General features: G+C 64.9%; 54 protein-coding genes and 2 pseudogenes (1 of these 56 running past the window's edge). 34 read left to right on the forward strand and 22 right to left on the reverse strand.

Features of this window, described 5'->3' with window-relative positions; all coding sequences use genetic code 11:
• Window positions 1-91: 91 nt before the first annotated feature.
• Window positions 92-298, reverse strand: a pseudogene (locus AC0L24_RS23550) (response regulator); the annotation flags it as partial.
• A gap of 211 nt (window positions 299-509) precedes the next feature.
• Between AC0L24_RS23550 and AC0L24_RS23555 the strand changes: the two are divergent.
• The 9 genes from AC0L24_RS23555 (at window position 510) to AC0L24_RS23595 (ending at window position 12,162) form a co-directional block, all read left to right on the forward strand.
• Entirely contained in the window at window positions 510-1,184 is a 675-nt protein-coding gene (locus AC0L24_RS23555) for a hypothetical protein (RefSeq protein ID WP_127327739.1), read from the forward strand.
• A gap of 172 nt (window positions 1,185-1,356) precedes the next feature.
• Complete coding sequence (locus AC0L24_RS23560) at window positions 1,357-1,545, forward strand: hypothetical protein (RefSeq protein ID WP_245469950.1); 189 nt, start codon at window positions 1,357-1,359, stop codon at window positions 1,543-1,545.
• Window positions 1,546-1,788: 243 nt separating this feature from the next.
• Window positions 1,789-3,060: an efflux RND transporter periplasmic adaptor subunit gene (locus AC0L24_RS23565; RefSeq protein ID WP_473564184.1), complete on the forward strand. Its 1,272-nt coding sequence runs from the start codon at window positions 1,789-1,791 to the stop codon at window positions 3,058-3,060.
• A 4-nt stretch (window positions 3,061-3,064) separates the two neighbouring features.
• Window positions 3,065-6,208, forward strand: coding sequence for an efflux RND transporter permease subunit (locus AC0L24_RS23570; protein ID WP_127271112.1), 3,144 nt, complete (start codon window positions 3,065-3,067; stop codon window positions 6,206-6,208).
• Between the two features lie 12 nt (window positions 6,209-6,220).
• Complete coding sequence (locus tag AC0L24_RS23575; RefSeq protein ID WP_473564185.1) at window positions 6,221-7,711, forward strand: efflux transporter outer membrane subunit; 1,491 nt, start codon at window positions 6,221-6,223, stop codon at window positions 7,709-7,711.
• A 166-nt stretch (window positions 7,712-7,877) separates the two neighbouring features.
• Complete coding sequence (locus AC0L24_RS23580) at window positions 7,878-8,960, forward strand: sensor histidine kinase (protein ID WP_127398128.1); 1,083 nt, start codon at window positions 7,878-7,880, stop codon at window positions 8,958-8,960.
• Between the two features lie 221 nt (window positions 8,961-9,181).
• Window positions 9,182-10,063, forward strand: a complete 882-nt coding sequence (locus tag AC0L24_RS23585) for an EamA family transporter (protein ID WP_127809810.1) — start codon at window positions 9,182-9,184, stop codon at window positions 10,061-10,063.
• Window positions 10,064-10,270: 207 nt separating this feature from the next.
• A complete protein-coding gene (locus AC0L24_RS23590) occupies window positions 10,271-11,230 on the forward strand; it encodes an AraC family transcriptional regulator (RefSeq protein WP_127271117.1) in 960 nt (319 codons plus the stop codon).
• A gap of 221 nt (window positions 11,231-11,451) precedes the next feature.
• On the forward strand, window positions 11,452-12,162 hold the full coding sequence (locus AC0L24_RS23595) for an outer membrane protein (RefSeq protein ID WP_164762590.1): 711 nt from the start codon (window positions 11,452-11,454) through the stop codon (window positions 12,160-12,162).
• 158 nt (window positions 12,163-12,320) lie between these two features.
• On the opposite strand, the gene AC0L24_RS23600 is transcribed toward AC0L24_RS23595, so the two are convergent.
• The 6 genes from AC0L24_RS23600 to AC0L24_RS23625 all read right to left on the reverse strand — a co-directional run bounded on the left by AC0L24_RS23600 (window position 12,321) and on the right by AC0L24_RS23625 (window position 20,103).
• Window positions 12,321-14,618 carry a xanthine dehydrogenase family protein molybdopterin-binding subunit gene (locus AC0L24_RS23600; protein ID WP_473564186.1) on the reverse strand — a complete coding sequence of 766 codons (2,298 nt, stop codon included), beginning with the start codon at window positions 14,616-14,618 and terminating at the stop codon, window positions 12,321-12,323.
• Window positions 14,615-15,595: an FAD binding domain-containing protein gene (locus AC0L24_RS23605; RefSeq protein ID WP_127809812.1), complete on the reverse strand. Its 981-nt coding sequence runs from the start codon at window positions 15,593-15,595 to the stop codon at window positions 14,615-14,617. Before AC0L24_RS23605 ends, AC0L24_RS23600 begins: the two co-directional genes overlap by 4 nt.
• Entirely contained in the window at window positions 15,592-16,071 is a 480-nt protein-coding gene (locus tag AC0L24_RS23610; protein WP_127327750.1) for a (2Fe-2S)-binding protein, read from the reverse strand. The genes AC0L24_RS23605 and AC0L24_RS23610 overlap by 4 nt, the downstream gene beginning before the upstream one ends.
• Before the next feature lie 231 nt (window positions 16,072-16,302).
• Entirely contained in the window at window positions 16,303-18,561 is a 2,259-nt protein-coding gene (locus AC0L24_RS23615) for a xanthine dehydrogenase family protein molybdopterin-binding subunit (RefSeq protein WP_127809813.1), read from the reverse strand.
• A complete protein-coding gene (locus AC0L24_RS23620; RefSeq protein ID WP_127809814.1) occupies window positions 18,551-19,609 on the reverse strand; it encodes an FAD binding domain-containing protein in 1,059 nt (352 codons plus the stop codon). Before AC0L24_RS23620 ends, AC0L24_RS23615 begins: the two co-directional genes overlap by 11 nt.
• The gene (locus tag AC0L24_RS23625; RefSeq protein ID WP_127322359.1) at window positions 19,606-20,103 is read right to left on the reverse strand and encodes a (2Fe-2S)-binding protein; all 498 of its coding nucleotides are present in this window, start codon (window positions 20,101-20,103) and stop codon (window positions 19,606-19,608) included. The genes AC0L24_RS23620 and AC0L24_RS23625 overlap by 4 nt, the downstream gene beginning before the upstream one ends.
• Window positions 20,104-20,393: 290 nt before the next feature.
• Here AC0L24_RS23625 and AC0L24_RS23630 point away from each other — a divergent pair, with 290 nt between their 5' ends.
• Window positions 20,394-21,014, forward strand: a complete 621-nt coding sequence (locus AC0L24_RS23630; RefSeq protein ID WP_127327753.1) for a TetR/AcrR family transcriptional regulator — start codon at window positions 20,394-20,396, stop codon at window positions 21,012-21,014.
• 56 nt (window positions 21,015-21,070) lie between these two features.
• Window positions 21,071-22,069, forward strand: coding sequence for a bestrophin family protein (locus AC0L24_RS23635; RefSeq protein ID WP_473564187.1), 999 nt, complete (start codon window positions 21,071-21,073; stop codon window positions 22,067-22,069).
• Between the two features lie 63 nt (window positions 22,070-22,132).
• Here the strand turns inward: AC0L24_RS23635 and AC0L24_RS23640 are convergent, their stop codons facing one another.
• The 3 genes from AC0L24_RS23640 to AC0L24_RS23650 form a co-directional block, all read right to left on the reverse strand.
• Window positions 22,133-23,137 carry a zinc-dependent alcohol dehydrogenase family protein gene (locus AC0L24_RS23640; RefSeq protein WP_127809816.1) on the reverse strand — a complete coding sequence of 335 codons (1,005 nt, stop codon included), beginning with the start codon at window positions 23,135-23,137 and terminating at the stop codon, window positions 22,133-22,135.
• A 49-nt stretch (window positions 23,138-23,186) separates the two neighbouring features.
• Window positions 23,187-23,447, reverse strand: a complete 261-nt coding sequence (locus AC0L24_RS23645) for a hypothetical protein (RefSeq protein WP_127267446.1) — start codon at window positions 23,445-23,447, stop codon at window positions 23,187-23,189.
• An 83-nt stretch (window positions 23,448-23,530) separates the two neighbouring features.
• On the reverse strand, window positions 23,531-24,283 hold the full coding sequence (locus AC0L24_RS23650) for a DUF899 domain-containing protein (protein ID WP_013530710.1): 753 nt from the start codon (window positions 24,281-24,283) through the stop codon (window positions 23,531-23,533).
• Window positions 24,284-24,589: 306 nt separating this feature from the next.
• Between AC0L24_RS23650 and AC0L24_RS23655 the strand changes: the two genes are divergently transcribed.
• The 3 genes from AC0L24_RS23655 to AC0L24_RS23665 all read left to right on the forward strand — a co-directional run bounded on the left by AC0L24_RS23655 (window position 24,590) and on the right by AC0L24_RS23665 (window position 27,472).
• A complete protein-coding gene (locus AC0L24_RS23655; protein WP_473564188.1) occupies window positions 24,590-25,810 on the forward strand; it encodes a helix-turn-helix domain-containing protein in 1,221 nt (406 codons plus the stop codon).
• A gap of 36 nt (window positions 25,811-25,846) precedes the next feature.
• Complete coding sequence (locus tag AC0L24_RS23660) at window positions 25,847-26,479, forward strand: Vgb family protein (protein WP_127267443.1); 633 nt, start codon at window positions 25,847-25,849, stop codon at window positions 26,477-26,479.
• A 162-nt stretch (window positions 26,480-26,641) separates the two neighbouring features.
• Complete coding sequence (locus AC0L24_RS23665) at window positions 26,642-27,472, forward strand: aldo/keto reductase (protein ID WP_174800355.1); 831 nt, start codon at window positions 26,642-26,644, stop codon at window positions 27,470-27,472.
• 73 nt (window positions 27,473-27,545) lie between these two features.
• On the opposite strand, the gene AC0L24_RS23670 is transcribed toward AC0L24_RS23665, so the two are convergent.
• Window positions 27,546-27,851, reverse strand: a complete 306-nt coding sequence (locus tag AC0L24_RS23670) for a hypothetical protein (RefSeq protein WP_013530714.1) — start codon at window positions 27,849-27,851, stop codon at window positions 27,546-27,548.
• Between the two features lie 208 nt (window positions 27,852-28,059).
• On the opposite strand from AC0L24_RS23670, the gene AC0L24_RS23675 reads away from it, so the two are divergent.
• Window positions 28,060-29,562, forward strand: a complete 1,503-nt coding sequence (locus tag AC0L24_RS23675; RefSeq protein WP_127297074.1) for a helicase HerA domain-containing protein — start codon at window positions 28,060-28,062, stop codon at window positions 29,560-29,562.
• 134 nt (window positions 29,563-29,696) lie between these two features.
• On the opposite strand, the gene AC0L24_RS23680 is transcribed toward AC0L24_RS23675, so the two are convergent.
• On the reverse strand, window positions 29,697-30,479 hold the full coding sequence (locus AC0L24_RS23680) for an SDR family oxidoreductase (protein ID WP_127809819.1): 783 nt from the start codon (window positions 30,477-30,479) through the stop codon (window positions 29,697-29,699).
• A 188-nt stretch (window positions 30,480-30,667) separates the two neighbouring features.
• Complete coding sequence (locus tag AC0L24_RS23685; RefSeq protein ID WP_127809820.1) at window positions 30,668-30,946, reverse strand: usg protein; 279 nt, start codon at window positions 30,944-30,946, stop codon at window positions 30,668-30,670.
• 332 nt (window positions 30,947-31,278) lie between these two features.
• Between AC0L24_RS23685 and AC0L24_RS23690 the strand changes: the two genes are divergently transcribed.
• From AC0L24_RS23690 to AC0L24_RS23745, 12 genes are all read left to right on the forward strand, one after another.
• Window positions 31,279-31,593, forward strand: coding sequence for a co-chaperone GroES (locus tag AC0L24_RS23690; protein ID WP_127809821.1), 315 nt, complete (start codon window positions 31,279-31,281; stop codon window positions 31,591-31,593).
• 56 nt (window positions 31,594-31,649) lie between these two features.
• A complete protein-coding gene (gene groL / locus AC0L24_RS23695) occupies window positions 31,650-33,281 on the forward strand; it encodes a chaperonin GroEL (RefSeq protein ID WP_127809822.1) in 1,632 nt (543 codons plus the stop codon).
• A gap of 69 nt (window positions 33,282-33,350) precedes the next feature.
• Entirely contained in the window at window positions 33,351-33,578 is a 228-nt protein-coding gene (locus tag AC0L24_RS23700) for a hypothetical protein (RefSeq protein WP_013530720.1), read from the forward strand.
• Between the two features lie 92 nt (window positions 33,579-33,670).
• Window positions 33,671-33,964, forward strand: a complete 294-nt coding sequence (locus AC0L24_RS23705; RefSeq protein ID WP_127809823.1) for a DUF982 domain-containing protein — start codon at window positions 33,671-33,673, stop codon at window positions 33,962-33,964.
• A 337-nt stretch (window positions 33,965-34,301) separates the two neighbouring features.
• Window positions 34,302-35,186, forward strand: a complete 885-nt coding sequence (locus tag AC0L24_RS23710) for an AraC family transcriptional regulator (RefSeq protein ID WP_127320456.1) — start codon at window positions 34,302-34,304, stop codon at window positions 35,184-35,186.
• Between the two features lie 252 nt (window positions 35,187-35,438).
• Complete coding sequence (locus AC0L24_RS23715) at window positions 35,439-36,518, forward strand: ABC transporter substrate-binding protein (RefSeq protein WP_127809824.1); 1,080 nt, start codon at window positions 35,439-35,441, stop codon at window positions 36,516-36,518.
• A gap of 93 nt (window positions 36,519-36,611) precedes the next feature.
• Window positions 36,612-37,433: an ATP-binding cassette domain-containing protein gene (locus tag AC0L24_RS23720; RefSeq protein ID WP_128362884.1), complete on the forward strand. Its 822-nt coding sequence runs from the start codon at window positions 36,612-36,614 to the stop codon at window positions 37,431-37,433.
• Entirely contained in the window at window positions 37,430-38,689 is a 1,260-nt protein-coding gene (locus AC0L24_RS23725) for a sugar ABC transporter permease (protein ID WP_127809826.1), read from the forward strand. The genes AC0L24_RS23720 and AC0L24_RS23725 overlap by 4 nt, the downstream gene beginning before the upstream one ends.
• Window positions 38,690-38,711: 22 nt before the next feature.
• A complete protein-coding gene (locus tag AC0L24_RS23730; RefSeq protein ID WP_127399316.1) occupies window positions 38,712-39,440 on the forward strand; it encodes an SDR family oxidoreductase in 729 nt (242 codons plus the stop codon).
• A gap of 153 nt (window positions 39,441-39,593) precedes the next feature.
• Complete coding sequence (locus AC0L24_RS23735; protein WP_473564189.1) at window positions 39,594-41,195, forward strand: FGGY-family carbohydrate kinase; 1,602 nt, start codon at window positions 39,594-39,596, stop codon at window positions 41,193-41,195.
• A gap of 133 nt (window positions 41,196-41,328) precedes the next feature.
• Window positions 41,329-42,351 (forward strand): cupin domain-containing protein, encoded by a 1,023-nt coding sequence (locus AC0L24_RS23740; RefSeq protein WP_473564190.1) that lies wholly within the window; start codon window positions 41,329-41,331, stop codon window positions 42,349-42,351.
• Between the two features lie 128 nt (window positions 42,352-42,479).
• On the forward strand, window positions 42,480-42,821 hold the full coding sequence (locus AC0L24_RS23745) for an excalibur calcium-binding domain-containing protein (protein ID WP_127320209.1): 342 nt from the start codon (window positions 42,480-42,482) through the stop codon (window positions 42,819-42,821).
• 13 nt (window positions 42,822-42,834) lie between these two features.
• Here AC0L24_RS23745 and dinB read toward each other — a convergent pair.
• Together dinB and AC0L24_RS23755 are read right to left on the reverse strand one after the other, a co-directional pair.
• Window positions 42,835-44,081 (reverse strand): annotated as a pseudogene (gene dinB, locus AC0L24_RS23750) (DNA polymerase IV).
• A gap of 244 nt (window positions 44,082-44,325) precedes the next feature.
• Complete coding sequence (locus AC0L24_RS23755; RefSeq protein WP_127396726.1) at window positions 44,326-44,742, reverse strand: winged helix-turn-helix transcriptional regulator; 417 nt, start codon at window positions 44,740-44,742, stop codon at window positions 44,326-44,328.
• A gap of 102 nt (window positions 44,743-44,844) precedes the next feature.
• Between AC0L24_RS23755 and AC0L24_RS23760 the strand changes: the two genes are divergently transcribed.
• A complete protein-coding gene (locus AC0L24_RS23760) occupies window positions 44,845-45,444 on the forward strand; it encodes a dihydrofolate reductase family protein (protein WP_127383442.1) in 600 nt (199 codons plus the stop codon).
• A 24-nt stretch (window positions 45,445-45,468) separates the two neighbouring features.
• Here the strand turns inward: AC0L24_RS23760 and AC0L24_RS23765 are convergent, their stop codons facing one another.
• The 5 genes from AC0L24_RS23765 to AC0L24_RS23785 form a co-directional block, all read right to left on the reverse strand.
• On the reverse strand, window positions 45,469-46,212 hold the full coding sequence (locus tag AC0L24_RS23765; protein ID WP_292635986.1) for a 2OG-Fe(II) oxygenase: 744 nt from the start codon (window positions 46,210-46,212) through the stop codon (window positions 45,469-45,471).
• Entirely contained in the window at window positions 46,209-46,763 is a 555-nt protein-coding gene (locus tag AC0L24_RS23770; RefSeq protein ID WP_127396728.1) for a methylated-DNA--[protein]-cysteine S-methyltransferase, read from the reverse strand. The genes AC0L24_RS23765 and AC0L24_RS23770 overlap by 4 nt, the downstream gene beginning before the upstream one ends.
• A 330-nt stretch (window positions 46,764-47,093) precedes the next feature.
• Window positions 47,094-47,315 (reverse strand): hypothetical protein, encoded by a 222-nt coding sequence (locus tag AC0L24_RS23775; RefSeq protein ID WP_245482700.1) that lies wholly within the window; start codon window positions 47,313-47,315, stop codon window positions 47,094-47,096.
• A gap of 18 nt (window positions 47,316-47,333) precedes the next feature.
• A complete protein-coding gene (gene ada, locus AC0L24_RS23780; RefSeq protein ID WP_127396733.1) occupies window positions 47,334-48,458 on the reverse strand; it encodes a bifunctional DNA-binding transcriptional regulator/O6-methylguanine-DNA methyltransferase Ada in 1,125 nt (374 codons plus the stop codon).
• Window positions 48,459-48,524: 66 nt separating this feature from the next.
• Window positions 48,525-49,217 (reverse strand): winged helix-turn-helix transcriptional regulator, encoded by a 693-nt coding sequence (locus AC0L24_RS23785; RefSeq protein WP_127396730.1) that lies wholly within the window; start codon window positions 49,215-49,217, stop codon window positions 48,525-48,527.
• A gap of 176 nt (window positions 49,218-49,393) precedes the next feature.
• Here AC0L24_RS23785 and AC0L24_RS23790 point away from each other — a divergent pair, with 176 nt between their 5' ends.
• Both AC0L24_RS23790 and AC0L24_RS23795 read left to right on the forward strand, forming a co-directional pair.
• Window positions 49,394-49,720 (forward strand): DUF1330 domain-containing protein, encoded by a 327-nt coding sequence (locus AC0L24_RS23790; RefSeq protein WP_127809835.1) that lies wholly within the window; start codon window positions 49,394-49,396, stop codon window positions 49,718-49,720.
• Window positions 49,721-49,838: 118 nt separating this feature from the next.
• Window positions 49,839-50,375 (forward strand): hypothetical protein, encoded by a 537-nt coding sequence (locus AC0L24_RS23795; protein ID WP_174800315.1) that lies wholly within the window; start codon window positions 49,839-49,841, stop codon window positions 50,373-50,375.
• A gap of 60 nt (window positions 50,376-50,435) precedes the next feature.
• Here AC0L24_RS23795 and AC0L24_RS23800 read toward each other — a convergent pair whose 3' ends face one another.
• Window positions 50,436-50,885, reverse strand: coding sequence for an ester cyclase (locus tag AC0L24_RS23800; RefSeq protein WP_127396995.1), 450 nt, complete (start codon window positions 50,883-50,885; stop codon window positions 50,436-50,438).
• Between the two features lie 248 nt (window positions 50,886-51,133).
• On the opposite strand from AC0L24_RS23800, the gene AC0L24_RS23805 reads away from it, so the two are divergent.
• Window positions 51,134-53,251: an EAL domain-containing protein gene (locus tag AC0L24_RS23805; RefSeq protein WP_127809836.1), complete on the forward strand. Its 2,118-nt coding sequence runs from the start codon at window positions 51,134-51,136 to the stop codon at window positions 53,249-53,251.
• A 54-nt stretch (window positions 53,252-53,305) separates the two neighbouring features.
• Here AC0L24_RS23805 and AC0L24_RS23810 read toward each other — a convergent pair whose 3' ends face one another.
• Window positions 53,306-53,500 carry a hypothetical protein gene (locus AC0L24_RS23810; protein WP_164748793.1) on the reverse strand — a complete coding sequence of 65 codons (195 nt, stop codon included), beginning with the start codon at window positions 53,498-53,500 and terminating at the stop codon, window positions 53,306-53,308.
• Window positions 53,501-53,868: 368 nt separating this feature from the next.
• On the opposite strand from AC0L24_RS23810, the gene AC0L24_RS23815 reads away from it, so the two are divergent.
• From AC0L24_RS23815 to AC0L24_RS23825, 3 genes are all read left to right on the forward strand, one after another.
• The gene (locus tag AC0L24_RS23815; RefSeq protein ID WP_127809837.1) at window positions 53,869-54,594 is read left to right on the forward strand and encodes a 3-keto-5-aminohexanoate cleavage protein; all 726 of its coding nucleotides are present in this window, start codon (window positions 53,869-53,871) and stop codon (window positions 54,592-54,594) included.
• Between the two features lie 91 nt (window positions 54,595-54,685).
• Window positions 54,686-54,907, forward strand: coding sequence for a hypothetical protein (locus tag AC0L24_RS23820; RefSeq protein WP_473564191.1), 222 nt, complete (start codon window positions 54,686-54,688; stop codon window positions 54,905-54,907).
• Window positions 54,870-56,101, forward strand: partial view of a tetratricopeptide repeat protein gene (locus AC0L24_RS23825; RefSeq protein WP_473564192.1) — the 5' portion only. 709 nt of this gene lie beyond the right edge of the window; only the first 1,232 of its 1,941 coding nucleotides appear in the window; the start codon lies at window positions 54,870-54,872; the stop codon falls past the right edge of the window. Before AC0L24_RS23820 ends, AC0L24_RS23825 begins: the two co-directional genes overlap by 38 nt.

Below are 56,101 nucleotides of genomic sequence, written 5' to 3' on the forward strand. Positions count from 1 at the left end.
GGGCGGGGCCCCCCCCCCGCGGGGGGGGCCCCCCCCCCCGCGCCGCGGGGGGGGGGGGGGGGGGGGGGGGGGGGGGGGGGGGGCCCCCCCCCCCGCGGCAGATATCGAGCCCCGAGCCGTCCGGCAGCATCACGTCGAGCACGATCAGGTCGAACTGGCCCGCACCAAGCCGTTGCTCGCATTCGCGCCGGTCCGCCGCCGCCGTGACGCGAAAGCCCTGGCTGTCGAGATAGCGCTGGAGAAGCGTCCTGATCTCGCGGTCGTCGTCAACGACGAGGATATGGGGTTGTGACTGCATCAATCGTGCCCTTGCCTTGGCCACGATTATAGGAGGAGCCGCGCCCGAGCGGCATGGAAAATTGCAACCGAACGTTTCCGGCGGGTCATGGGAAACATTCGGAAACAAATTGCCCTTTTGCGGAAACCTTCGGCAACACGCCGACGCGAAGCGGACAAAGACGCTTCCTATCCTCTGAACTGTCCGAAGCATGAGAGAAAGGAACATCTTTATGCGAAGCAGACTTCTTGCGCTCGGCCTGTTTTCCGTCGCCGCAATTCACCCCGCGCTGGCAGCGCAGCCCGATCCCGGCGCCGGACCCGGCGAGCCGCCACCTGTCATGGCCATTCAGGACGGCCTGGATCACGGCCCGATGGCTGGACCCGGCCCGCATGGACCGATGCGGCCTGGCTCACAGGGTTTTGGCCCGCAGGGCTTTGGCCCCCGCCGCATGGGTCCGCCGCCGGAATTCATGCTGGCCGCCCGGCTCGCCGCGCTGGAGACCCGCGTTGGCATCCGCACCGAACAACTCGACGCCTGGCGCGACTACACCAGCGCGCTGCAGGCGGTGCTTTCGCCGCCTCAGCCTGACCACGGGCGGCCCGGTAGTGCTGAAGCGAAGGGTCCCGACGCGGCGGGTCCCGGCGGCAAGCCTGATCCTTTCGCGTTCCAGGAAAAGCTGGCCGACGATGTCACCGCCCGCGCGGTTTCGGCCGGTAAACTGAAGGACGCGATCGCGGAACTGCGTGCCAAGCTGACGCCCGAACAACTCGAAGTCCTCGCTTCGGCGGAACGCCCCCATGGATCACCCCCCGGTCCCTGGGGCGGGCCGCCGAACGATGCAGCCGGCCCCAGAGGCCTGCCCAACGATGGCAGGCAGCTCTCGCCCCAGCCCGGGAACGACTGACAACTCTGACCGACTGCACCGGCCGGCCCGGTACCCAACCCGTTCTCGGGCCGGCCGGTTCTCCGGGGGATGGCGGGCGTATCCCTGCCATCCCTCGTTTCAATCACGTCCAGTTCGAATGACGCCAATTCGAACCATACAATGGAAGCACGACAATGTGGGAACCATGATCATGCTGCGGCTGCTCGCGTCCGCCAGCCCGAGGCTCTCGTTTGGTCCTGCCGGGCGCGATATGCCGCTGGCCCTCCCGGTCGACACGCTGAAGGGCGCGATCCGCCTGCGCTTCGCCGCCTGGCGGCTGTCGCTTCCGCTCTCGCAGCCGCTCGACAACCATGGACATCATGACCGCAAGATCGCGTGAACTCCGGCAAGGCGCTTGGCATGTCCTCGCTGATCGGCATAATGATGTTGGTGGGCATCGAGGCCAGCTACTCGACTTTCGAGCAGCTCCGGCCGCCGAGAAGGAGCGCGACATGAGCCGCTTCCAAGCATTGCTCGTCGCCGCCCGCCGACGGGTGCGGCCTATCATCATATGGATCGGCATGCCCCTCGACCAAGCGGTCCATTGCCAACGCGTACACAACTCCAGGGAAAGATCCAGGCCATGATTTCCAAGCCTAGCCAGCCTCGTTTTTCGGCACGCCATCTGGCGCCCTGGGCCGCGATGTTCGCCGCTGCCTTTCTGCTGGCGTCCTGCTCGCAGGAGGGCAGCGCCCCCGCCGGCATGGGCACGCCCGGCAAGCCGGAAGTCGGCGTCGTCACCTTGCATCCGCAATCGGTGGCGATCACCGCCGAACTGTCGGGGCGCACGGCGGCTTCGCTGGTTGCCGAGGTGCGCCCGCAAGTGAACGGCATCATCCAGCAGCGCCTGTTCAAAGAGGGCAGCGAAGTTGCTGCGGGACAGCCGCTCTACCTGATCGATCCGGCAAGCTACAAGGCAGCCTATGACAGCGCGGTCGCCGCCCAGCAGAAGGCGCAAGCGGCGGTGCCGACTGCGCAGGCCAAGTTCGACCGTTATGCAGGGCTTTTGAAACAGAACGTTGTTTCCAAACAGGATTATGACGATGCCGCCGCCACGCTGGCGCAGGCGCAAGCCGATGTCGCCTCGGCCAAGGCCAGCGCCGAGACGGCGCGCATCAGTCTCGACCGCACCTCGATCACGGCGCCGATCGCCGGCCGCATCGACAAGTCCACGCTGACGCCCGGCGCGTTGGTGACCGCCAACCAGGACACTGTGCTGACCACCATCCGTGCCCTCGATCCGATCAATGTCGACGTCACGCAATCGAGCACCAACCTGCTCAATCTGCGCCAGGCGATCTCGGAAGGGCGGCTGAAGTTCAGCGGCCCCAATGTCAGCGTCAAGCTGAAGCTCGAGAACGGCACCATCTACACGCAGACCGGCAAGCTGGAATTCGCCGGCGCCAATGTCGACCAGACCACCGGCACCTTCGCGCTCAGGGCCGAATTCCCCAATCCCGATCGCTTGCTGCTGCCCGGCATGTATGTGCGGGCGCTGGTCGAGGAGGGCGTTGCCCAGAACAGTTTCCTGGTGCCGCAGCGCGCCGTCAGCCGCAACACCAAGGGTGAGGCGACCGCCATGGTCATCAATGCGCAGGGCAAGGTCGAGACGCGGGTGCTCGCGGTGCGCAACAGCGTCGGCAACAACTGGCTGGTGGATTCGGGTGTCGGCGACGGCGATCGTGTCATTGTCGAGGGCATGCAGCTGGTGCGCCCCGGCGGCGATGCGACGGGCGTTGAGGTGACGATCGACGAGACGACCGGCGAGGTCAAGGATCGCGGGCAGGGCACGTCCGCCGCACCGGCCGCGTCCAACGCTGCCAAACCGGCGCCTGCCGCCGCGACCGGGAACTGAGGCGATGTCCGTATTCTTCATCAACCGGCCGATCTTCGCCTGGGTGATCGCCATCGTGATCATGCTGGGCGGGCTTCTGGCGCTCACCTCGCTGCCGATCTCGCAATATCCGCAGATCGCGCCGACGACAGTCAACATCAGCGCCACCTATCCGGGCGCTGACGCGCAGACGGTCGAGAACTCGGTGACCAAGGTCATCGAGCAAGGCATGACCGGCATCGACAATCTGGACTACATGACGGCGACGTCGACCTCGACCGGTTCGGCCTCGATCACGCTGACCTTCACCACCGCAGCCGATCCCGACACCGCCCAGGTGCAGACGCAAAACAAGCTTCAGCTGGTGCAGTCGCAGCTGCCGCAGGTGGTGCAGAGCAATGGCATCACCGTCTCCAAATCCTCGACCGGATTCCTTATGGTCATCGGCTTCGTCTCGACCGACGGCAAGATGAACTCGACCGATCTCGCCGACTATGTCGACGCCACCGTCAACGACACGCTGAAGCGCGTCGAAGGCGTCGGCTCGACGCAGCTGTTCGGCTCCGGCTATGCCATGCGCATCTGGCTCGATCCGGACCAGCTCGCCAAATATGCCCTGATGCCGAGCGACGTGGCGACCGCCATCGAGGCGCAGAACACGCAGGTTTCTGCCGGCCAGCTCGGCGGCCTGCCGGCGCGCAAGGGCCAGCAGCTCAATGCCACGGTGACGGCCAAGAGCCGGCTGCAGACCGCCGAACAGTTCCGCAACATCATCCTGAAGAGCCAAACCGATGGCTCGCTGGTTCGCCTCAACGATGTCGCCACCGTCGAACTCGGCGCCGAAAGCTACACGACGCAGGCCAACTACAACGGCAAGCCCGCGGCCGGCGTGGCCGTCAATTTGGCGACCGGCGCCAACGCCATCAACACCGCCGAAGCGGTGCGCTCGACGATCGCCCGGCTGAGCTCGACCTTCCCGCAAGGCGTCGAGGTCGTCTATCCCTACGACACTTCGCCTTTCGTGCGGCTGTCGATCGAGGAGGTGGTCAAAACGCTGGCCGAGGCGATCGTGCTGGTGTTCCTGGTGATGTTCATCTTCCTCCAGAATCTGCGCGCCACCATCATCCCGACGATCGCCGTGCCAGTGGTGCTGCTCGGCACGTTCGGCGTGCTGTCGCTGTTCGGCTATTCCGTCAACACGCTGACGATGTTCGCCATGGTGCTCGCCATCGGCCTTTTGGTCGACGACGCCATCGTCGTCGTCGAGAATGTCGAGCGCGTGATGCAGGAGGAAGGCCTGCCGCCGAAGGAGGCGACGCGCAAGTCGATGCACGAAATCACCGGAGCGCTGATCGGCATCGCCACCGTGCTTTCGGCCGTGTTCGTGCCGATGGCTTTCTTCGGCGGCTCGACCGGCATCATCTACCGGCAATTCTCGGTGACCATCGTCTCGGCGATGGTGTTGTCCGTGCTGGTCGCCCTTGTGCTGACGCCCGCACTTTGCGCCACGATCCTGCGACCGCCCAAGGACCATGCGACGCAAACGGGCCCGTTCGGCTGGTTCAACCGGGTCTTCGATCGCGGCACGCTTGCCTATCGCGACGGCTCGCACGGCATTATCAACCGGTCCTGGCGCTTCCTCGCCGTCTTCCTGGCCATCGTCGTTGCCGTGGGCTGGATGTTTGCCCGGCTGCCAAGTTCGTTCCTGCCGGAAGAAGACCAAGGCATCCTGATCACCAGCGTGTCGCTGCCGGTCGGCGCGACGCAGGATCGCACGGAGCGGGTGCTGGCAGAGGTGACCGACCATTATCTCAATCAGGAGAAGGACGTCGTCGACGGGGTGTTCACCGCTTCCGGCTTCGGCTTCGGCGGCGCAGGGCAGAATGTCGGCATTGCTTTCGTGCGGCTGAAGGACTTCGACCTGCGGAAATCGCCGGCTTCTGCCGCGCAGGCAATCGCCGGCCGGGCGATGGGCGCGTTTTCGAAGATCAGGGATGCGCAGGTCTTCGCGCTTGCGCCTCCCGCCATCCAGGGCTTCGGCAACACCAACGGCTTCGATTTCTACCTGCAGGACGTCAACGGTGCGGGCCATGACGCGCTGATCCAGACGCGCAACCAGCTTCTGAACCTGGCCGGGCAGAACAAGCTGCTCGCCAACACGAGGCCCAACGGGCAGGAAGACCAGCCGCAATTCTCGGTCGACATCGATCAGGAAAAAGCCAGCGCGCTGGGCGTCAGCCTGGCCGACATCAACAACACGCTTTCGACCGCCTGGGGCAGCGATTACGTCAACGACTTCATCGATCGCGGGCGGGTGAAACCGGTCTATCTGCAGTCGGACCCGAACTTCCGCATGCAGCCGGAAGATCTGGACAAATGGCAGGTCCGCAACGCCAGCGGGGCGATGGTGCCGTTCTCGGCCTTTGCTTCCAGCCATTGGACATTCGGTTCGCCCAGGCTCGAACGCTACAATGGATCGGCGGCTGTCGAGATCCAGGGCGCGGCGGCCACGGGCATCAGCTCGGGTGCCGCCATGGACGAGATCGACAAGCTGGTGGCGCAGCTGCCGGCCGGCTATTCCCACGAATGGACAGGGCTGTCGCACCAGGAGAAGCTTTCCGGCAACCAGGCGCTGTCGCTCTATGCGATCTCGGCCCTTGTGGTGTTCCTTTGCCTGGCAGCACTCTATGAGAGCTGGTCGATCCCGTTCGCGGTCATGCTGTCGGTGCCGATCGGCATCTTCGGCGCGCTGCTGGCGGCAAGCCTGTTCGGCCAGTCCAACGACGTCTATTTCAAGGTCGGCCTGCTGACCACGATCGGTCTCGCGGCCAAGAATGCCATCCTCATCGTCGAGTTCGCCATCGAGCGGCAGACCGCCGGGATGGGGCTCGTCGAGGCGACACTTGAGGCAGCACGACAGCGGCTGCGGCCGATCCTGATGACGTCGCTGGCCTTCATCCTCGGCGTGTTGCCGCTGGCGATTGCCAGCGGTGCTGGCTCGGGCGCGCAGAACTCGGTCGGCATCGGCGTGATGGGCGGCATGATCGCGGCGACCGTGATCGGCGTCTTCCTGGTGCCGCTGTTGTTCGTCACCGTGCGGCGCATCTTCAAGGGCAGGGCGGCCAAACCAGATACGGGCGAGACGCCGGTGACGGCCAACCAGCAATAAGGAAAACTTCACATGACAGGTTTGGAACGTGGCTCGGTGGCCGCGAGGCGGCTTCTTGCGCCTATGATTACCGCTGTCCTGCTCGCTGGATGCGTCGTCGGTCCGGATTATCAGACGCCCATATTGGCGATGCCAGCAAGCTGGAGCGGCCACAAGCCGACAAAGCCTGCCCAGCCGGCGCAACTGTCAAAATGGTGGCAGCGGCTGCGCGATCCCGAGCTGAACACGCTTGTCGAGGAAGCGGTTGCCGGCAATCTCGATGTCGCCACCGCCAAGGCAAAAATCCGCGAGGCGCGCGCCAGCTACCGCCAGAGTGCCGGCACGTTGCTGCCGTCGGTCGACGGCTCCGGCTCGGCCACCCGCAACAAGTCAGCCGAGACCACATCAGGCCCTGACGCCACCTACAGCGAGTACCAGGCCGGCTTCGATGCAAGCTGGGAACTCGACCTGTTCGGCGCCAACCGCAGAGGCGTCGAGGCCGCGCGCTACGGGCTGGACGCCTCGCAGGAGGAACTGCGCTCGACGCTTCTTACCCTGGTCGGCGATGTCGCTTCCTATTATACCCAGGCGCGCGGCTACCAGGCCCGCATCGCGCTCGCCCGGCGCTCGGCCGCGTCGCAAAGGCAGACCGCCGAACTTACCCGCACCATGGCGCAGGCGGGCACGGCGACCGCCGCCGATGTCGCCAAGGCGATGGGGCAGGCAGCGAGCACCGAAGCCGCGGTGCCGACGCTGGAGGCAAGCTATGCCCAGGCCGTGCATCGTCTCGCCGTGCTGGCCGGCCGGCCGCCTGCCTCGCTCAGCGAGCGGCTGAAGCGGGTCGCCCCGATCCCTGCACCACGCCTGCCGATGCCCACCGGAATTCCCGCCGACCTCTTGCTTTCGCGACCCGATTTGCGCATGGCGGAACGCCAATATGCGCAATACACCGCCAAGATCGGCCAGGCAGAGGCCGCCCGCTATCCCTCGGTCAGCCTGACGGGAGACATCAGCACGGCGGCGCTGAAGCTTGGCGATCTCGGCAAGAATTCGTCGATCGGCTGGTCGTTCGGGCCGACGCTCAGCGTGCCGGTGTTCAATGCCGGTCAATTGCAGGCGGCCGTCGAGGTCGCCAAGGCGCAGCGCGATCAATATTTCATCGCATACCGGTCTTCGGTGCTGACGGCGCTCGAGGATGTCGAGAACGCGCTGGTGCTGTTGTCGCAGGAGCGCATCCGGATCGCCAAGCTCGCCTCTTCGGCGAAATCCTATGGCGATGCGGCGCGGCTCGAAGGCACGCTCTACAAGGCCGGCGAGACAAGCCTGCTCGATGTGCTCGACGCCCAGCGCTCGCTCTACTCGGCCGAGGACTCGCTGCTGCAAAGCCGCGTCCTGCTGGCGACCAACTACATCGCCCTCAACAAGGCGCTCGGTGGCGGCTGGGATGGCACGGTGGACAGTGCCAAGCCTGAGATCGTCGACGTCAAGACCGCGCCAAGGCTGGCGTCGAAGCCGGCCTCGTGAGCGGTTCCCAGAGCTCGGTCAAGTATTCCGAGGCGGCTACGCAGATTTCGAGATTGTGCGAACACACCGCTCGTGAGGGCGTGTGAAATGCCGCCTCGTGCTTTGGCGATGGCGGGGTGATCGCATCGCTGTTATTGATGGTGACCACACAGCACAGGCGCCGCAGATGACATCCGATACACAGAAGGCCGAAGCGGTCGGGCAGTTGCTCGAAACGCCGGACCTTGCCAGCGCGCTCGAAAGCGAACAGTTCAAGAAATTCCTCGACCAGGTACCGATCGCCATTGCCGTTTCGGACCTGGGTTCGAAGGAGCGTGTCGTCTATGCCAATCCGGAATTCGAGAAACTGTCCGGCCTCAAGGCGGCGACGCTCGCCCGGCAACACTGGGCGGCGCTTTCCGGCACCGGCCTGCACAAGCAGAAGGACCGGCCGCTGTTTGAGGCCGTGGTCGAGGACACCGATTTCATCGGCACGTTCCGGCTGGAGCGGACAGACGGCCAGCCGGCGATCGTCGACGTCTATTCCAACGTCATCGAGGACGACAATGGCAAGGCCTGCTTCCGGCTGGTGGCGCTGGTCGACGTCTCGGCCCATGGCGAAACGGAGGATCCGCGATCGATCGATGAGCGCATCCGCGAAAAGGACACGCTGCTGCGCGAATTGCAGCATCGGGTGAAGAACAATCTGCAGATGATCACCGCACTGATCCGGATGGAGACGCGCAACGCGGCCGAACCGGATCAGAAGCGTTTCGAGAGGCTGGCAGGTCGCGTCGATGCGCTGGCAATCCTCTACCAGACGCTGTCGGGGGACGATGAAAAGGATGAGGTCGATCTTGGTGTCTATCTCAGCCAGATCGCGTCGGCGGTGATGAACTCGCATGCGGTCGAGGGCATCCGCCTCGACATGAAGGTCGACACCTATCCGGTGTCGATCAATGTCGCCATGCCGACCGGGCTGGTGGTGAACGAACTTTTGACCAATGCGCTCAAGCATGCCTTCCAAGGGCGAGACGGCGGCACGATCACGCTGCACAGCATCGTCGACGGTGATGGCTGCCGCATCGTGATCGCCGATGACGGCATCGGCCTGCCGGACGGCGAGACCTGGCCCAAGAGCGGCAAGCTCGGCGCGCTGATCGCCCGCTCGCTGACCGAGAATGCCAAGGCGCAGTTCGACGTGAAGTCGAGCGCCGGCGAGGGCACTCAGGTGATCATCGTGTTCAAGCGCTCGGCTGCCACCGCCTGAAGCGTATCGTTGTCGTCGCGCTCTCGCATCTACAGGATCATCTCCAGCTATTCCTTGTGCACTGCGGCAATGAACGCTTCGCGGGCTGGGAGGCTCATGGCGTGCCAACAGTCCGTGCCCCAGCAGCCAGTCCGCCGCTGCCTCACGACAGGTTGGCCGGTTCGCCCTATCTCCATGCCGCCGGTCGGGTTTGGACCCGGCGGCATGGAGGATGGGATCACGTGACATCGACGCCGATTGCCAGTCGCGAAGCGGCGCCCTTGCCGGTCGCGGCACTGATGGGCGCCATGGTGTCGATCCAGATCGGCGCCACCTTCGCCAAGGGCCTGTTCCCGCAGATCGGCGCGCAAGGGACGACGACGCTGCGGCTGGTCATCGGTGCGCTGATGCTGATCGCGGTGCTGCGGCCCTGGCAGATGCGGCCCTCGCGTGCCACTCTGCCGTGGCTGGTCGCCTATGGGGTGACGCTTTGCGCGCTCAACCTCCTGTTCTACGCAGCGCTCGCCAGGATTCCGCTCGGCATCGCGGTGGCGCTGGAGTTTACCGGCCCGCTTCTGGTGGCGACCTTGAGCTCGCGGCGCGCCAGCGACTTTGCCTGGATCGCGCTGGCAGTGGCCGGCATCCTGCTGTTGTCGCCCTTCGTTCATTCCCTCGCGCCGCTTGATCCGATAGGGGTGATGCTGGCGCTGGCTGCCGGTGGCTTCTGGGCGCTTTATATCGTGCTTGCCCAGAAGGCCGGCGCGGAGCTTGGCACCCGCACCACTGCCTACGGCATGGCCATCGCCGCTGTGCTCGTGCTGCCCTTCGGTATCGCGCAGGCGGGATCCGCGCTGCTGTCGCCGTCGATCCTGGTCAGCGCGCTGCTGGTCGGGCTGTTTTCCAGCGCGTTGCCGTTCTTCCTGGAGATGGTGGCGCTGACCCGCATGCCGGCGCGCATCTACGGCACGCTGACCTGCCTGGAGCCGGGGCTGGGTGCGCTGGCCGGCTTCCTGTTCCTGCATGAAAGCCTGACCGCAACACAGTTGGCCGGGATCGCAGCCGTCGTTGTCGCCGCCTTCGGCACGGCGCTGACATCACGGCCGCCGGTGCCGTCGCCGGAGTAGGGTGGCGCGATTCGTCGGCACTGGGCATTTTCGAGTAATCCGAAATTCAACCAGCCCAATCCACGAAATTAAGCCAATCCTTGTCCAGGACGGCACTGGAATTGTCACCTGGCGCACAAGTATTTCCGGCTCTGGACAGACCGTGATCTGGTCCCATACGGTGCGTGTCGAAATGAAGACGCGATTGTAGAAAAGGCCGGTTGCCCCTTGCAAAAGAACGTCTTCTCATCGGCGGATCTGCCGCCGCATCTGGATCATCGCGCACGCTTCGCGCTCTGGCAGGACATCCATGTCGCCGAGATATGGTCGGTCGAATACACGATTTCGGAGAGACTGTCGTTCGAAGCCGCGATCGAAGCCACCGCTGTCGGCTCGCTGGTGCTTGGGCAGATGGCCGGGACGATCCGTCATGCCAGCCGCAAGGCGGGCAATATCGCCGCCGATGGTCGCGACGGCTATCTGCTGCTGGTGAACAATGGCGATACGGTGCTCAGCGGCACGCAGATTGGCCGCGATTATCACGTCGGCAAAGGCGAGGCCGCACTGGTCTCGGCTTCGGAAGCGTTGCAGATGACCGGCGGCGACAGCAATGTCTGGGCCAATGTGGTGCTCCCTCGTGCCGTGCTGGAAAATGCCTTCGCTCATATAGAGGATCGGCTGGCGTTGACCGTTGGAGCCGACAATGAGGCGCTCGGCATGCTCAAGCGCTATTGCAGCTTCCTGGAAGCAGGCCCGGCGCTGGTCTCGCCCGACCTCATCGGCCACGCCACCGAAACGATCGTCGACCTGATCGGCCTTGCGACCGGCGCCAAGGGCGAAGCGGCCGAACTGGCGGGCCTGCGCGGCCTGCGCGCGGCAAGGCTGCAGGCCATACTGCAGAAGATGCGGGATAATTTCGCCGATCCCGCCATTTCGGCGCAGGGCGTTGCCGGGCAATTGCGGCTCTCCGTTCGCTATGTCCATGACCTGCTGCAGGAAACCGGGGTGAGCTTTGCCGAGCGCATTCTCGAACTGCGCTTGCAAAGGGCGCATCGCATGCTCCGCGACAGGCACAATGACCGCATGCGGATCAGCGAGATCGCGCTGCTCAGCGGCTTCTCCGACGTCTCCTATTTCAACCGCTGCTTCCGCCGCCGATTCGGCTCGACACCGGGCAGTGCCAGGTAGTTTCGTCGCCGCTAACCCCGCCGGATACACGACACGCCAATCGACTGAGGCCGAATGGCCACACCAGCCGGGAAAGCGCTGCTATGCTTTCCCCGACAATTCGGGTGCGGCCCAGCCCAAGACGCGGCGGGCGGACAATGCAACACCGGATTTCTCGACAACAGCTGGATCTCCGCAGCTCATTTGTGCGGTGGGGAAGCAACATGGGGCAGCAGACAACAATGAAAACTCTTCTTCTCGCAACGGCCTTCATTCTCGCGCCGCTCGGTGTGGCGTGTGCGGCTGATATCAATGAGGTTTCGCCTGTTGCATCCGGCTACGACTGGTCCGGACTCTATGCCGGCGTCGACATCGGCTACGCGGCCGGAAAATCCAATCTGTTCATCGCCGGCGGCGGACTGGGCGGGGCCACCGATCTCAATGTCTCCACCGATCCGAACGGATTTATCGGCGGTGTCCATATCGGCGCCAATTACCAGATGGAGAACAGCTTCGTGATCGGCGCCGAGGCCGACATCATGTACAGCAATATAGATGGGCTGACGGCCCTCGACGCCGGCGGCGGCGGTGTCACCACGTTGCTCAAGAGCGAACTCAAATGGTCGGGGTCGGCGCGGCTGCGCGCCGGCTATGCTTTCGATCGGACCTTGCCCTACATCACTGCCGGTGTCGCCGCGGCCAAGTATGAACTAATTGCGGTCAGCGCCGGTGGCCCTGCCGCCGAAGTAACGCTCCACAGCGACAGCCATGTCGGCTGGACCGTTGGCGCCGGCATCGAGCACGCCTTCACCGACAAGTGGATCGCTCGAGCCGAATATCGTTACTCCGACTTCGGCAGCCAGGATCTCTCGGTGGCAGCCGGTCTGCCTACGGAAACCCATGTCGACCTCCAGACGCAGGATATCCGGGTCGGGCTAAGCTACAAGTTCTGATTGCTGGTGCTACAGGTCTCCCTCGGGAGATGGCCGGCAGGCCAGGGGGCCGGCGGGGCTCGGCCTGCTGCCGCAGACGGGGGTCGGCGCTCTATACGCGACGACCCCCTCTGTTGCCTTTGGCGACATCTCCCCTCGAGTGGGAGATCAGCCGCTCTTCAGATCAGCTTCTCCAGCGTGATCGGCAAATCCCGCACCCTCTTTCCCGTCGCATGGAACACCGCGTTGGCAATCGCCGGCGCCACGCCGACAATGGCCAGCTCACCAACGCCCTTGCCGCCGAGCACCGAGGAATGCAGGTCGGGGATGCCGACCGAGATCACTTCGAAGTCCGGGATGTCGGCGTTGGTCGGCACGAGGTAATCGGCGAGGTTGTCATTGACGATGCGGCCGTGGCGGCGGTCGACGATGCCTTCTTCCAATAGCGCCTGGCCGATGCCCATGATGATGCCGCCCTTCCATTGGCTTTCGGCAAGTTTCGGGTTGTAGAGCCGCCCCGAATCCAGCGCCGACACCACACGCGATACACGCACCGTGCCGAAATCCTCGTCGACGCGCACCTCGATGAAATGCGCGCACCAGGAGTGGCGGGAATAGTCGCCCTCGGTGTGCGGCAGCGCCATGGCGATGGTGGTGTAGTTCTTGTAGCGCTCCTCTGACGTCGAGTTTTCCGGCATGGTGTCGCCGGTGGCTTCGATGTGGTCGCGGCCGACGCTTTTGAGCAGTTCGGCGATCGAGACATCGGGGCCGTCGGCACGCGGCGAAGTGATACGGCCATTGGCGACGACCAGTGTGTTGGCCTGCAACGCGTAGAAGGGCGAGCGCGGATCGCCGATGGCAAGGCCCACCAGCTGGTCGAGCGCTGAGCTCGCGGCCTTGTAGACGGCGCCGGTCATGACGCCGGCCAGCCGCGAGCCGCCGGTGACGCCGGCACGCGGAAAGCGGGAGTCTCCGAGCTTCACCACCACGTCGTCAGCTCGCACGCCGACCGTTTCGGCGGCGGTCTGCGCCAGAATGGTGTAGGTGCCCTGGCCCATGTCGATCGACGAGCTTTCGACCTCGACCGAGCCGTCGGCCAGGATACGCACGATCGCCTCGCCATAGGCGCGCCGAACCGGATAGGTGCCGGCCGCGACGCCCCAGCCGATCAACTGGGTGCCGTCGCGCATCGAGCGCGGTTCGGGCGAGCGCCTGGCCCAGCCGAAACGCTCCGCACCTGCGGCAAAAGCCTCGCGCAACTGCCGGGTAGACCAAGCCTTTTTGGCATGCGGATCCTGCTCGGCATAGTTCCGGAGCCGGATTTCCAGCGGATCGATGCCGACCTCGTAGGCGAGCTCGTCGATGGCGCTTTCGATGCCGAAGGCCGAGGGGTTTTCGCCCGGTGCGCGCATGGCGCCCGGCACCACCGAATTGACCCGCACGACATTCTGCTTCGAGGAGAAATTCGGCGTCGCATACATGATCGAGGTGACCGATCCCAGCGGCTCGACCCACATGCCGTCGATGGAGGTCTCATTGACGCCGCGATGCACGATCGACTGGATCTTTCCGTCAGCGTCGGCGCCGATCGTCACCGTCTGCCGCGTCGCGGCGCGACCACCGTAACCGGTGAAGGTCTGGGGCCGCGTCATCACCAGCCGCACCGGCCGGCCGAGCATTCTGGCCGCACATGCGGCCACCGCGCCATGGCTGAGCGCCAGTGCCTTGGAGCCGAAGCCGCCGCCAATATAGGGCGAGACCAGCCGCACGTTCTCGAACGGCACGTCGAACCATTCGGCATAGGTGCGCGCCATGCCATCCAGCCACTGGCTTGGCTCCCACACGGTGAGCTTGTCGCCCTCCCAGCGGGCGATCAGGCCATGCGGCTCCATCGGCGCCTGGTACTCGCGCGGCGTGTTGTAGGCGGCGCAGATGCGGACCGGTGCCGAGGCGAACGCACCTTGCGCATCGCCCCATTCCTTGGTCATGGCGTCGATCGGGATGCCGTCGCCAGCCTTGCCGTCGCTGAGGTCGACGATGGAAGGCGTCTCGTCATAGCTGACCTTTACCAGGGCCGCCGCCGCCACCGCCTGTTCGAAGGTCTCGGCGGCCACGGCAGCGACATGTTGACCCGAGAACGTGATGTCGCGCGCGAGCGGGCAATAGGGCTTGTCGGGCGGCGGTGTGCCGAACCAGTCCGCCGCGGTCTTCAGGCTGATGATGGTGTCCGGCGTCAGCACCTGCAGCACGCCGGGAGCGGCCTCGGCTGCCTTGGTGTCGATCGCGCGCACCTTGCCGGATGCAATCGTGCTCCCGACCAGCACGGCGTAAGCGAGGCCTTCGAGCTGCTGCTCGATGGCGTAATTCGCCGCGCCGGTGATTTTGGCCGGGCCGTCGACGCGCGACAGCCGGCCGCCGACGGCTTCGGCAAAAGCGCCGTCGGACGCATCCCCATGCCTGATGTTGTGAACGGTCATGCCGTCTCTCCCAATTTGAGGATGGCGCGGGCGACGACGCGCGGCGCCAGTTCGACCTTGTAGTGGTTGGCGCCATGGTCGACAGCGCCTTCGACGGCGAGCAGGCTGGCGGCGCGGACTGCGTCCGGCTCCAGCACCTCGCCTATCAAGGCCGCCTCGACGGCCCGCGCACGCCACGGCTTGGTCGCGACGCCGCCAAGCGCCACGCGCAGATCGCGGATCGTTCGGCCGTCGGGTTCGAACTCTATGCCGACAGCGGCACTGGCGGCGGCAAACTCATAGGATTGCCGGTCGCGGATCTTCAGGTAGGTCGAACGCCGGGCGGCCGAGCCGGGGATTTCAATGGCGGTGATCATCTCGCCCGGTTCGATCGCGTGTTCCTTATCCGGCGTGGTGCCGGGCAACAGGAAAAAGTCGTCGACCGGGATCTGGCGCTCGCCGAGATGAACTGTTGCGTCGAAGGCGACCAGCGCCACGGCGAGGTCGCCTGGATACATGGCGATGCAGGCGTCGCTGGCGCCGAGCACGGCGTGGCCCCTGGTGACGCCGCCTATGGCCGAACAGCCGCTGCCGGGCTCCCGCTTGTTGCAAGCGGAGAAATTCCCGGGATCACGGAAATAGGGGCAGCGCGTGCGCTGCATCAGATTGCCGCCGATGGTCGCCATGTTGCGGATCTGCGCGGAAGCCGCCTGCCACAGGGCTTCCGACACCGCAGGAAAGCGGCTCTTGATGTCGGCATGGTCGGCGACATGGCTCATCCTGCACAGCGCGCCGATGGTGGCGCCGCGTTCGTTCACCTCGATGCTGTCCAACCCCTTGAGATGAGCGATGTCGACCAGCGTCTCGGGCTCGGCGACGCCGCATTTGGCGAGATCGACCAGCGTGGTGCCGCCGGCCAAGAGCATGGCGCCGGGCAGGGCGGCCGCTTGGCGTGCCGCATCGACCGAGTTGGCGCGCACATACGAAAAATCCCTCATGATGCGACCTCCAAGGCGGCTTGGCGAATGGCGGCGACGATGTGCGGATAGGCGCCGCAGCGGCAGAGATTGCCGGCCATGTATTCGCGGATCTCGCCGTCGGAGCCGGCATGGCCCTCACGGATGCAGGCGACCGCCGACATGATCTGGCCCGGCGTGCAATAGCCGCACTGGAAGGCGTCCTGTTCGAGGAAGGCAGCCTGCACGGGATGCATTTCGCCCTCCCGTGCAAGCCCCTCTATGGTGGTGACGGTGCGGCCTTCGGCTTGGGCGGCCAGCGTCAGGCAGGCCAGCACGCGCTCGCCGTCGATATGCACGGTGCAGGCGCCACACTGGCCGTGGTCGCAGCCCTTCTTGGTGCCGGTCAGGCCGAGCCGGTCGCGCAAGGCGTCGAGCAGCGTCACACGCGGCTCGATGTCGAGCCCGTGAAGGTCGCCGTTGATGTCGAGATGGACCGGGATCGTTGTTTTCGTCATGGGCATCTGGCTCCAGTTGCTTGACGCGAAGTCGTTGATCTGATGTTGGGCCGGCGAGGAGCTAGCGCCCGCTGTCCGGCCCTTCGCTGTCGCTCCGGACCGTTCGGGCGTTCGGCCCTTTAAAAAGGTCCACTGGACCTTTTGATCCGCCCGAAGGCGGACCGGGCCTTCACCGTTCGACGGACGGGAAAGCCAAGCAATTGGCTTCCCGTCCGCTAGGCGGACCACTCCTCACCCCAGCAGGTCCTCGATGCGGATCGGAAAGCGCCGGGGTCGCACCCCGGTCGCATGCCAGACCGCATTGGCGACGGCGCCGGCCGTGCCGGTGATGCCGATTTCGCCGACACCCTTGATGCCAAGCGCGTTGACGTGAGGGTCGTCCTCGTGGACCAGCAGCGCCTCGACCGACGGAACGTCGGCATTCACCGGGACATGATATTCGGCGAGGTTGGCATTCTGGATCCGGCCCGAGCGCCGGTCGGTGATGGCTTCCTCATGCAGCGCGAACGAGACGCCCCAGATCATGCCGCCATAATACTGGCTGCGCACCAGCCTGGGATTGATGACCCGCCCGGCGGCGAACGCGCCGACCAGCCTTGTGACGCGGATTTGGCCGAAATCCGGATCGACCTTCACCTCGGCGAACACGGCGCCATGCGCGTGCTTGGCATAGGTCTCCTGGGACGCCGGGTCGGGGGCACCTTTGCCATGGCCCTCGATCTCGGTCAGGCCTGCACGTGTGAGGATCTCGGCATAGCTTTCACCGCGGCTTTCATCGTCGCGCCGATAGAGGCGGCCACCGCGCGCCAGCACGCCTTCATTGCCGGCGCCGTAGAGCGGTGAGTGCTCGTCACCGGTGGCGAGATCGGCGAGCCTGGCGATGACGGCGGCACCCGCATTGTGGATCGCCATGCCGGCCGTCGCCGTGTGGCCGGAGCCGCCGGCAATGCCTGCATTGGGCAGATCGGAACTGCCGGCCCTGAAATCGACCTGGTCGATATCCAGTCCCAGTCCGTCGGCGGCGATCTGGGCGAAGGCGGTCCAGGCGCCTTGCCCCATGTCCTGCGCGCCGGTCTCCATCAGGCCGCTGCCATCGCTTCTCAGCACGGCGCGGGCCTCGGCGTGGAACATCAGGGCCGGAAACGTCGCCGTGCCCATGCCCCAGCCGGTCAGGAAACCGTCCGCGTCGCGCATCAGCCGCGGCTGAAGCGGGCGGCTTGCCCAGCCGAACGTCTCGGCCGCTTGCCTGTAGCATTCGCGCAGCGCCTTGGAGGAAAACGGCTTGCCGGTCATCGGCTCGACCTCGGCATAGTTCCGCAGCCGGAACTCCAGCGGGTCCATGCCACAGGCGTGAGCCGCCTCGTCGATGGCGCTCTCCAGCGCGATCGAGCCGGTCGCTTCGCCGGGCGCCCGCATGAACAGCGGGGTACCGGTGTCCAACCGCACCGCATCGTGCGAGGTGGCGATGGCCGGGCTGGCGTAGAGCGTGTGCGAGGCATCCGCCGCCGGTTCGAAGAAATCGTCGAACGTGCTCGACGCAGTCTTGGCGTGATGGTCGAGTGCCGTCAGCCGCCCTTCGCCATCCATGCCCAAGCGCAGCGTCTGGCGCGTCGGCGCACGGTGGCCGACCGGGCCGTACATCTGCTCACGCCGCAGCACCAGCTTGACCGGACGGCCGACGAGACGCGCCGCCAGGATGCCGAGCACCTGCGGTCCGGAGATCATGCCTTTCGAGCCAAAGCCGCCACCCAGGAACGGGCTGCGGATGTGGACGTTTTCCGGTGCGATGCCGAACAGGCCGGCGATGCGGCCCTGCGCCATGGCAAGGCCCTGGCTCGGCGTGTCGATCGACAGTGTGTCGCCATTCCAGGCGACGACGATCGCATGCGGCTCCATGGCGTTGTGGTACTGGGCCGGCGTCTCGTAGGTGGCTTCGATCCGTGTCTTTGCCGATTTGAGGCCGGCCTCGACATCGCCCTTGTGCTGCACGGCCGGACCGCCGACGCCGACGCCACGCGGCACGAAGCTTTCAGCGCCGTCCAGGCCAACGCGCGCCGGCAGCACTTCATAGCGCGGCGACAGCAAAGCCGCCCCCTCGGTTGCCGCCTCCAGCGTCTCGGCGATTACCACGGCGATGCTCTGGTTGGGGTAGCGGACCTGATCGTTCTGCAGCAGGTCGAGCCGGAACATGAAGGGGTGGTCCTTGGCGTCCGGGTCAGCGGCGAGCGCCGGCCGGTTCTTGGGCGTCATCACCTCGACCACGCCCTGGTGCGCCTTTGCCGCCTCGATATCCAGAGCGGCAACGCGGCCGCGCGCGATGCTGCTGACCGCCAGCACGGCGTAGAGCATGCCGGGCGGGTGGTTGTCGGCGGCATAGCGCGCGGCTCCGATGACTTTCAGAAAGCCGTCGCGGCGGGTCAGCGGCTGGCCGATGCTGGAGCCCTGCCGGGCATGGGCGGGTTGCTGGTTGAGGCTGAGTTCAAGCGTCATGGCGCGCTCCGGGAATGTTCGAGAACGGGGAGGCAGGAAGGGCTGGCAGACGCTCGGGCGTTCCCGAAAGCGCAGATATCAGCGCCCTGACCACGATGCGGCGGGCAAGCTCGATCTTGAAGGCATTGTCGCCGGAGGGGCTGGCATCGGCCAAGGCAGCGTCCGCGGCGCTGGAGAAGGTCGCCTCGCTGGCGTCCGCGCCAAGCAGGACGGCTTCCGCCGTTCGGGCTCGCCACGGCTTGGCCGCGACGCCGCCCAGTGCCAGCCTTGCGGCGCGGATCTTGCCGCCATCGACGACGAGCGCTGCCGCGGCCGATACGACGGCAAAAGCATAAGAGGTGCGTTCGCGGACTTTCAGGTAACGGGCATTGGCGGAGAAGGAGGCCGCCTCCGCCGGCAGGCGCACCGCCACGATCAGGTCGCCGGGCTCCAGCGCATTCTCCCGCTGCGGCGTTTCGCCGGGAAGCCGGTGGAATTCCTCCAGTGTCACATGACGCCGGCCCTTCTTGCCCTCGATCTCGACCACGGCGTCGAGCGCCACCAGCGGCACGCAGAAGTCCGACGGGTGGGTGGCGATGCAGGCGTCGCTCCAGCCTAGCACGGCGTGCAGGCGGTTCTCGCCGCCCAGCGCATCGCAGCCGGCGCCTGGCTCGCGCCTGTTGCAGGCGCTGGCGGTGTCGTAGAAATAGCTGCAGCGCGTGCGCTGCAACAGATTGCCGCCGACGGTGGCGGCGTTGCGAAGCTGCGCCGAAGCACCCGACAGCAGCGCCTCGGCCACCGCCGGATAGGATTTCGCGAACGCCGGATCGTAGGCAAGGTCGGCATTACGGACCAGCGCGCCGATGCGCAGGCCACCATCGTCCAGCCGTTCGATGCGGTTGAGCTCCGGCAGCCGGGAAATGTCGACGATACGCTCGGGACTGGTGATGCCGCCTTTCATCAGGTCGAGCAGATTGGTGCCGCCGGCGAGATAGGCCGAACCCGGCTCGGCTGCCGCGGCGATGGCGTCGGGGATGGTGGCTGGCCTGATGTAATCGAAATCTCTCATGCCGCGGTCCTCCGGTCGGCTTTGACAAGCTGTTGCTGGGCTTCCAGGACCGCCTCGACGATGCCGCCATAGGCCGCGCATCGGCATATGTTACCGCTCAGCCCCTCACGGATGCGTTCGGGATCGTCGCCGGCCTGTGCCTCGGCGATCAGGCCGAGCGTGCTCATGATCTGGCCGGGTGTGCAGAACCCGCACTGGAAGCCGTCATGGGCGATGAAGGCGGCCTGCACCGGATGCAGTTCCTCGCCGTGGGCGACGCCTTCGATGGTCAAGACTTGGGCGCCGTCATGACTGACCGCCAGCGCCAGGCATGAGTTGATGCGCTTGCCGTCGACCAGCACCGTGCAGGCGCCGCACTGGCCGCGGTCGCACCCCTTCTTGGTGCCGGTGAGATCGAGCCGCTCGCGCAGCAGGTCGAGCAGGGTTACGCGTGGATCGACCTCCAGTTCGTGTCGGTGGCCGTTGATGGTGAGGGTGATGGGAAGGCTGGTCATGGGCGTCTGGCTCCAGTTGCTTGACGCGGATGGGATTGAACTGGTGCCTTGCCGCGGAAGGGCAAGGTAACCGTTCGGTCAGGTCTTGACGGCGAAAGCGGAGATGGCAGCGGATCTCCCGCGAGACAGGCGGGCAGGGGAGATGTCGGCTTGCGTGTTCGAAAGACGTGACATACCGGTTCCCCTGATTATATGATAAAGGTGCTCCACTAAAACGGAGGCGCCTCCGTTTAATACGTGGTGGCTGAACCGGCCGGGTTCAAGCCCCCTGACACGATGTGGAGAAAAAATTGGCCAGCGAGCCGTCCGCCATTGCTGAACAGAAGGCCGAGGCTGTAGACGCAAAGCCGTTGCGCGCCGATGCGCGGCGCAACCGCGACCGGCTGGTCGAGGTGGCGGTGTCGGTCTTTGCCGAGCGCGGCATCGATGGCTCGCTGGAGGAGATCGCGCGCCGCGCCGGCGTCGGCATCGGCACGCTCTACCGGCATTTCCCGACGCGCGAGCATCTGGTCGAGGTGGTCTATCGCCGCGAGGTGGAGGCGCTGTGCGCGGCCGCCGGCGAGCTTGCCCAGAAACATCCGTCCGATGTCGCGCTGGAACAGTGGATGCAGCGCTTCGTCGACTACATCGCAACCAAGCGCGGCCTGGCGACCAGCCTGCGCATCGTGCTCACCACCAATTCGACGCTGTTTTCCGACACGTTCGGCCGGGTGTCGCAAGCCTTGCGACAGCTGGTCGAAGCGGCGGTGGCCGACGGCACCATCCGCGGCGACGTCGACGCTTCCGACGTGCTGCACGCGCTGGGCGGCATCTACTCAGCGCCCGACACCCCCGAATGGCGCGACCGCTCCCGCCGGCTGGTCAAGCTGTTGATGGACGGGTTGCGGTTCGGGGCTGCAAAGGCACAATGAGGCGACGAGATTCCGCCCGTGCAAAACCACACCTGTCGATAAATTGAGGGGACCCGATGTATGTAGGCCGTTCCTACAAAATAGTGGATTTCGCGCTGTGGTCGCGGCGCAGCGTCATCTACATGGTGGTGGTGAGTGGACTGGCCGTGGCGGCCTACCGTCTTCCAGGCATCGCCGGGTTTTCGGTGCCATGGTCGGTGGTGCTGGTGCTTGGTACCACCGTGTCACTCGTTGCCGGGTTCAAGAATTCGCAGGTGTTCACCCGCAGCAGCGACGCGCTGCAGGCTTTTACGCAAATTACGGCCAGCAGCCGGTTGTGGTCCAATTTCTGCAGGGATTTCCTCGACGCGCCGACGGCCAGACAGCTCATCTATCGCCACATCGCCTGGATGACGGCGTTGCGTTTTTCCCTGCGCCGGCCAATGCCATGGGAATCCATGGCGCGGGCCGCCAATATCGAATACCGGCGGCGCTACCGCATCCATGAGGATGCGAGCTCGATCGCCGACGAATTGCGTCCGCTGCTCGCCGAACAGGCCGAGGACGTCCTGAAATCGCCCCAGCCGGCGATCGCCCTGCTCGAACGGCAATCTGCCCAGGTCAATGCGCTGTTCAAGGACACAAAGCTCCCTCCTCAGATCTATGGCGAACTGACCAAGCTGATCCGCGACTTCCATGACCAGCAGGCGCGCTGCGATCGCATCAAGAACAATCCCTATCCTCGGCAATACGCCATCGTCAGTTCGATGTTCGTGATGATCTTCTGCACGCTGTTGCCGTTCGGGGTCGTTCCCGTCTTTGCCGATATGGGCAAATTGGGTGGGGCGCTCGGGTCGATCGCGATCTGGTTGACGATCCCGTTCAGCACGCTGCTGGGCTGGGCCTACGTGTCCCTCGACCAGGTCGGCGAAAGCAGCGCCAACCGGTTCGAGGGCAACGCCAACGACGTCCCGATCTCGCAGATATGCCGCGACATCGAGATCGAGTTGCGCAGCGGGCTCGGCGAGGCCGATCTTCCCAAGCCCCTGCTGCCGGTCAACGACATCGCGACCTAGGCAGGATCAAGACGAAGGCGCGGACCCGAAGGTCCCCTTCATCGTGCTGCTGGCGGAGGCCGCTCAAACGTCGAGGCAGACCTTGCCGAAATGCTTTTGCGTTTCGTAATGCGCGAAGGCGGTGGCGATGTCCTGCAGCGGAAAATGGCGGTCTATGACGGGCTTCAGCCTGATAGTCTCTATCGCCCGGATCATATCCTCCTGGTCGGCCCGGCTGCCGATGGAAATGCCGCTGATGCGGATCTGGTTGGAAAACAGGGCAGGGATAGACACTTCCGCCGCAAAACCGGTCAGGACGCCGACCAGGGCGATGTGACCGCCCGTTCTGCAGGCCGCAATGGACTGCGCCAGCGTGGCGGGTCCGCCGACCTCGATCACGTGATCGACACCGCGTCCGCCCGTCAGATCCCTGGCCTTGCGACCCCAGTCCGGGACGGACTTGTAGTTGATGACGGCGTCGGCTCCGAGGCGCGTGAGCCTTTCCAGCTTCTGCTCGTCGGATGAGGTGGCGATGACCCGGGCGCCGGCGGCTTTGGCGAATTGTAGCGCGAACAGCGATACGCTGCCCGAACCGAGGACCAGCACCGCGTCGCCCGGCTTCACCTTGCCGCACACAACCAGGCCGCGCCAGGCCGTAACGCCCGTGCAGGTGAGCGACGCCGCCTCGACATGCGTATAGCCTGCCGGTGCCTTGGTGAAAGCGTGCGCCGGCATGCAGACATACTCGCTGGCGAAGCCGTCGAAACTGTCTCCCGGAATATCGCGCCGGGTGCAGGGCGTCATGTCACTGCCCAGCCACCAGGGATAGAAGACGCTGACGACACTGTCTCCGGGCTTGAGTGCATCGACACCGTCGCCGAGGGCAATCACTTCGCCGGCGCCGTCGGAGAGCGGAACGCGGCCGTCGGCGAGAGGCATCTTGCCTTGCACGGCAAAGTCGTCGCGCATGTTCAACGCGCAGGCCCGGATCCTGACCAGAACCTCGCCCGGCCCTGGCTGGGGCGAATTTTCCTCGACCAGGTCGAGATTGCCCAAGCCGCCCGGCGCTCTCAGCCTGACCAGTCTCATTGTCTTCTCCGATGTGTGGGGTGTCTGGAATTGCAATGGCGCGCTGCGCCTAGCGGGCCTGCCGGCCTGAGATCACCCGCAGCCAGGGCGCCAGATGAAAGGCGCTCATCAGCAGATACATCGCGGCCATGCCCGTGAGGGGCGAGGCGTCGATGCCCATGCACTGCATGGCCGCATCGCCGCTGAAGATGCAGGTGAGCAGCGCCATCACGGCGAAAGTCGGTGCCGCGGCAAGGCAAAGCCAGTCGGCCAGCCCGAGGGTGGCGGCTTCCGGGATCGTGCTGCCGGCACCGGTATGGATATCGCTCATCGCCTTGATCCTTGATGATCATGCCAGCCACGACAGGTTCCTCTCTCCACGGAGTGGGGAGAGGAACCCAGACTGAACAACCGTTACTGCTCGCCCTTGTCGCGGAATGCAGCCTCGCCGGCAGCAGACACTTCTTCCCATTTCTTGTCGGCCCCGGCGTCGTAATTGTCGTGCCAGTTCCACCAGGAATAGAGCGGGGTCTGCGGATAGCCTTCGGGCGAGTCTTCCCAGATTTCCTGGCGGCCGAGCGGCGTCGCGTCGAGATAGCTCCAGACGGTGCCCATCGCCTCGTCGCCGCGGCTGTTGATGAGATAGGTGCGGAAGATGCGGTCGCCGTCACGGATGAAGACGTTGTGGCCGTGCCATTCGTCGACGCCGAAGTCCTTGTCGAAACTGTCAGTGATTGTGTACCAGGGCATCTGCCAGCCCATCCGCTGCTTCAGCCGCGCAATGTCGGCTTGCGGGGCACGTGAAGCGTAGGCAAGCGTGGTGTTGCGGGCGTTGAGATGGGCGAGGTGGCCGACCTGGTCGGCGCCCAGCGAACAGCCGCGGCAGGCGTGATCGGGCCAGCCATGCACGCCGGGCTCGAAAAAGGCGCGGTAGACGATCAGCTGGCGGCGGCCTTCGAACAGATCGAGCAGGCTCGCTCTGCCGTTCGGCCCCTCGAACACATAGGCCTTGTCGACTTCCATCCACGGCATGCGCCGGCGCTCGGCGGCCAATGCGTCCTTGGCCCGCAGCGTTGCCTTTTCCTTCACCAGCATCTGTTCGCGGGCGGCTTCCCAGTCCTGCCTCGAAACGATCGGCGGGGTCTTCATTGCGATGTGCTTGGTCATTGGTCGTCTCCTTTGCCAGTCTGTTGTCGCTTGCTGTCAGCCAGAATAGGGCGGTGAAGCGCGGGGGTGGGAGTTACAAGTGTGACGGGATTTGCAGGAGCCGGCCCGTCGCAGCAGGGGTGGCGCATCCTCACGGTGCCTTCGGCCGCGTCATGGAGAGGAGTGTCGGTTGGCATTGTCGGTTCTCCCTTGGCGTGCCGCACGTTGCCGATAGAGTTGGCCGATGCGGCTTGCCGGTTCATGGTACGGATTTAAGTTAGGGCGGCGACGCACAAGGGTGGGAGTTACAAGTGTGACGGGATTTGAATGGATTCGCTGATCACCGCCGCGGCGCTGGCGCTGGCCGGAGGCGATCCGCTCGGCGCGCTGGATCGCGTCGCACTGCGCGAGGATCCGCCGGCGCTGGCGCTGCGCGGCATCGCCATGGCGCAACTTGGCGATCTTGATCGCGCCAAGGCGCTGCTGCGGCGTGCCGCGCGTGGCTTCGGCCCGAAAGAAGCGGTAGCGCGTGCGAGATGCGTCGTTGCCGAGGCCGAGATCGCGCTGGTCTCACGCGATCTCGGCTGGCCGGCCAAGGCTCTGGATGCGGCGCGGGCGATGCTGGAAAAGCATGGCGACCGGCTGAACGCAGCGCATGCCGGCCACCTCAAGGTGCGCCGCCTGCTATTGATCGGCCGTCTCGACGAGGCCGAAGACGTGCTGCGCGGGCTCGATCCGATGCCGCTTCCGCCGGCCTCGCGCGCCGCCCACGAGCTGGCCGTCGCCGGCATCGCGATGCGGCGCCTCAAGACGAAGCGGGCGCGCAGGGCGTTGGAGTGGGCACGCCACGCCGCCCGCCAGGCCGGCATTGCGGGGCTCATCGCTGAAGTCGATCGCGCATTCCTGGCGCTGGACACACCGGCGGCGCGGCTGATCGCGGCTGGCGAGCAGCGCTCGTTGCTGCTTGAGGACGTCGAGGCGTGGCAGGCGTCGCCGGCATTGCTGGTCGATAGCTTTCGCTATGTCGTGCGCCAACAGGAGAAAAGGGTCTCGCTGGCAACGCGCCCGGTGCTGTTTGCGCTGGCCCGTACGCTCGCCGAAGCGTGGCCAGGCGATGTGTCGAGGGCGAGGCTGATCGCTGAAGCCTTCGGCGGCAGGCACGCCGATGAATCGCACCGGGCACGGCTGCGGGTCGAGATCGGCCGGCTGCGCACCGAATTGCGCGGCCTGGCCGACATCGGCGCGACCAGCCAGGGCTTCGCGCTGGCGCCGCGCCAGGCACGCGAGGTGCTGGTGCTGGCGCGGCCGATCGAGGAGCGGCACGCGGCGGTGCTGGCTTTCCTTGCCGATGGTGAATCCTGGGCGAGTTCGGCGTTGGCGCTGGCGCTTGGCACCGGCCAACGCAGTGTGCAACGGGCGCTCGAGCAGCTTGGCGAGGCCGGCAAGGTGCAGTTTTTCGGTCACGGCCGGGCGCGCCGCTGGATGACGCCGCCGGTGGCGGGATTCACGACCACCTTGTTACTCCCGGCGCCGCTGCCGAGTGGTTAGTAAGGGACATCAGACCATCTCAGTGAGGACAAGGACATGAAACAGTCAGCGGCCGAAATTCTGCGCGAATACGGACCCTTTCCAGATGTGGAGAGGGTGCATGGGGTGAGTTTTGACGGCAACAATGTCTGGTTCGCCTCGGGCGAGAAGCTGAACGCCTTCGACCCGGAAAACGGCCAAGCGCTGCGCTCGATCGACGTCGCGGCGCATGCCGGCACCGCCTGGGACGGCCAGCACTTCTTCCAGCTTGCCGACGACCTGATACAGAAGATCGACCCTGATACCGGCCAGGTGCTGGCGACCATTCCGGCACCGGGCGGCGGCGGCGATTCCGGGCTGACCTGGGCCGAAGGGACGCTCTGGGTGGGGCAATATCGCGAACGCAAGATCCACCAGATCGACCCGGAGACAGGGGCGATCCTGCGCACCATCGAATCCAACCGTTTCGTCACCGGGGTGACATGGGTCGAGGGCGAGCTGTGGCACGCCACCTGGGAAGGCGACCAGAGCGACCTGCGCCGCGTCGACCCGCGATCAGGCAAGGTTCTGGAGAAGCTCGACATGCCGGCCGGCATGGGCGTGTCGGGACTGGAATCCGATGGCGGCGACCGCCTCTATTGCGGCAGCACATCCGCCGGGGTGGTGAGGGCGGTGCGCCGGCCGCGGTGAGGATGCGGCCGACGCCGAAGTCACACTTGCAGGCGCACTTCACACGGCAATTTGTCCGCTGTCGGCTGGTCGTCGCATCCTGTCGGACCTAGATAGGCTGTGCACCGGGCAGACCGCCCGGACCCGCTTTGCAAAGGATTCCCCGTGCCTGAACAGCCCATCATGCCCGAACAGATTGCATTGAACGACGGCTCCGCCATTCCCCAGCTCGGCCTCGGTGTGTGGCAGGTCGACCAAGACATCACAGCCGACGTGGTGGGTTGGGGCATCGAGGCCGGCTATCGCCTGATCGACACCGCCGAAGGCTATCAGAACGAGGAAGGGGTCGGAGAGGCGATCCGCAGCGCGGGCGTGCCGCGGGCCGAGCTGTTCATCACCTCGAAACTGCGCAACGGCGCGCACCAGCGCGACGCGGCTTTGCGCGCCTTCGACGAGACGATGGAGAAGCTCGGCGTCGAACAGATCGACCTGTTCCTGATCCACTGGCCTGTGCCCAGCCAGGACAAATATGTCGAGGCCTGGAAGATGCTGGTCGAACTCCGGCAGGCCGGCCGCATCAAGTCGATCGGCGTTTCGAACTTCAACCAGGACCATCTGGAGCGGATCATCGCGGAGACCGGCGTGACGCCCGTCGTCAACCAGATCGAGCTGCATCCCCAGTTCCAGCAGCGCGGTGTCAGGGACTTTCACGCCAAGCACGACATCCGTATCGAAAGCTGGAGCCCGTTGGGCAGCGGCCGGCTGCTCGGCGATCCGACCATTGCAGGCATCGCCAAGAAACATGGCAAGTCCGTCGCCCAGGCGATCGTCCGCTGGCATCTCCAAGAGGGGCTGATCGTCATTCCAAAGTCGATCCGCAGGGATCGCATCGCCGCCAATTTCGATGTCTTCGATTTTGAACTGGATGCCCAGGACCTGCAGACGATCCGCGGCATGGATTCGCCCGAAGGCCGCAACGGGCCCAACCCCGCCACGGCCGCGTTCCTGTTCTGAGGACTGCCGACCGCGAAGCTGCCAATCTCCCGCACGAGGGGGAGATTGGCCAATCTCCGGCCTCTCCGCGCGCTTAAATCCCGGACCCATCCAGCTGCTGGGCGTCTTCGCCTTCCCAGGGCGCTGGCATGGACGCGCGACTGAGGTTAGCCGTCGGCAACGGCATCCAGCACTTCAGTTCCGGGTCGGCATATTCGATGACGCGCCCGGGCGAGGAGTCCGACGCGCGCCAGCCTTCCGAGGCGAACTGGTCAGCACGCGACCAATAGGCAAGGTCTACTTCCGCCGGTCCCTGTTCGGACGGACGCACCGTGACCAGGATGCGGCTGCCATCCTTCGGGGCCGTCGACATGTGGCGCCACCGTTCGGGCTCGTCCATCGCATTCCTCCTCGCACTCGTAGCGTTGGGTGGAGTGTCGCCTCGTGGTCCGAAGGGGTCAACCCAAAGTTTGCGCCAGGCATCGGCTGATGACCCCTCCAGGCGGTGCCTGCACAGTTGTGCGCAACACGCCGCAGGCGGTCATGCACGCTCGACGGGCTGTGACCCAGTTGATAAGCCCGTCTGCGAAAGGAGCGCCTGAGTCGAGATGACCGTTGCGATCGAGATGGGACAGACGACCGCGGGCGCCCCGGCGAAGCTGGATCTTGAGGAACTGCTCGCGACTCGCCTTTTGGTGCAGGGCAATTCAGGCTCCGGCAAGTCGCATCTGCTGCGGCGCCTGCTGGAGCAGAGCGCACCCTGGGTGCAGCAGACCATCATCGATCCCGAGGGCGACTTCGTCTCGCTGGGCGATCGTTACGGCCATCTGGTGATCGATGCCGAGCAGCATACCGAGCGCGGCCTGCAGGCGGCCGGCGAGCGGGCGCGCATGCATCGCGTCTCCACCGTGCTCAATCTCGAAGGACTCGACGCCGAGAACCAGATGCGACGTGCGGCCGCCTTCCTCGGCGGACTGTTCGAGGTCGCCCGTGACCACTGGTACCCGATGCTGGTGGTGGTGGACGAGGCGCAGCTGTTCGCGCCGGCGGTGGCCGGAGAGGTGTCGGACGAAGCGCGAAAGCTCTCGCTCGGCGCCATGACCAATTTGATGTGTCGTGGCCGCAAGCGCGGGCTGGCCGGCATCATTGCCACCCAGCGGCTGGCCAAGCTCGCCAAGAACGTCGCAGCCGAGGCGTCCAATTTCCTCATGGGCCGCACCTTCCTCGATATCGACATGGCGCGTGCCGCCGATCTTTTGGGCATGGAGAGACGCCAGGCGGAAGCGTTCCGTGATCTGGAACGCGGGCAGTTCATGGCGCTCGGTCCGGCGCTGTCGCGCCGTCCGCTGGGGCTGCGCATCGGCCCGACCGACACCAGCCCGCGCAACGGCACGCCGCGGCTCATGGCAATGCCGGAATCCGCGCTGGAAGACGCACGCGCGATCATCCTGGCGGCGCCGCCACCCGAGACGGTGCGCACGCCGCGCCGCCCGGCGTCGCCGGACCTGCTCGACCAACTGATGGCGGCCAAATCGGCGGCACTGGAAATGCGCCCCGAGCCGGCGGAGCCGCAAATCAGCGCCGAGGATCTGGCCGAGCGTCGTGAGCGCGTCGACCGTGTGCTGCGCGCCATCCTGGCGCAACCCGACGCCGGTTTTCGCGTGATCGGCGTGCTCTATCAGGAGTTCGTGGTCCGCTGCCGCATCGAAGGCCTGGCCTCGGTCGTGCCGGACCTGCCGGAGTTCCGCCGCATGCTGACGCGCGCCCGTGCCGGCCTTGGTTCCGAGACGACGCAGGATGACGCGTGGCGGGACGTTTCCGTCCGCGCGTCGCTGCTGCCCGACGACATGCAGGGCGTGTTCATGATGATCGCCCGTGCGGCGAAAGAGGGCTGGCCGTGCCCGAGCGACGCCGCGATCGCCCGCGCCTACGGCTCGCACTCGCTGCGCCGCGCCCGGCGCCTCTTGACTTATATCGAGGAGCAGGGGCTCATCGTCTGCCAACTCGACGGGACAGGCCGGCGCACCGTGACGCTGGTCGAATTGGCCTGGGCCACCGCACCGGGAGATCCGAATGCCGAGGAGGTGGAGCAGGGGAGCCTGGCGCTGTGAGGCGGCGCGGGTGCTTTGAGCGAATGGGGCGATAGGCTTTTTCAGTCACCGTCATCGTGACCAACTTCTGACGGCAACGGTGAAAGCGCCGACGCCGAAATGCGTCATGCAGGGCGCATGCGTTTCGATGGCGCTCACCGATTCGCCCCGATCACCCACTGTTCCTGGTCGACGAGCGTGCCGGTTATCGGCCCGGCAGCATCCGAAAGCAGGAAGACGGCGAGGTTGGCGATGTCGCTCGTCGAGAACAGGCGGCCGAAGGGTTGCGAGGCGTTGGCGGCATCGAGCCAGCCCGGCCCGTTGCCCAACGTGTCGGCCTGCATGACACGTTCGGCCGGCGTGTCGGTCCAGCCGACATTGATGCCGTTGACGCGGATGCGATCGAAGCGATGGGCATTGGCGGCGTTTTTGGTAAGCGTGGCCAGCGCGCCCTTGCTGGCGGAATAGACGGCGAGTTCCGGCGAGCCGCAATGGGCGTTGATCGACAGGATGTTGACGATGGCGCCGCCCTGGCCACGCTTCTTCATCTCGGCGATGGCCGCCTGCATGAGGAAGAACGGCGCCCGCGCGTTGACCGCAAACAGCGAGGCCCAGCCGTAGAGATCGGCGTCGAGGAACGAGGCCCGGTTGGTCAGCCCTGCGGCGTTGACCAGCGCATCGATGCGGCCGAAGCGCTCGACGCAGGCTTCCGCCAAGAGGGCAGGGGCCGCCGGGTCGGCGAGGTCCGCGGCGACGAAGACCGTCGGCGTGCCGAGCCGCGAAAGCTCTTCCGCCACGGCATCGCCGCGGGTCTTCTCGCGCCCGGTGACGAGCAGGCCGCCGGCGCCGCAGCGCGCCAGCGTCTCGGCGATGGCGCGGCCGATGCCTTGCGTCGAGCCGGTGACCAGCGCCACCTTGCCGTTGAGCTGAAGCTCCATTCCTCTTCCCCGCCTCGCATCTGGTTTCAGGCTAGCGCGGCAGGATCGTTTTACAACATGGAAATTGGAAATCTTGGAGCGGAGATTGTTGGCGCTGCGTGGGACCGGCAAGAGCCTGCTCCAACGTCGTCGCTCCCAACGTTGTCGCTCCGGGGGCGAAGCAGGAGCGGAGTCCGTCCCAAAGACCTCTAGTGGACCGTGATGATGCCCTCGACGGCCCGCCATTCCGAAGGCTGGATGAGCCGGTGATGAGCAACGCGGACCGAGTGCAGCGGACCGTCGAGTTCGCGCTCCCAATATTGGAGAAAGCCCTTGAGTTCGGGAAAGGCCGGAGCGAGATCATAGTCCTGCCAGACATAGAGCTGAAGCAGGCTCGGATGATCGGGCAGGTGATAGTGGATTTCGGCCGTCGTCAGGCCATAACCTTCCATTTGCAGGCGGAATTCGCTGCTGACCGTATCGGCCATGTCTTTCTCCTTCTCTCTCCGTTCAGGCCTCCAGCCCGCGACGTTCGTATTGAACTCGCCCGATGCCATGCCGGGACGATCGGTTCCTCTTCAAACAACGTCGCGAGAAGCTCGGGGGTTCCGAAAATAGCCGCGCCATAACAGTGCGTTGGCGCCCTTTCTGGTCGAATGGAAAAATTTTTTCGCCGGTCTCTTGAAACCGAAAAACGGCAAAACTAGCTCGATATACGCCGCGATGCCTGACGAAGGGTCGCGGCGTTCCGCACCGGTCCGATATTGCCGGTTCGGTGCGGAGGAACCTCAAAAACCTGTTTGTCCACGAGGAGAACGACATGGCGTTCCGTCCATTGCATGACCGTATTCTGGTCCGCCGCCTTGAAGCCGAGGAGAAGACCTCCGGCGGCATCATCATCCCCGATACCGCAAAGGAAAAACCGCAGGAAGGTGAAGTGCTCGCCGTCGGTCCCGGCCCGCGCGACGACAGCGGCAAGCTTGTCGAACTCGATGTCAAGGTCGGCGACCGCATCCTGTTCGGCAAATGGTCCGGCACCGAAATCAAACTCGACGGCGAGGATCTGCTCATCATGAAGGAAAGCGACGTGATGGGTGTCATCGATAAGATCGCCGAAGTGAAGAAGGCCGCCTGACGGCTTCTTCGTATACATCCAGTCAACGAATGCTGCCTAGATAAAGGAGTGATCCAATGGCTGCCAAAGAAGTGAAATTCCATACCGAAGCGCGCGAGAAGATGCTGCGCGGCGTCGATATCCTTGCCAATGCGGTGAAGGTGACGCTCGGTCCCAAGGGGCGCAATGTCGTCATCGACAAGTCGTTCGGCGCTCCGCGCATCACCAAGGACGGCGTCACCGTGGCCAAGGAAATCGAGCTTGAAGACAAGTTCGAGAATATGGGCGCCCAGATGGTGCGCGAAGTGGCTTCCAAGACCAACGACCTTGCCGGCGACGGCACGACGACCGCAACGGTGCTTGCACAGGCGATCGTCAGGGAAGGGGCCAAGGCGGTTGCCTCGGGCATGAACCCGATGGATTTGAAGCGCGGCATCGACAAGGCGGTCGATGCGGTGGTCGCCGAACTGAAGACCAATGCCCGCAAGGTCACCCGAAACGACGAGATCGCGCAGGTAGGCACCATCTCCGCCAATGGCGATGCCGAGATCGGCCGTTTCCTCGCCGAGGCAATGGAGAAGGTCGGCAATGAAGGTGTCATCACGGTGGAGGAGGCCAAGACCGCCGAGACCGAACTCGAAGTCGTGGAAGGCATGCAGTTCGACCGCGGCTATCTCTCGCCCTATTTCATCACCAACCAGGACAAGATGCGCGTCGAACTCGATGAGCCTTATGTGCTGATCCACGAGAAGAAGCTCTCCAACCTGCAAGCGATGCTGCCCGTGCTTGAAGCCGTGGTGCAGTCGGGCAAGCCGCTCTTGATCATCGCCGAGGATGTGGAAGGCGAGGCGCTGGCGACGCTGGTCGTCAACAAGCTGCGCGGCGGCCTCAAGGTCGCGGCCGTCAAGGCGCCGGGCTTCGGCGACCGCCGCAAGGCCATGCTGGAAGACATCGCCATTCTCACCGGCGGCACCGCGATCTCGGAAGATCTCGGCATCAAGCTGGAAAATGTGACGCTGCAGATGCTGGGCCGCGCCAAGAAAGTGGTGATCGAGAAGGAAAACACCACCATCGTCGACGGTGTCGGCCGCAAGGAAGAGATCCAGGGCCGTGTCGCGCAGATCAAGGCGCAGATCGAGGAGACCACCTCCGACTACGACCGCGAGAAGTTGCAGGAGCGGCTGGCCAAACTCGCCGGCGGCGTTGCGGTGATCCGGGTCGGCGGCTCGACCGAGGTCGAGGTCAAGGAGCGTAAGGACCGCGTCGACGATGCGCTGCATGCGACCCGCGCGGCCGTCGAGGAGGGCGTGCTGCCTGGCGGCGGTGTCGCGCTGCTGCGGGCAGCCAAGGCGCTCGATGCCGTGCAGACCGACAATGCGGACCAGAAGACTGGCGTCGATATCGTGCGCCGTGCCATCGAAACGCCGGTCCGGCAGATCGCCGAGAATGCCGGCGCCGAAGGCTCGATCATCGTCGGCAAGCTGCGCGAGAAAAGCGAATTCGGCTGGGGCTGGAACGCCCAGACCAACGAATTCGGCGATCTCTACGGCCAGGGCGTCATCGACCCGGCCAAGGTGGTGCGCACCGCTCTCCAGGACGCGGCATCGGTCGCCGGCCTGCTGGTGACCACGGAGGCGATGGTGGCCGAGAAGCCGAAGAAGGAAGCCGCCGCCCCGGCAATGCCCGCCGGCGCCAGTATGGACTTCTGAGGTCACGGCCAATCCGCCCGCTTCCCTGGCGGGGAGCGGGCGTCATCCGAAGAGAAAGTGGAGGTAAAGATGGATGCAATGGCTGGCCTCGGATCCGTACCGGCTCCTACGCACCAAGCGAAGGAATTCCTGGCCTATGAAACAGAATGCAGGAACGTGCTGAAGCCGCTGCTGGCAGGGCTGCTCGACATGGCTGAAGCTGCCGGCTGGAACCGGCGAACCGCGGCGTCGGCACTGATGTTCCTTGCCGCGCAGCAAGTGTCGGCAACATCCGAGGTATCCGCCGGCAGCGGTTGAACGGGAATCGGCCAGTCCATTCACCTATCCGCGGCGGGCCGCGCTCCCGGTGCTCGGCCCGCTACAGGCACAATCGAGAGGAGGCACAAGCCATGAATCGCGGGCAATTTGAGGAACCGGTCACCCTTCTGGTCGGAATGGGCTTTCCGAGGAAGATCGACAGCGTGATGGAAGCTTACGCACTGCTGCAGGACTGGCCGAGCGCCGGCCGCAACGGCGCCCATGCCGTCGCACTCAACGCTTGCAAGGCGGGCATCGTCGGCGAGATTGATTCGGAGACGGTGCGGGCCACGCTGGTCAGCTTCGCGCGCCGCCACGACATATTGGTGCCGGAGATGGTTTCGCCGCTCGCGACGGCGGCCGGTGGTGCGCTGCGCACGAGGTGAACTGACGATGACGGCGCTGCAACAGCGCCTGAACACGCTGTTCTTGCGATAGGCCAGGCGACCACGGAGACGCCGGAATTCCTTTCCGGGCGGGCGGCATCCTCGTTGGTCAATTGAGCGAACGCGTCAGCAAGACTGACCTGTTCTGCCCGAATAGCGCTTCTGAGCGCCGCCTCCCGGTTAAAAAAGTATCATCCGTTGTCTTGAATCGTGGTGGCGCCTGTTGTCATGAGCCGGTACCTTGGCTCTTGAAATGCAGAGCCGAAACCAATTCGGCCGGGTTAGGGAATTAGGCCGAACGCGGCAGATATCCGTGCCGGCCCGGGAGGAAACGGACATGGAACCGGACCTGGAAGTTGTCCAGATACGACGCGGTGAGTCCTTCAAGGCGTGGTCGCACGGCTACCCCTTCCACACGGTGCGCTGGCACTTCCATCCCGAATATGAACTGCATCAGGTGATCTTCACCAACGGCCGCTATTTCGTCGGCGACTTCATCGGCGAGTTCGAGCCGGGCAATCTGGTGCTGACCGGACCGAACCTGCCGCACAATTGGGTCAGCGATATCCCTAGGGACAGTTCGATCCCGCTGCGCGGCCGCATCATTCAGTTTTCCGAAAGTTTCATCGGCGATGCCATGCATGTGCTGCCGGAGTTGGCGGGACTTGCGGCTCTGCTCGAGGCGTCGCGGCGCGGCGTGCTGTTTTCCAGCCGCACCAGCAAGGCGCTGGCGCCGCTGATGGAAGAGATGATGCAGGCGCAAGGCGTGCGCCGCATCGAACTGTTCATGATGATCGCCGGCCTGCTCAGCCGCGCCCAGGAATTCCAGCTTTTGGCCAGCGCCAGCTACCGGCCCGATCCCTCCGGCTACATGACCGCCGGCATGAACAAGGCGCTCGCCTATATCAGGGAGAACCTGACGCAGTTGTTCGACGAGGCGGATCTCGCCGCCATCGCCGGCCAGTCGACCGGTGCGTTCTCGCGCTCGTTTCGCCGTCACACGGGCATGTCGCTGGTGCAGTATGTGAAGCGGCTGCGCATCAACCTCGCCTGCCAGATCCTGATGAGCGACGAGCAGGCCTCGATCACCGACATTTGCTACGAGGTCGGCTTCAACAATCTGTCCAATTTCAACCGGCAGTTCCTGGCGGAGAAGGGCATGCCGCCCTCGCGCTTCAGGCGCCTGCTGGCCGACAACATCAACGCGGGAAAAGCCGCTTAACGGAGGAGCCAGGGAGGAACCAAGGGAGGAATTTTTCTTTTGCATGACGACGTGAGCCGCGTGGAGCGGTTCGCGATGGAGCACACTTGTCTCAAATTTCCTCCGCTTAGCGGAGGATGTAGGCGCGGACTCGAAAGGCCGGCGCCGGACCCTAATTCCCAATTGCAGTTTGGGGCGAGGGCGGAGGCGTGTCTCCACACCAAAGCAGTCAACGACCTTCTTACAACCATATCCAGAAACGGAGAAGACCGAATGACCAAACTTTCATCTTCATTGAAGTCCGCTGGCAAGTCCGCCGGCATGGCAGCCCTTGCGCTGTCGCTGCTGGCTGGCACCGCCATGGCCGCCGAAGTCACCGACGCCACCGTGGCCTTCCTGATGCCCGACCAGGCCTCGACCCGCTACGAGCAGCATGATTATCCCGGCTTCGCCGCCGAGATGAAGAAGCTGTGCCCGGGCTGCAAGGTGCTCTACCAGAACGCCGATGCCGACGCCTCGCGCCAGCAGCAGCAGTTCAACTCGGTGATCTCGCAGGGCGCCAAGGCGATCGTGCTCGACCCGGTCGACTCGACCGCCGCCGCCTCGCTGGTCAAGCTGGCGCAGAGCCAGGGCATCAAGGTCATCGCCTATGACCGGCCGATCCCGACAGCGCCGGCCGATTTCTATGTGTCGTTCAACAATGAAGGCATCGGCAAGGCCATCGCCGACTCGCTGGTCGAGCACCTGAAGGCGCTGAAGGTCGATCCGGCCAGCGGCGGTGTGCTGCAGATCAACGGCTCGCCGACCGACGCGGCGGCCGGCCTGATCAAGAAGGGCATCCATGCCGGCCTCGACAACAGTGGCTACAAGATCCTGGCCGAATACGACACGCCGGAATGGGCGCCGCCGAAGGCGCAGCAATGGGCCGGCGGCCAGATCACCCGCTTCGGACCAAAAATCCTCGGCGTGGTTGCGGCCAATGACGGCACCGGCGGCGGCGCCATCGCGGCCTTCAAGGCGGCCGGCGTCGATCCGGTGCCGCCGGTGACCGGCAATGACGCGACGATCGCGGCACTGCAGCTGATCATCGCCGGCGACCAGTACAACACCATCTCCAAGCCGAGCGAGATCGTGGCGGCGGCCGCCGCCAACATCGCCATCAAGCTGCTTTCGGGCGAGACGCCGAAGGCCGAGATGACGCTGTACGACACGCCCTCGCAGCTGTTCACGCCGGCCGTGGTGACGCAGGAAAACCTGAAGGCCGAGATCATCGACAAGAAGATCAACACCGCGGCCGAACTCTGCGTCGATCGTTACGCGGAAGGCTGCAAGAAGCTGGGCATCGGGAACTGACCGCGACCCTTGCCCGCTCCGCTGCCTGGCCACCGTGCGGTGGCCAGGCAGCGCTCATCCGACATTTGAACCGGTTTTGAAAGGCTTCCTGGCATGATCGATACCCCGGACGAACCGGTTCCGGCAGGCGAGCTGGTGCTCAGCCTGCGCGGCGTTTCGAAGAATTTCGGCGCCGTTTCGGCGCTCACCGACATCGATCTCGATGTCCATGCTGGCGAGGTGGTGGCGCTGGTCGGCGACAATGGCGCCGGCAAGTCGACCCTGGTCAAGATCCTGGCCGGCGTGCATCAGCCGAGTTCGGGCACCATCAATTATCGCGGCCAACAGGTGACGCTTGCAGATCCGAGTGCGGCGCTGACGCTCGGCATAGCCACCGTGTTCCAGGATCTGGCGCTGTGCGAGAACCTCGACATCGTCGCCAACATCTTTCTCGGCCGTGAGCTCAACCCGCTGCGGCTGGACGAGGTGGCGATGGAAGTGCGCGCCTGGACGCTGCTCAACGAGCTATCGGCGCGTATCCCAAGCGTGCGCGAAGTGGTCGCTTCGTTGTCGGGCGGCCAACGCCAGACGGTGGCGATCGCCCGCTCGCTGCTGCTCGAACCCAAGCTCATCCTGCTCGACGAGCCGACGGCGGCGCTCGGCGTGGCGCAGACGGCGGAAGTGCTCAACCTGATCGAGCGCGTGCGCGACCGCGGCCTCGGCGTCGTCATCATCAGCCACAATATGGAAGACGTGCGCGCCGTCGCCGACCGCATCGTCGTGCTGCGGCTTGGCCGCAACAACGGCATCTTCACCCCCGATGCCTCGAACCAGGAACTGGTCAGCGCCATCACCGGCGCGTCGAACAATTCGGTATCGCGGCGCGCCGAGCGGAGACAGGCCAGGCAAGACCAAACCCAGGAGCCACGCCCATGAGCCGCGAAGCCGAACAGGCCGCCCCCGTGCCGCCGCAGCTCGACCGCGCCGATGTGCGCGTCAAGCACGAGGCGGGGATCGGCGGCGCCATCCGCAGGTTCTTCGACCGGGTCCGCTCAGGCGATCTCGGCTCGCTGCCGGTCATCGTCGGGCTGGTCATCATCTGGACGGTGTTTGCCAGCATCAACCCGATCTTCTTGTCATCAAGCAATCTGGTCAATCTGCTGTTCGATTGCTCCACCGTGGGAGTCATCGCGCTCGGCATCGTCTGCGTTTTGATGGTCGGCGAAATCGACCTGTCTGTCGGTTCGATCAGCGGCTTTGCCTCGGCTATGGTCGGTACGCTGTGGGTCAACCAGGGCTGGCCGGTGGCGCTCGCCATTCTGGCCGCTGTCGCCGTCGGCGGCTTTATCGGCGCACTCTACGCGCTGCTGTTCAACCGGCTGGGCATGCCGAGCTTCGTCTCGACGCTGGCCGGTCTGCTGGCGGTGCTTGGCCTGCAGCTCTACATTCTCGGCTCGACCGGCTCGATCAATCTGCCCTACGGCTCGAACCTGGTGAATTTCGGCCAGCTGCTGATGATGCCGAAGTTCGTCTCGTTCGCTCTGGCGGCCGTGCCCGGTATCGTCATGCTGGTCACCGGCCTGCGCACTGTCGCGCGCCGCCGCGCCGCCAACCTGTCGGCGCCGTCGACCGGCGGGCTCGTCACGCGCGCGGTCGTGATCACGGTCATCCTCGAACTCATCGTCTTCTATCTCAACCAGGCGCGCGGCATTCCGTGGATGTTCGGCCTGTTCGTCGGCCTGGTCATATCAATGCATTACGCGCTGACGCGGACCAAATGGGGCCGCTCGATGTCGGCGGTCGGCGGCAACCGCGAGGCGGCAAGGCGCGCCGGCATCAATGTGCGGCTGATCTATTCGAGCGCCTTCGTGCTGTGCTCGATGCTGGCCGCTTTCGGCGGCGTGCTGTCGGCGGCCCGCCTGGCCTCGGCCAGCCAGCAGGCCGGCACCGGCGACGTCAACCTCAACGCCATCGCGGCGGCCGTCATAGGCGGTACCAGCCTGTTCGGCGGTCGCGGCAGTGCGTATTCGGCGCTGCTCGGCATCATCGTCATCCAGTCGATCGCCAGCGGCCTGACGCTGCTCGATCTGTCCTCGTCGCTTCGGTACATGATCACCGGCGCCGTGCTTGCCATCGCGGTCATCGTCGACTCGCTGGCACGCCGCTCGCGTGTCTCCCATGGCCGGGCCTGAACCCATCAACAGGAAGCAAGACATGAGCGAAAAACTGTCCGGAAAAGTTGCCGCCGTCACCGGCGCGGCATCAGGCATCGGCCTCGAATGCGCCAGGCACATGCTGGCGTCCGGCGCCACCGTGGTGCTGGTCGACCGCGCCGAGGCGACGCTGAACAAGCTCTGCGCCGAACTCGGCCCCAAGGCGATCCCGCTGGTCATCGACCTGATGCAGCCGGCCAGCGTCGCCACCATGATGCCGCAGATTCTGGAGAAGGCCGGCCAGCTCGACATCTTCCATGCCAATGCCGGCGCCTATGTCGGCGGCGAGGTGGCGACCGGCGATCCCGACGCCTGGGACCGGATGCTCAACCTCAACATCAATGCCTGCTTCCGCTCGATCCAGGCGGTGCTGCCGCACATGATCGAGCGCAAGACGGGCGACGTTATCGTCACCAGTTCGATTGCCGGACTGGTTCCGGTGGTCTGGGAGCCGATCTACACGGCCTCCAAGCACGCCGTGCAGGCCTTCGTCCACACGGTGCGCCGGCAGGTCGCCAAGCACGGCCTGCGCGTCGGTGCGGTGGCGCCCGGCCCGGTGGTGACGGCGCTGGTCGACGACTGGCCGAAGGCCAAGCTCGAGGAAGAACTCGCCGCCGGTGGCCTGATGCAGCCGCGCGAAGTGGCGGAAGCGGTGATGTTCATGCTGACCCGCCCGCGCAACGTGACGATCCGCGATCTGGTGATTTTGCCGCAGAGCAATGATTTGTGAGTGGGTGAGGAATAGGGAATAGGCAGTAGGCAGTAGGGGGAAGATAAAGGCACGACCTTGCTGTCGAAAACGCTTCTTGCTCCCTATCCCAACTCGCTAATCTCCTACTGCCTACTGCCTACTGCCTACTGCCCTGAACCGAAGGTTTCCCCCATGCCTAATTTCCTCGGCATCGACGTCGGCACCGGCAGCGCGCGGGCCGGGGTGTTCGACCACACTGGAAACATGCTCGCCTCTGCCAAGCGCGATATCGAGGTCTGGCGCGAGGCCGGCGACATTGTCGAGCAGTCGAGCAACGACATCTGGCGGGCGGTGTGCGCGGCCACGCGGGAAGCGGTCGCTCAATCGGGCGTGGCGCCCGAGGCGATCGCCGGCATCGGGTTCGACGCCACTTGTTCGCTGGTGGTGCTGGGCGAGGGCGGCGTGCCGCTGCCGGTGAGCAGATCCGGCAATTCGGAACGCAACATCATCGTCTGGATGGATCACCGCGCGGTCGAGCAGACGCGCCGCATCAACCGCAGCGGCGAGGCGGTGCTGAACTATGTCGGCGGCGTCATCTCGCCGGAGATGGAAACGCCGAAACTCCTTTGGCTGGCCGAAAACCTGCCCGACACGTTCAACGCCGCCTGGCAGTTCATGGACCTCCCCGATTTCCTCACCTGGCGGGCGACCGGCAGCCTTGCCCGCTCGGTCTGCACGGTGACTTGCAAATGGACCTATCTGGCGCATGAAAGCCGCTGGGACGAGGCCTATTTCCGCACCATCGGACTAGGGAGCCTGGCCGACGAGGCATTCGCGCGCATCGGCACGCAGATCGTGCCGGCGGGTGCCGCACTTGGCAGCGGGCTGACCGCGCAGGCGGCTGCGGACCTTGGCCTCGTCCCCGGCATCGCGGTAGCGGCCGGCCTGATCGATGCGCATGCCGGTGGCGTCGGTACGGTCGGTGCGCGCGGCGAGTTCGGCAGCGTTCTGTCGCGCATGGCCTATGTTTTCGGCACCTCGGCCTGCACCATGTCGTCGACCGCGGTGCCGGCCTTCGTCGACGGCGTCTGGGGTCCGTATTTCTCGGCCATGGTGCCGGGCCTGTGGCTGAACGAGGGCGGCCAGTCGGCAGCCGGTGCTGCTATCGACCATCTGGTGCGCATGCATCCCGCGGCTGGCGAAGCGACCGCCAAGGCGCAAGCCGAGGGGCTCAGCCTCAGCGCCTGGCTGTCATTGCAGGCGCAAGGCCGCAACGGGGCCGCAGCGACGCCGGCGCTGGTCGGCGGTATCCATGTGGTGCCGGAGTTTCTCGGCAACCGCGCACCTTTCGCCGACCCGGACGCGCGAGCGCTGATCGCCGGGCTTGATCTCGACACCAGCCTCGACAGCCTGGTCGGGCTCTATGTCGCCGGGGTCTGCGGGCTGGGCTATGGCGCGCGCCAGATCGTGCGGGCCGAGCATGACAAGGGCATTGCCGTCGACACCATCGTGGTCAGCGGCGGCGCCGGCCAAAGCCCGCTGGTGCGCCAGCTGCTTGCCGATACCACAGGCATGGTGGTGGTGGCGTCGACCTCGCCGGAACCGGTGCTGCTCGGCTCGGCGATGCTGGGCGCGGTCGCCGCCGGTGCCTACAAGGATCTGACGCGGGCGATGGCCGGCATGTCGGAACTCGGCGAGGTCTATCATCCCGACGCTACGCTGGGCGGCTGGCATGCAAAACGCTTCGCGGCGTTCGAGCTGCTGCAGCAGGCGGGCAAGGCGATCAGGGGCTGAGAAACTGTTTCGAAAGGCCAGCGACTCCTGCCCGGCTCTGTCAGGAGTGTGGCGAACACCGCTTGGCGATGATGCCGGAAGCTGGCAGCTTTGTTCCGTCGCGACGAGGTAGGCGGCAGGAGCAGGAGGCCTGATGGCAGACGACAAATCGCCAGTGCCATTCGCATCGGACAGCGTGCCATGGACGGAATGGTCCGATGTGCCGCGCTTCGGTGTGCGCTACCGGCATCTTTCGCTTGCCGCCCTCGGCGAGAATTACCATGTCGGCGTGGCGATCGAGGAACTGCCGCCGGGCAAGCAGACGTCGCCGGCGCATTACCATATTTTCGAGGAAGAGCATGTCTTCATCCTCGAAGGGATGCTGACCGCTTATGTCGGCGACGCTGCCTATGCCATGACGACTGGCGACTACATCTGCTTTCCGGCTGGTGCCGCGGCGGGGCATTGCCTCATCAACACCGGCGACGCGCCGTGCCGCTATGTCATCGTCGGCGAGCGCAACCCGAATGACGTGGTCGTCTACACGGCCTCCAAAAAGGTCCTGGTGCGGGCGCTGGGCAGGCGCGCGATCTTCGACCTCTCGGCAACCCGAACTTACTGGGACGGCGAGAACACCGGCCTTGCCGCCGGCGATCCGCTGCCGTCGGATGTGATGTCCGGTATCACCAAACCCCCAGCCGTGCCGATCCCGCCTGTCGCCAGCGATGCCGTCGAATGGAAGGTCGAGGGCGAAGGCCCGCGGTTCGGCGGCCGGTCCAGGCATCTGACCTATGCGGCTTTGGGACTACCAGACTATCATGTCGGCATGCTGATCGAGGCGCCGGCCCCCGGCACGCGCCTGGCGCCCAGGCACTACCACATGCTCGAAGAGGAGCACGCGCTGATTCTGGAAGGGCAGGTGACGCTGCTGCTTGGCGAGGAGCGTCACGAGATGAAGGCCGGCGATTATGTCTGCTTTCCCGCCGGCCTGGCGGTCGGGCATTCCTTCCTCAACAGCGGTACGGAACCGTGCCGCTATCTGATGATCGGCGAGAAAAATCCCAACGAGGTCTGCGTCTATCCCGATTCCAACAAGATGGCGGTCGACGCCTTGCGCCGGTGCGACGGCATTTTCGACATGGGAGCGGTGAGGCGGTACTGGGACGGCGAGGCATAGAACTGGCGTTTCGCTATCCAATAGCCGCGCTCTGAACGCAGGAAACCGTTCGGAGATGACCGTTATTGCTACTGTACCTGGGTGACGCTAGTCTGGTTCGGGCACTCCAACCGGGGAGTTGGCGGGGAATGCTCCTGCCATTCTTGCGACGGCCTTCACCCTATCACCGTCGCCGCCTTGGCAGGCTGAGATGGGTGGCCTTGTTTGCGCCGTTCATTCTGTTGTCGGGCTATATCATCTATGGCTTCATCGGCATTCGGTTTGATACATCTCTCTCGGTGCTGAGGCACCTTGCGGCATTCCCGAACTGCACTGCCGCCCGTGCCGTTGGCCTCGCCTCTGCGCATAGGGGCGAACCTGGCTATTGGCCGACTCACGATGCCGACCATGACGGCATAGCCTGCGAGCCCTGGCACGGGACAAGCTCTAGTGGCGTCCGGGTCCATCGCTACTCGCGTACCGGCCCATAGCCTTGCCCTGGCCTCAAAGCTCCCTCTCCGCCAGCTCCCTGAATTCGTCGGGCACGGAGCGCGCCGCTTCCAGTGCCACCGTGCCGTAGCCGACCGCCTGTTTGCCAAAGCGTTCGCGGATCTTGTCGATGGCGCGGTCGGCGTCGAAGCGTGCCAGGCCTTTTCGGGTGCCCGGCCGGCGTTTCTCGTCGGCGAGGCCGAGCGGCAGTTCGAGCTGCAGCTCGAAGCTTTCCTCAAGATACGACACCGAGATCGCCAGCAGCGAGATCGTTCTTTCGTGGGGGTTGTCGGCGAGGACGCCGCGCACCAGATCGCCGGCGATCTCGGCCAGCATCGCGGTCGCCGAGATCGGCTGGTCAAGCGTGATCGAGCGCGTGACGGCGCTGAGATCGGCAAAGCGCACGCGTACCGTCACCGTGCGGCCGGGCCGCGCCTTGGCGCGCAGCCGGCTGGCGACACGGTCGGCCAGATGCAGCAGAGTGGGCACGATGATCCGCGCTACGGCGGGTTTTTGGCCCAGCGCCGATTGGGCGCCGGCCGAATGCGCGCGGCTATGCGTTTCGAGCTTTCGCGGGTCGCGGTTCCATGACAAGGCGGCGAGCTTTTCGCCGGCGGCGGGACCGAGCAGCCGTGTCAGCGCGCCGCTGTGCGTCCTGGCCAGCTGGCCGATGGTCTCGACGCCGATTTCCGCCAGCCTCGCCCTGGTCGCCGGGCCGACGCCCCACATCAACCCGACCGGCAGGTCGTGCAGGAAAGCGAGCTCGCTGCCGGGGTCGACCACCACCAGCCCATCCGGTTTGGCCACCTGCGAGGCGATCTTGGCCAGATGCTTGGTGCGTGCTACGCCGATCGAGATCGGCAGGCCGAGTTCGGCCCGCACGCGGCGGCGGATGGTCGTTGCGATCTCCTGCGGCGAGCCGAACAGATGCGTGCAGCCGGCGACGTCGGCAAACGCCTCGTCGATGGAGATGCGCTCGACCACCGGGGTAAAATCGTCGAGCACCTTGATCGCGCGTCGCCCAGCCGCTGGTAGTGGCTGAAATTGCCGCCGACGAAGATCAGCTGCGGGCACAGCTCACGCGCCTTGCGCCCCGGCATGCCGCCGCGCACGCCGAAGGCGCGGGCCTCGTAGGAAGCGGCGAGCACGACACCGCCGCCCACCGCGATCGGCTTGCCGCGCAGCGACGGATCGAGCAACTGCTCGACCGAGGCGTAGAAAGCGTCGAGATCGGCATGCAGGATGGTGGCTGTCGTTTCCATCGACCGCACATCCGCAGTTGCTGATAGATTGGAACAAATAAAGAACAAAGGTGGATCGTTGTCAAGCAAGCTGTGGAAAGCTCCCCCTTCTCCGCTTGTGGGAGAAGGTGTCGCCGAAGGCGACGGATGAGGGGTGTTCCAGGGAACGCCAGCGTCTCACTCCGCTGGAACACCCCTCATCCGTCTCGGCGCTGCGCGCCGATCCACCTTCTCCCACAGGGGGAGAAGGGAAACAGCGCAACGCCTAGACAATATGCTCCGATCGCAGCGCCGCTTTCATCTTTTCCAGCGCCGCTTCGCCGCCTGCCGCCAATTCGCCGGCAATCCTGGCCAGCTTATCGTCGGCCTTGCGGTGCTTGCTGCCCCAGGCGCCGAGCGTCGCCAGCACCGGCAAGAGGTCGATGCCTGCTTCGGTCAGCCGGTAGACCGTTTTCAAGCCATGCGTCGGGTCGTCGCTTCTGGTGAGGATGCCTTCCTCCTGAAGCGTTTGCAGCCGCTCGGCCAGCGTGCGCGAGGAGATGCCTTCGTCGGATTGCAGGAATTCGCGAAAGTGCCTTTTGCCGGCGAAGGCCATGTCGCGGATGATGAGCAGCGTCCAGCGGTCGCCGATCAGTTCGAGCGACAGGTTGATCGGGCAGCCGGATTTTTCGCGCGTCGACATCTATGCTTCCATTTTTAAATCACTTTACTATTGACATCGTTTTGGCCTTGCGTCAACGGTTCCAAATGTAAACTGTTTTGGATGGCCCTGAGGAGAATGACGGTGAAAAAGCTGGTCCTGCAGATGCAGATATCGGTCGACGGCTTTGTCGGCGCCACCGAGGACCATTCCTGGCAGCTCTGGGAGTGGGGTGACGAGAGCGCCTGGGACGATGCGCTGAAGCAGGACTTCAACGCTGTCTTCGCAGGCGTCGATACCATCCTGCTCAGCCGCAAGATGGCACAGGAGGGCTATCTCACCCATTGGGGCAATGCGGCGAAGAAGTTTCCGCGCGATCCGTTCTACGCCTTTGCGCAGCGCATCGTCGACGCCCGCAAGGTGGTGCTCAGCGACAAGCTCGAGCAATCGGCCTGGGAGCCGGCTTGGGAGCGCACCAGTGTGGCCAGCGGCGACCTGCCGCGCGAGGTCAACGCGCTGAAGACGGGCGAGGGTGGCGACATTGCCGTGTTCGGCGGCGCCGGTTTCGCGTCAGCGCTGATCGCGGCCGGGCTGGTCGACGAGTTCCAGCTGTTCGTCAACCCGGCGGTGCTGGGGGCGGGCCGCCGGATTTTTGATCAGGGCGGTTTTAGGAACCTGCGGCTGCTCGGCTCGAAGGCCTATGCCTGCGGCATGGTGGTCAGCCGTTATGCACCGGCGGGGTGAGGGGAACCTCCATCTTCTCCCTGCTCACTTGGCATCGTGGAAAATAATCCCTACCGTGTGGCGCATGCCTGAGCGCAGCCGGCTGACGCCGTGGCGCAGATTGACGCGGTAGTTGCCTTTGGTGCCCTGCACCGGCCGGTTGTGGACGGCGAACACAACGGCGTCGCCCTGCCGCAGCGGCACCACTTCGACTCGGCTCTGCATGCGCGGGCGCTGCTCGGTCAGCGCGAACTCGCCGCCTGTGAAATCCCGGCCCGGTTCGGAGAGCAGGATCGCCACCTGCAGCGGAAAGGCGAGATCGCCATAGAGATCCTGGTGCAGGCAGTTGAAGTCGCCAGGCACATATTGCAGCAGCAGCGGCGTCGGCCGTGTCTGGCCGGCGGCATGGCACTGCTCGAGAAACGCGGCATGCGTCGTGGGATAGCGCATGGCCTGCCCCATGCGCTCGTTCCACCGATTGGCGACCTCGGCCAGCCTGGGATAGAGCGCGCTGCGCAGGCCACCCAGGAGGTCGGGCAAGGGATAGCGGAAATAGCGGTACTCGCCCTTGCCGAAGCCGTGCCTGGCCATATGGATATGGCTGCGGAAATGCTTCTCCTCGGGATAGAGGCCGGCGATCTGCCGGCATTCTTCGGGCGAGAGCAATTTCTCGATCACCGCGCAGCCGAAGCCGTCGAGTTCGGCAGCAAGGGCCGGCCAGTCGTAACCGGCGATGCGTGTCTGAGCAGCTTCGACCACCGATGCGGCAATTTTGGCATGGGCATTCATATCGTAGCCTCCTTGTAGAGCAGGGCGCGCTTGCGCTCGACGCCCCAGCGGTAGCCCGACAGCGTGCCGGCGGCGCGGACAACACGGTGACAGGGAATGCCCAGCGCAATCGCGTTGGCCGCACAGGCGGTCGCCACGGCGCGGGCGCCGTTCGGCTGGCCGAGACGCCGGGCGAGCGCGGTGTAGGTGATGGTGGCGCCGCACGGGATGCTGCGCAGCACGGCCCAAACACGCTGCTGGAATGGCGTGCCGTGGCGCAGGTCGAGCGGCAGGTCGAGGCCGACGCCAGGCATTTCGATGAAGCGCGCGATTGCGGCGAGATCGTCGCGCAAAGCGGCCTCGTCTTCGACCAGTACCTTGCCGGGGAAGCGGTTGGCGAGATCCTGCTCCAGTGTGTCAGCATCCGAGCTGATCAGGATGGCGCAGACGCCGATCTGGCTGCGCGCTGCCAGGACGTCGCCGATTGCGGATTCACCGATGGCGTAGCTTATGGTGTCGAAGGCATTGGGGACGCTCGCCGGTGGCGCCATTTGGGTTTGCATGAGGTTCATTGCGTTTACTCCTTTGTCTGTGCGCGAACCCTAGCTGTGCGCCGGTCGGTGCTCACTCCGATGCTTGCTTTCAAACTCAAATCGCCCGCGTACGGGGGTGAAGGACGCCCAGGGTAAGCGCTCTACGGCGCCCCCTCTGTCCTGCCGGACATCTCCCCCACGGGTGGGGAGATTGGCTGTCATCACCGCCTTCGCCAATCTCCAACGTTGCAGGACGAGAGCCGGCGCCGGAACTGCCAATCTCCCTCCTTGTGGGGGAGATGTCCGGCAGGACAGAGGGGGGCGCCGTAGAGCGCTGATTTTGATCATTCGCACTTCGGCCAAGCATGCTCATGCCACACGTGTGACCGACATCTCGCTAAGCACAAACACCTCACCGCTCAGCAGCCGCAGCTCGATCTCGCCGGTTGCGGTGTGGTTCCACTCAGCCCTACCCTCATCGACCAGCCCGCCGATGGCGGCCATGACCTGGGATTTCGCCTCTTCGGCGCGATTGCCGGCGGCGGTGGTGCGGGCGGTCCCATCGGTGACGCTGTCATGAGGTCTTGCCATCGCGCGCATGCTTGGCCGTCATCTCCGCGCGGATCGGTAAGCGCTGCCGGGTGCGTTCGACCCGTCCGCCTCGCGGTCGAGCAGTGCGCGTTTGCGCTCAGCGCCCCAGGCGTAGCCGGACAGGGCGCCATCCCTGCGGATCACGCGGTGGCAGGGAATGGCGACGGCAAGACTGTTGGCGGCGCAGGCGGCGGCGATGGCGCGGGTTGCCTTCGGCGCGCCGATGCGCTGCGCGATCTCGGTATAGGAAACCGTGCGGCCGACGGGGATGTCTTGTAAAGCCTGCCAGACACGCTGCTGGAAGGCGGTGCCGCGCACGTCGAGCGGCAAATCGAGACCGAGCGCCGGAACCTCGACGAAACCGACGACGCGGGCGACCAGTGCTTCGTAGTCGCTGTCGCCGCCGATCAGCCGTGCCCTGGGGAAACGATCCTGGAGGTCGCGCACCAGTGCATCAGGATCGTCGCCGAGCAGGATCGAGGCGACGCCCTTTTGACTGGACGCGACCAGGATGGCGCCGAGCGAGGTCTCGCCGACGGCGAAGCGGATCTCTTCATCGGCGCCGCCGGCGCGATAGCGCGTCGGCGTCATGCCGAGCATGCCAGTGGATTTCTCATAAAAACGTCCGCTCGAATTGAAGCCGGCATCGTAGATCGCCGTCGTGACGCTGGCGCCGTCTTCCAGGCCCTGACGAACCCTGGCGGCGCGGTGCGCGGCGGCATAGTCCTTCGGTGTCAGCCCGGTGGCCGCCTTGAAGATACGATGGAAATAACCGGCGCTGCGGCCGGCGGCATCAGCCAGCTCAGCGAGCGACGGTTCTTCCTGGCTCTGCTCGATCCTGCGGCAGGCAGCGGCGACCATCGCCGCGTTGCCGGCCTCGAGCGACGGGCCATCCGGGTCGCAGCGCCGGCACGGGCGAAAACCAGTCGCTCGTGCCTGGTCCAGGGTGTCGTGCAATTGCACATTTTTCGGATTGGCGCGCCGAGACGGGCAGGAAGGCCGGCAATAGACGCCGGTCGTTGCCACCGAATACCAGAATGCGCCGTCGGCCGACTTGTCGCGCGCGACGATTCGTGCCCAGCGCGGATCGTCGGCGATTTGCAGCGGCTCGGATTTCAGATTTTTCGCCAAGGTGATGAACATGGCCGGCATTGAAGCCGTCAAAAGCCGGTCTCGCCACCCGTTTCCTGCCAAGCGCCCTCGGCCCTGCTAAGCCGCGCGCTTGGGTTCCACCGCGAACGGGCTGAGGCCGAGCCAGGTCTGCATCTTCCTGCCGATGGCCTGGTCACCAGTCAGGGCAACCCTGGCGCCGGCCTTCTCGACGGTCAGCACTCCCATCCAGATCGCCGTAATCGTGTGCAGGTCGGTCGAGACGTAGAGGTCGACATCGAAGCCCGGATCGTACCAGCACAGATCGACCTCACCGTGCTTCTCGACGATCAGCCACCACGACCGTTTGGACGCCGGGAGATCCGGATACAGGAATTGTATCACCGTGCGCCCTTCAGGCAGCGGCGAGGGGTTTAGATTGCGCCGCATGTCCCACATCAGCAACGACGGATCGAGGTTCTTCAGCGACAGCCGGGACTCGACCCATTTCTGCCCCCAGAAGCCCATTGCCTCGACGACCGGGCGCAAATCCCGGCCGGCTTCCGTCAGCCGATATTCGAAGATTCCTTTTTCGCCCGGCACTTCCTTGCGCTCGACGATCCCGGCGATCTCAAGTTCCTTCAGCCGTTGCGACAGAAGGGTCGGCGACATTTTGGGAACGCCGCGGCGCAGGTCGTTGAAGCGGGTCGAGCCGGCCACCAGTTCACGCATCAGCACCATCGTCCAGCGGGTGCACAGCACCTCGGCGGCCATCGATAGCGGGCAGAATTGTTTGTATCCGTGCTGGCTCATGATTGGTGCCTCTCCCTCAAACCTGACCGAATATTAGGCCTTCCTGGATGAAGCGGCCAGTACGGAAACTGTACTGCCCCGGTACAGATCGCGGACTGGTTGGCGGGTGCCTTGCCATGCGAGCCCTTTGGCCGGTTGCACGGGATACCCCTGTGCACCGCAACCAGGAGACTACCATGACCGCCTACGTTATCGCAGACATCAAGATAAACGACGCGCAGTGGGTGCCGGCCTATGCCGCCTCGGTGCACGACCTCGTCCACAAACATGGCGGCAGATATCTGTCGCGCAGCGGCAATGTGAAGACCCTCGAAGGCAAGCCGCTCGATACCACGCTGATCGCGCTGATGGCGTTCCCGTCGGAAGCGGCGGCGCGCGCCTTCACCACCGACCCTGCCTACGCGCCCTTCGTGTCGGCCCGTCAGGGCGGCAGCGACAGCCGTTTCCAGATGATTGACAACACCGATCTGGCCGGAACGATCCCATATCTGCCGAAGGGATGATCCTTCCCGGTAGTCGCATCGATTTCGGGATATCCAAGCAACAACAGCCACAGCGCTTGCCTGCCGGGCCTCCGTATTTTCGGCGGCCGGCCAGCTGTGCTTTTTCAAGAAGAATGGAATGAAGATGACATCAAACTTTCGCAGCGGACTTCTTATGGCGGGGACCATGCTGGCAATCTGGACTACCCTTGCGCAGGCGCATCAGGAGCCGGCTGAAGCTGCCTCCGGCTCTAACCCGCTGGCCGACAAGGTGCGGGCTGCCAACAGCCGGTTCATCGACGTCAAGACAGCGGTATCAGAGGGCTATTCGCCTATTCCCTGTGCCAGCGGCATCACCGGCGGCGCCATGGGCATTCACTATGTCAACGGCCGGTATCTGAACGACGACAAGATCGACATCGCCCGTCCCGAAGCCGTGATGTACGAGCCGTTGGCCGATGGCGCGCTGAAGCTGGTGGCGGTCGAGTACATCACTTCGAAAGGACCGGCATCGTTGGACGGCCAGTTGTTCAACTTCAACAGCGCCCCCAACCGCTATGGGCTGGGTGAATTCTACGAACTGCATGTCTGGGCCTGGAAAGGCAACCCGACAGGTACGTTCGCCGACATGAACCCGAAAGTGTCATGCGAGCACGCAATGGCGCCGAGCCAGTAAGCAATGAGGCCAGGCGGCATTGACGCCGCCTGGCCCGAACGATCGTTTTGCCTGATCGGCTCAGGCGGCCTTGATCAGACCGAGCTGGGTGAGGGCGGCGACCCCGTCATCGAGGCCGATCTCCTCGACGATCCTGCCGTCGACCACCTTCAGCACCGTGGTGCCGGTGAAGCGCATGGTGCGGCTGGTGGCGGCCGGCAGCGAACCGGCGAGGAAGTCGCCGAAGGCCGGACCGGTATGCGTGCCGCCGCCCTCCCACTGGCCGACGACATAGTCGCCTTCGGCAATCAGGTCGGCGGTGGCCCAGAAGTTGAGGTCCGGGAAGGCGGCGCGGAAGCCGCTCATGAAGGCCTTGATGTCGTCGCGGCCGCGGCGCGGCTCGTGCAGCGAGTATTTCAGCAGCATGTCGGGTGCCGCGATGTCGTCGACGACGGACAGGTCGCAGCTTTCACCCCAGAAGTCGGTGAACCATCTGACGACGACGGCCTTGTTGTCTTCTTGCTTGGTCATTGGGAGGTCCTCTTGTCTGTGCAACGTGATCATCGGCGCCGCCGATGATCCGGGATCATCGGATTGGCGATGACCTGGAGCCATGACTAGGAACATCCGGCCGATGCGAAACTCCGGTTCTTGCCGGCCAATCGAAGAGCAGAGGCGGCAGGTGAGGAGCCAACAAAGCAGCCCGCCATCGCCGCGGTAACTGTTTCTTCTCTGGTTTTGCCGCAGATTGCCCTGCGGTGGAGCAGGCGAAGCAGACGATGGCGCGTCAGGGCAAGAAAAGTCGCAATGGAACGTTCTGGGCCAAGGCCCTGGAGCGCGCCCATCTTGGTGTCTGGGACTGGGATCTTGTAACCGGCGACTGCTTCTATTCCGCGACCTGGGCGCGGATGCTGGGCTACGATGAGAGCGAACTTGCCAACACCAGCGACCTGTGGCTGCAACTGACCCATCCCGACGACCGCGAGCGGGCGCTGGCCAGCGGCGACCGCCACATTGCCGGCCTGACCGACGCCATCGAGACCGAATTGCGGCTGAAGCACAAGCAGGGACACTGGGTGTGGGTGCTCGATCGCGGCGGCGCCGTCGAGCGCGACGCGATGGGAAAGCCGCTCAGGCTGATGGGTGTGCAGACCGACATCTCCAAGCAGAAGGCGGCCGAAGCCGAACTCGAGCAGGTCAATGTGCGCTTCCGCCTGGCGCTTGCCGCCAGCGGTACCGGCATCTGGCACCACGACCTCGCCACCGGCAAAAGCTATTGGGACGAACGCACCAGGGAGATTTTCGGGCTTGTCTCCGACACCGCCGAAGTCGAGCGCGACCACTGGTTCGGCTATCTGCATCCGGATGATAAGGAGGCCGCGTCGCGCGCGCATCTGGTGCCGCTCGAAACGGACAAGGTCACCGCCGTGCAATACCGCATCGTCCGGCGCGACGGAGAGGTCCGGCACATAGAATCCCTGCTGCGTTTCATCGCCGACCCGCAAATCCCGGACCGCCGGCTGGCGGGGCAGATCCTGGGCACGGTGCGCGACATCACCGAAGACAAGCAGCGCGAGCAGGAGCTTGCCTATGCGGCCCGCCATGACGCGCTCACCGGTCTCTTGAACCGCGCCGCGTTCGACCGGCTGCTGGCCGATCACATCGCGGCCCCGCAGTTGCTGCCGCTTTCCGTGTTCTACGTCGATCTCGACTACTTCAAGGCGCTCAACGATTTTGCCGGCCACGCGGCCGGCGACCTGGCACTGAAAAGCGTTGCCCTAGGCATTCTGGGCTGCCTTCCCCCGACGGCGCATGCCGCGCGCCTGGGCGGTGACGAGTTCGCGCTGCTGATGCCCAATTGCGATACGGCGCAGGCCGGGATGCTGGCCGACGCGGTACTTGCCGCGGTTCGCGATGCCGAACTAGGATCGACGGCCACGTCGCGCAAGCTGGCGGCCTCAATCGGCATCGCTTTCGTCGATGACGCCAACACGACGGTGGCCGACGCGCTGGCCTGCGCCGACGACGCCTGCTACGCGGCCAAGGCCGCCGGGCGGAACCGATTTGCCGTCTTCTCCACCGATACGGCATCGGGTTCGGGTGGCCTCAACGCGGCGCGCGTCGTCGCCGATACGGTCGATGCCATGGAAGACGGAAGGCTGAAGCTGTTTGGCCAGGAAATCCATCGGCTGGGCCGTCCCTGGCTGGAAAGCCGCCATGTCGAAGTGTTGGCCAGGCTCGCCGCCCGCAACGGCCGGCTGGTGCCACCCGGCGAGTTCATTCCGGTGGCCGAGCGGTTCGGCATCGCGTCGCGGCTCGACCGCTGGATCATCCGCACCGCGCTGTCGCGGCATGGTGCCGCCTTGCGTTCGGGGGCGTTGACGCTTGGCTTCAATCTGTCGGCGCAGACGCTGAGCGACCCGCAGCTTTGGGACTTCGTGGACAACGTCATAGAAGAAACCGGGGCGCCGCATTCGGGCATCGGCTTCGAGATCACCGAAACCGCCGCCGTCACCAATTTCGACGCGGCCGAACAGTTTGTGCGCAAGGCGCGCGAGCGGCACTGCCGGGTCAGCCTTGATGATTTCGGCGCCGGTATGAGCTCGTTCGAATATCTCCGGCGGTTCCCCGTCGACACGATCAAGATCGACGGTTCCTTCATCGAACACATCACGCAAAGCCGTTTCGACCGCGAGATCGTGCTGGCCATCACCAGCATCGCCCGCAGCCTCGGCTGTGACGTGGTCGGCGAGAAGATCGAACAGCAGGACACGCTGGCCATGTTGAGCGACATGGGCGTCGCCTTCGGCCAGGGATTTTTGCTGCACCGGCCAGAGCCGCTGGAACGAATTGTCGCGCGTGCGACCAAGGGAGCGACGGCCCGCAAGGCATCGTGATCCGGGTGCGGCGAGTTTCAGGCCAGGCCGAACTGACCTGAAACTCGCCGCATTCTATCCGGTTCGGCGCGCCGTCGATTGCGGAAACTCCAGCACTCCAGCCTCGGGTCGCCTGTGCTGCGCCTCCGTCACCGCTTCGATCAACAGATCGAGCGCTTCACAGGCCGCGCGACTCGTCTCGTCGTTGCCTTGCAGATAATGATAGGCGCGTTCGAGGTGGATGCGGGCGGCTGAAAAATCGCTGGTCAATGGTCCCTCCATGATCCCGCCCTAGAAGACCTTGCCGGAGACGAGGGAACGCCGGGTAAATATCCACAAGCGGCTTTTATTCAAATGCCGCCGAATGTTGCGGGGAGGCGCGCGGCGTTGATGCTGCCGATCTCCCCGTGTGGGGAAGATGTCCGGCAGGACAGAGGGGGGCGCTGTCCTGCCGACCTGAACAATCAGATTTTCGATCTGTTTCGCAGCCTGCACGCTTGATGAAATGAAGTTGTAGATCAGAGAGGCTGGAGATCTGTCACGCCCCCCTCTGCCCTGCCGGGCATCTCCCCCACGAGGGGGGAGATTGGCGGCTTCACCGCCGCGTGATTAGACTGTCAATGCGCAAGGTGAGACCGATGATCGTCCAGGCCTGCATCAACGGCGCGCGCGTGCGCGATTTCCACCCGAAGCTGCCGCTGACTGCCGAGGCAATGGCCAACGATGCGGCAGCCTGCGTCGCCGCTGGAGCGGCCGAACTGCACATCCATCCGCGCGGCACTGACGGGCGCGAAAGCCTGGCAGCCGTCGACGCCACCGTGCTGGCGGTGCGCCGGACCTGCCCGGGAACACTGGTCGGCGTGTCGACCGGCGCCTGGATCGAGAACGACGTCGAGCGGACCCGCACGGCGATCGCCGGCTGGCGAGACCTGCCTGACTATGCTTCGGTCAACCTGTCCGAAGCGGATGCGCCCGCCGTGATGGAACTGCTGCGCCAGCGTGGTGTCGGCATCGAGGCGGGGCTTGCCGTTGTCGCCGATGCCGAGCGCTTCGTAGCGCTTCCCGGCCACGACCAGGTGCTGCGCATTCTGATCGAGATCGACATCCCGGACCTGTCCGCTGCACTCGACGAAGCGCCTGGCATCGTCGCCGTGCTCGAGCGCGCCGGGGTACGGCGGCCGATCCTGCTGCATGGCGTTGATGCAACTGTCTGGCCCTTCGTCAAACTTGCGCATCGCAAGCGTTGGTCGACACGGGTCGGTCTGGAAGACGGCAAGACGCTCGCCGATGGCAGGGCAGCCAAGGACAATGCGGAAATCGTCGCGGCGGCCGTTACGATTTTTCGCGGTGCGCCTGCGGTCTGATCGACGCCTCAGTCCTGTCCGCCGACCGGTGCGCGGCAGCGCATCGGTGAGCAGGAATTCCTTCGATCATGCCGGCGACGGGCGCGCGTAGATGCTCGCCGTTGCTCAGGCCGCCCGGGCGGCGATGTCTGGGTGGCGGCAGCAGGTTCGCCGACACGAGGACCGCTTCCTGCATCGGCTGACGAAGAAAGAGCGCGCAACGCTGCTGCGCCTCTTGCGCCTGATCTGGACGGACGAAGGCTGGAGGGCGCCTTTTCAAGTAGACATTTTGGCGATTGCTCAAAAAACTTATCGATTACAGTCAAACCGTTGAGCAAGATTTTGCGCAACTGCCTTACATAGGGGGCGAGTCGATCGGATCGGTTCTGAAGCTGCTTTGGCTTTCCTGGCGAGAGCTGACCTGCGTTGCCGCCTTGCTGGCACTGGCAGGGTGTGGCGCGGCTGACGTAAACTTTGCCGACTGCGTTGGCCAAGTCGCCGGTAGCGCTCGGCAAATGGAGGCCTGCACATACGTCATCGACGATGCGGCCAGACGCGTTGATGAGCGCAGCACCGCTTACCTCAGGCGCGGCGCTGGCTGGAGTGTGAAGGGCGACGATGGCCGCGCAATCGCCGATATCGATCAGGCAATCCGCCTCGAACCCGCGCAGGTCGACGCCTACTTGAATCGGGGCCTGATCGAGGTCCACAAAGATGATTTCGACCAGGCTATGGCCGATTTCGAGAAGGCGATCGGCATCGATCCAAAACGCGCCGACGCCTACAACGGTCGAGGCTATGCCTGGTTCAGAAAAGGCGACAATGATCGTGCTCTTGCCGACTACACCAAGGCGCTCGATCTCGACCCGAAACGAGTCGAAACCTACAACAACCGGGGTGCCGCATTTGCGGCCAAGGGCGACTTGGATCGCGCTATGGCCGATTTCGATCAGGCCATTGGCCTCGACCCCAAGTTTGCGAGTGCTTACTACAATCGAGCGATGGCATGGATTGCCAAGGGCGACTATGACCATGCCATGGCCGACAGCGACCAGGCGGTCAGCCTCCATCCGAGTGCAGATGCCTACACCAATCGAGGTCTGATTTGGGCGACCAAAGGCGATTACGACCGCGCCATGGCCGACTACGACCAAGCCATGGCTCTCGATCCGAAGTACGCGGGCGCTTACTACAATCGAGGCCTGCTATGGTCGCAAAAGGGCAAGCAGGACCGTGCGATGGCCGACTACACCAAGGCAATAGAAGTTGATCCGAAATATCTCCGTGCTTACGTCAATCGAGGCGTGATTTTGGTGGATAAGGGCCAATACGACCGCGCCATCGTCGATTACGATAAGGCCATCACTCTCGATCCGAAATTAGGCATTGCCTACTACAACAGGGGCCGGGCCTGGTTTGCAAAGCACGACTACGACCGAACCATCGCGGACTATAGCCGGGCAATTACGCTCGGTCCGAAAGACAGCGCTGCTTACGGCAACCGCGGCCTGGCCTGGCATAGGAAGGG

This window comes from Mesorhizobium sp. WSM4809 (genome assembly GCF_055811655.1).

Bases quoted from the DNA above. Each gene is read 5' to 3' on its own strand.
- AC0L24_RS23735 (WP_473564189.1), top strand. From the start codon at position 39,594: ATGCCTAATTTCCTCGGCATCGACGTCGGCACCGGCAGCGCGCGGGCC.
- AC0L24_RS23600 (WP_473564186.1), bottom strand. From the start codon at position 14,618: ATGACCGTTCACAACATCAGGCATGGGGATGCGTCCGACGGCGCTTTT.
- AC0L24_RS23710 (WP_127320456.1), top strand. From the start codon at position 34,302: ATGGAACCGGACCTGGAAGTTGTCCAGATACGACGCGGTGAGTCCTTC.
- AC0L24_RS23560 (WP_245469950.1), top strand. From the start codon at position 1,357: ATGCTGCGGCTGCTCGCGTCCGCCAGCCCGAGGCTCTCGTTTGGTCCT.
- AC0L24_RS23765 (WP_292635986.1), bottom strand. From the start codon at position 46,212: ATGAATGCCCATGCCAAAATTGCCGCATCGGTGGTCGAAGCTGCTCAG.
- AC0L24_RS23625 (WP_127322359.1), bottom strand. From the start codon at position 20,103: ATGACCAGCCTTCCCATCACCCTCACCATCAACGGCCACCGACACGAA.
- AC0L24_RS23650 (WP_013530710.1), bottom strand. From the start codon at position 24,283: ATGACCAAGCACATCGCAATGAAGACCCCGCCGATCGTTTCGAGGCAG.
- AC0L24_RS23700 (WP_013530720.1), top strand. From the start codon at position 33,351: ATGGATGCAATGGCTGGCCTCGGATCCGTACCGGCTCCTACGCACCAA.
- AC0L24_RS23685 (WP_127809820.1), bottom strand. From the start codon at position 30,946: ATGGCCGATACGGTCAGCAGCGAATTCCGCCTGCAAATGGAAGGTTAT.
- AC0L24_RS23570 (WP_127271112.1), top strand. From the start codon at position 3,065: ATGTCCGTATTCTTCATCAACCGGCCGATCTTCGCCTGGGTGATCGCC.
- AC0L24_RS23800 (WP_127396995.1), bottom strand. From the start codon at position 50,885: ATGACCAAGCAAGAAGACAACAAGGCCGTCGTCGTCAGATGGTTCACC.
- AC0L24_RS23580 (WP_127398128.1), top strand. From the start codon at position 7,878: ATGACATCCGATACACAGAAGGCCGAAGCGGTCGGGCAGTTGCTCGAA.
- AC0L24_RS23655 (WP_473564188.1), top strand. From the start codon at position 24,590: ATGGATTCGCTGATCACCGCCGCGGCGCTGGCGCTGGCCGGAGGCGAT.
- AC0L24_RS23705 (WP_127809823.1), top strand. From the start codon at position 33,671: ATGAATCGCGGGCAATTTGAGGAACCGGTCACCCTTCTGGTCGGAATG.
- AC0L24_RS23610 (WP_127327750.1), bottom strand. From the start codon at position 16,071: ATGACGAAAACAACGATCCCGGTCCATCTCGACATCAACGGCGACCTT.
- AC0L24_RS23795 (WP_174800315.1), top strand. From the start codon at position 49,839: ATGAAGATGACATCAAACTTTCGCAGCGGACTTCTTATGGCGGGGACC.
- AC0L24_RS23675 (WP_127297074.1), top strand. From the start codon at position 28,060: ATGACCGTTGCGATCGAGATGGGACAGACGACCGCGGGCGCCCCGGCG.
- AC0L24_RS23670 (WP_013530714.1), bottom strand. From the start codon at position 27,851: ATGGACGAGCCCGAACGGTGGCGCCACATGTCGACGGCCCCGAAGGAT.
- AC0L24_RS23565 (WP_473564184.1), top strand. From the start codon at position 1,789: ATGATTTCCAAGCCTAGCCAGCCTCGTTTTTCGGCACGCCATCTGGCG.
- AC0L24_RS23645 (WP_127267446.1), bottom strand. From the start codon at position 23,447: ATGAGCGATATCCATACCGGTGCCGGCAGCACGATCCCGGAAGCCGCC.
- AC0L24_RS23730 (WP_127399316.1), top strand. From the start codon at position 38,712: ATGAGCGAAAAACTGTCCGGAAAAGTTGCCGCCGTCACCGGCGCGGCA.
- AC0L24_RS23605 (WP_127809812.1), bottom strand. From the start codon at position 15,595: ATGAGGGATTTTTCGTATGTGCGCGCCAACTCGGTCGATGCGGCACGC.
- AC0L24_RS23680 (WP_127809819.1), bottom strand. From the start codon at position 30,479: ATGGAGCTTCAGCTCAACGGCAAGGTGGCGCTGGTCACCGGCTCGACG.
- AC0L24_RS23620 (WP_127809814.1), bottom strand. From the start codon at position 19,609: ATGAGAGATTTCGATTACATCAGGCCAGCCACCATCCCCGACGCCATC.
- AC0L24_RS23575 (WP_473564185.1), top strand. From the start codon at position 6,221: ATGACAGGTTTGGAACGTGGCTCGGTGGCCGCGAGGCGGCTTCTTGCG.
- AC0L24_RS23805 (WP_127809836.1), top strand. From the start codon at position 51,134: ATGGCGCGTCAGGGCAAGAAAAGTCGCAATGGAACGTTCTGGGCCAAG.
- AC0L24_RS23640 (WP_127809816.1), bottom strand. From the start codon at position 23,137: ATGAGACTGGTCAGGCTGAGAGCGCCGGGCGGCTTGGGCAATCTCGAC.
- AC0L24_RS23755 (WP_127396726.1), bottom strand. From the start codon at position 44,742: ATGTCGACGCGCGAAAAATCCGGCTGCCCGATCAACCTGTCGCTCGAA.
- AC0L24_RS23665 (WP_174800355.1), top strand. From the start codon at position 26,642: ATGCCCGAACAGATTGCATTGAACGACGGCTCCGCCATTCCCCAGCTC.
- AC0L24_RS23715 (WP_127809824.1), top strand. From the start codon at position 35,439: ATGACCAAACTTTCATCTTCATTGAAGTCCGCTGGCAAGTCCGCCGGC.
- AC0L24_RS23790 (WP_127809835.1), top strand. From the start codon at position 49,394: ATGACCGCCTACGTTATCGCAGACATCAAGATAAACGACGCGCAGTGG.
- AC0L24_RS23745 (WP_127320209.1), top strand. From the start codon at position 42,480: ATGCTCCTGCCATTCTTGCGACGGCCTTCACCCTATCACCGTCGCCGC.
- AC0L24_RS23815 (WP_127809837.1), top strand. From the start codon at position 53,869: ATGATCGTCCAGGCCTGCATCAACGGCGCGCGCGTGCGCGATTTCCAC.
- AC0L24_RS23635 (WP_473564187.1), top strand. From the start codon at position 21,071: ATGTATGTAGGCCGTTCCTACAAAATAGTGGATTTCGCGCTGTGGTCG.
- AC0L24_RS23785 (WP_127396730.1), bottom strand. From the start codon at position 49,217: ATGAGCCAGCACGGATACAAACAATTCTGCCCGCTATCGATGGCCGCC.
- AC0L24_RS23770 (WP_127396728.1), bottom strand. From the start codon at position 46,763: ATGAACCTCATGCAAACCCAAATGGCGCCACCGGCGAGCGTCCCCAAT.
- AC0L24_RS23720 (WP_128362884.1), top strand. From the start codon at position 36,612: ATGATCGATACCCCGGACGAACCGGTTCCGGCAGGCGAGCTGGTGCTC.
- AC0L24_RS23725 (WP_127809826.1), top strand. From the start codon at position 37,430: ATGAGCCGCGAAGCCGAACAGGCCGCCCCCGTGCCGCCGCAGCTCGAC.
- AC0L24_RS23615 (WP_127809813.1), bottom strand. From the start codon at position 18,561: ATGACGCTTGAACTCAGCCTCAACCAGCAACCCGCCCATGCCCGGCAG.
- AC0L24_RS23660 (WP_127267443.1), top strand. From the start codon at position 25,847: ATGAAACAGTCAGCGGCCGAAATTCTGCGCGAATACGGACCCTTTCCA.
- AC0L24_RS23555 (WP_127327739.1), top strand. From the start codon at position 510: ATGCGAAGCAGACTTCTTGCGCTCGGCCTGTTTTCCGTCGCCGCAATT.
- AC0L24_RS23820 (WP_473564191.1), top strand. From the start codon at position 54,686: ATGCTCGCCGTTGCTCAGGCCGCCCGGGCGGCGATGTCTGGGTGGCGG.
- ada (WP_127396733.1), bottom strand. From the start codon at position 48,458: ATGTTCATCACCTTGGCGAAAAATCTGAAATCCGAGCCGCTGCAAATC.
- AC0L24_RS23740 (WP_473564190.1), top strand. From the start codon at position 41,329: ATGGCAGACGACAAATCGCCAGTGCCATTCGCATCGGACAGCGTGCCA.
- AC0L24_RS23595 (WP_164762590.1), top strand. From the start codon at position 11,452: ATGAAAACTCTTCTTCTCGCAACGGCCTTCATTCTCGCGCCGCTCGGT.
- groL (WP_127809822.1), top strand. From the start codon at position 31,650: ATGGCTGCCAAAGAAGTGAAATTCCATACCGAAGCGCGCGAGAAGATG.
- AC0L24_RS23690 (WP_127809821.1), top strand. From the start codon at position 31,279: ATGGCGTTCCGTCCATTGCATGACCGTATTCTGGTCCGCCGCCTTGAA.
- AC0L24_RS23775 (WP_245482700.1), bottom strand. From the start codon at position 47,315: ATGGCAAGACCTCATGACAGCGTCACCGATGGGACCGCCCGCACCACC.